Annotated in this window: 46 protein-coding genes and 1 tRNA gene; 26 read left to right on the top strand and 21 right to left on the bottom strand. The window is 44.4% G+C overall.

Features of this window, described 5'->3' with window-relative positions:
- On the top strand, nt 1–730 hold a 730-nt coding region (locus ABIL00_03880), incomplete at its 5' end, for a hypothetical protein (protein MEO0109900.1).
- 5 nt (nt 731–735) lie between these two features.
- Here ABIL00_03880 and ABIL00_03875 read toward each other — a convergent pair.
- Complete coding sequence (locus ABIL00_03875; protein ID MEO0109899.1) at nt 736–1,161, bottom strand: nucleoside recognition domain-containing protein; 426 nt, start codon at nt 1,159–1,161, stop codon at nt 736–738.
- On the bottom strand, nt 1,158–1,571 hold the full coding sequence (locus ABIL00_03870; protein MEO0109898.1) for a nucleoside recognition protein: 414 nt from the start codon (nt 1,569–1,571) through the stop codon (nt 1,158–1,160). The genes ABIL00_03875 and ABIL00_03870 overlap by 4 nt, the downstream gene beginning before the upstream one ends.
- A gap of 83 nt (nt 1,572–1,654) precedes the next feature.
- Between ABIL00_03870 and ABIL00_03865 the strand changes: the two genes are divergently transcribed.
- The 17 genes from ABIL00_03865 to mutL all read left to right on the top strand — a co-directional run bounded on the left by ABIL00_03865 (nt 1,655) and on the right by mutL (nt 18,552).
- Nucleotides 1,655–3,277: a CTP synthase gene (locus ABIL00_03865; protein MEO0109897.1), complete on the top strand. Its 1,623-nt coding sequence runs from the start codon at nt 1,655–1,657 to the stop codon at nt 3,275–3,277.
- Nucleotides 3,274–3,966: a lysophospholipid acyltransferase family protein gene (locus tag ABIL00_03860; GenBank protein ID MEO0109896.1), complete on the top strand. Its 693-nt coding sequence runs from the start codon at nt 3,274–3,276 to the stop codon at nt 3,964–3,966. Before ABIL00_03865 ends, ABIL00_03860 begins: the two co-directional genes overlap by 4 nt.
- Nucleotides 3,966–4,478, top strand: a complete 513-nt coding sequence (gene lptC / locus ABIL00_03855) for an LPS export ABC transporter periplasmic protein LptC (protein MEO0109895.1) — start codon at nt 3,966–3,968, stop codon at nt 4,476–4,478. Before ABIL00_03860 ends, lptC begins: the two co-directional genes overlap by 1 nt.
- Entirely contained in the window at nt 4,465–5,358 is an 894-nt protein-coding gene (locus ABIL00_03850) for a hypothetical protein (GenBank protein MEO0109894.1), read from the top strand. Before lptC ends, ABIL00_03850 begins: the two co-directional genes overlap by 14 nt.
- Complete coding sequence (lptB, locus tag ABIL00_03845) at nt 5,355–6,089, top strand: LPS export ABC transporter ATP-binding protein (GenBank protein ID MEO0109893.1); 735 nt, start codon at nt 5,355–5,357, stop codon at nt 6,087–6,089. Before ABIL00_03850 ends, lptB begins: the two co-directional genes overlap by 4 nt.
- Entirely contained in the window at nt 6,086–7,462 is a 1,377-nt protein-coding gene (rpoN, locus tag ABIL00_03840; GenBank protein ID MEO0109892.1) for an RNA polymerase factor sigma-54, read from the top strand. Before lptB ends, rpoN begins: the two co-directional genes overlap by 4 nt.
- A gap of 6 nt (nt 7,463–7,468) precedes the next feature.
- Nucleotides 7,469–9,337 carry a selenocysteine-specific translation elongation factor gene (selB, locus tag ABIL00_03835; protein ID MEO0109891.1) on the top strand — a complete coding sequence of 623 codons (1,869 nt, stop codon included), beginning with the start codon at nt 7,469–7,471 and terminating at the stop codon, nt 9,335–9,337.
- Complete coding sequence (locus tag ABIL00_03830) at nt 9,334–9,603, top strand: acylphosphatase (GenBank protein MEO0109890.1); 270 nt, start codon at nt 9,334–9,336, stop codon at nt 9,601–9,603. Before selB ends, ABIL00_03830 begins: the two co-directional genes overlap by 4 nt.
- A 111-nt stretch (nt 9,604–9,714) precedes the next feature.
- Complete coding sequence (locus ABIL00_03825; GenBank protein MEO0109889.1) at nt 9,715–11,277, top strand: T9SS type A sorting domain-containing protein; 1,563 nt, start codon at nt 9,715–9,717, stop codon at nt 11,275–11,277.
- Between the two features lie 189 nt (nt 11,278–11,466).
- Complete coding sequence (gene sucC, locus ABIL00_03820; protein ID MEO0109888.1) at nt 11,467–12,600, top strand: ADP-forming succinate--CoA ligase subunit beta; 1,134 nt, start codon at nt 11,467–11,469, stop codon at nt 12,598–12,600.
- Between the two features lies 1 nt (nt 12,601).
- Complete coding sequence (gene sucD, locus ABIL00_03815; GenBank protein MEO0109887.1) at nt 12,602–13,480, top strand: succinate--CoA ligase subunit alpha; 879 nt, start codon at nt 12,602–12,604, stop codon at nt 13,478–13,480.
- A gap of 1 nt (nt 13,481) precedes the next feature.
- The gene (locus tag ABIL00_03810) at nt 13,482–13,730 is read left to right on the top strand and encodes a 4Fe-4S binding protein (protein ID MEO0109886.1); all 249 of its coding nucleotides are present in this window, start codon (nt 13,482–13,484) and stop codon (nt 13,728–13,730) included.
- A complete protein-coding gene (locus tag ABIL00_03805) occupies nt 13,723–14,841 on the top strand; it encodes a 2-oxoacid:acceptor oxidoreductase subunit alpha (protein MEO0109885.1) in 1,119 nt (372 codons plus the stop codon). Before ABIL00_03810 ends, ABIL00_03805 begins: the two co-directional genes overlap by 8 nt.
- Nucleotides 14,838–15,677, top strand: a complete 840-nt coding sequence (locus ABIL00_03800) for a 2-oxoacid:ferredoxin oxidoreductase subunit beta (GenBank protein ID MEO0109884.1) — start codon at nt 14,838–14,840, stop codon at nt 15,675–15,677. Before ABIL00_03805 ends, ABIL00_03800 begins: the two co-directional genes overlap by 4 nt.
- Complete coding sequence (locus tag ABIL00_03795; GenBank protein ID MEO0109883.1) at nt 15,661–16,212, top strand: 2-oxoacid:acceptor oxidoreductase family protein; 552 nt, start codon at nt 15,661–15,663, stop codon at nt 16,210–16,212. Before ABIL00_03800 ends, ABIL00_03795 begins: the two co-directional genes overlap by 17 nt.
- Nucleotides 16,205–16,963 (top strand): MBL fold metallo-hydrolase, encoded by a 759-nt coding sequence (locus ABIL00_03790; GenBank protein ID MEO0109882.1) that lies wholly within the window; start codon nt 16,205–16,207, stop codon nt 16,961–16,963. Before ABIL00_03795 ends, ABIL00_03790 begins: the two co-directional genes overlap by 8 nt.
- Complete coding sequence (mutL, locus tag ABIL00_03785; protein ID MEO0109881.1) at nt 16,960–18,552, top strand: DNA mismatch repair endonuclease MutL; 1,593 nt, start codon at nt 16,960–16,962, stop codon at nt 18,550–18,552. Before ABIL00_03790 ends, mutL begins: the two co-directional genes overlap by 4 nt.
- 7 nt (nt 18,553–18,559) lie before the next feature.
- Here the strand turns inward: mutL and ABIL00_03780 are convergent, their stop codons facing one another.
- Both ABIL00_03780 and ABIL00_03775 read right to left on the bottom strand, forming a co-directional pair.
- The gene (locus tag ABIL00_03780) at nt 18,560–19,252 is read right to left on the bottom strand and encodes a YggS family pyridoxal phosphate-dependent enzyme (GenBank protein ID MEO0109880.1); all 693 of its coding nucleotides are present in this window, start codon (nt 19,250–19,252) and stop codon (nt 18,560–18,562) included.
- A gap of 64 nt (nt 19,253–19,316) precedes the next feature.
- Nucleotides 19,317–21,101 carry a PQQ-binding-like beta-propeller repeat protein gene (locus tag ABIL00_03775; protein ID MEO0109879.1) on the bottom strand — a complete coding sequence of 595 codons (1,785 nt, stop codon included), beginning with the start codon at nt 21,099–21,101 and terminating at the stop codon, nt 19,317–19,319.
- 542 nt (nt 21,102–21,643) lie between these two features.
- On the opposite strand from ABIL00_03775, the gene ABIL00_03770 reads away from it, so the two are divergent.
- From ABIL00_03770 to ABIL00_03745, 6 genes are all read left to right on the top strand, one after another.
- Nucleotides 21,644–21,796, top strand: coding sequence for a hypothetical protein (locus ABIL00_03770; GenBank protein MEO0109878.1), 153 nt, complete (start codon nt 21,644–21,646; stop codon nt 21,794–21,796).
- 50 nt (nt 21,797–21,846) lie between these two features.
- Nucleotides 21,847–22,968 (top strand): hypothetical protein, encoded by a 1,122-nt coding sequence (locus tag ABIL00_03765; protein ID MEO0109877.1) that lies wholly within the window; start codon nt 21,847–21,849, stop codon nt 22,966–22,968.
- The gene (locus ABIL00_03760; GenBank protein ID MEO0109876.1) at nt 22,916–23,842 is read left to right on the top strand and encodes a PorV/PorQ family protein; all 927 of its coding nucleotides are present in this window, start codon (nt 22,916–22,918) and stop codon (nt 23,840–23,842) included. The genes ABIL00_03765 and ABIL00_03760 overlap by 53 nt, the downstream gene beginning before the upstream one ends.
- Nucleotides 23,843–23,933: 91 nt before the next feature.
- Nucleotides 23,934–24,006, top strand: a tRNA-Ala gene (locus tag ABIL00_03755).
- Nucleotides 24,007–24,013: 7 nt separating this feature from the next.
- A complete protein-coding gene (locus tag ABIL00_03750; protein ID MEO0109875.1) occupies nt 24,014–24,556 on the top strand; it encodes an arginine decarboxylase, pyruvoyl-dependent in 543 nt (180 codons plus the stop codon).
- Between the two features lies 1 nt (nt 24,557).
- Entirely contained in the window at nt 24,558–25,577 is a 1,020-nt protein-coding gene (locus ABIL00_03745) for a deoxyhypusine synthase (protein ID MEO0109874.1), read from the top strand.
- A 10-nt stretch (nt 25,578–25,587) separates the two neighbouring features.
- On the opposite strand, the gene ABIL00_03740 is transcribed toward ABIL00_03745, so the two are convergent.
- From ABIL00_03740 to ABIL00_03690, 11 genes are all read right to left on the bottom strand, one after another.
- Nucleotides 25,588–27,399 carry a DUF2207 domain-containing protein gene (locus tag ABIL00_03740; GenBank protein MEO0109873.1) on the bottom strand — a complete coding sequence of 604 codons (1,812 nt, stop codon included), beginning with the start codon at nt 27,397–27,399 and terminating at the stop codon, nt 25,588–25,590.
- 8 nt (nt 27,400–27,407) lie between these two features.
- Complete coding sequence (locus ABIL00_03735; GenBank protein MEO0109872.1) at nt 27,408–28,517, bottom strand: alcohol dehydrogenase catalytic domain-containing protein; 1,110 nt, start codon at nt 28,515–28,517, stop codon at nt 27,408–27,410.
- On the bottom strand, nt 28,514–29,191 hold the full coding sequence (deoC, locus tag ABIL00_03730; protein MEO0109871.1) for a deoxyribose-phosphate aldolase: 678 nt from the start codon (nt 29,189–29,191) through the stop codon (nt 28,514–28,516). Before deoC ends, ABIL00_03735 begins: the two co-directional genes overlap by 4 nt.
- A gap of 2 nt (nt 29,192–29,193) precedes the next feature.
- Nucleotides 29,194–30,732 carry a cysteine--tRNA ligase gene (cysS, locus tag ABIL00_03725; protein MEO0109870.1) on the bottom strand — a complete coding sequence of 513 codons (1,539 nt, stop codon included), beginning with the start codon at nt 30,730–30,732 and terminating at the stop codon, nt 29,194–29,196.
- A gap of 125 nt (nt 30,733–30,857) precedes the next feature.
- Nucleotides 30,858–31,835 carry a carboxypeptidase-like regulatory domain-containing protein gene (locus ABIL00_03720; GenBank protein ID MEO0109869.1) on the bottom strand — a complete coding sequence of 326 codons (978 nt, stop codon included), beginning with the start codon at nt 31,833–31,835 and terminating at the stop codon, nt 30,858–30,860.
- 131 nt (nt 31,836–31,966) lie between these two features.
- A complete protein-coding gene (locus tag ABIL00_03715) occupies nt 31,967–32,587 on the bottom strand; it encodes a hypothetical protein (protein MEO0109868.1) in 621 nt (206 codons plus the stop codon).
- A gap of 6 nt (nt 32,588–32,593) precedes the next feature.
- Nucleotides 32,594–33,745: a kelch repeat-containing protein gene (locus tag ABIL00_03710; GenBank protein ID MEO0109867.1), complete on the bottom strand. Its 1,152-nt coding sequence runs from the start codon at nt 33,743–33,745 to the stop codon at nt 32,594–32,596.
- On the bottom strand, nt 33,739–35,043 hold the full coding sequence (locus tag ABIL00_03705) for a serine/threonine-protein kinase (protein ID MEO0109866.1): 1,305 nt from the start codon (nt 35,041–35,043) through the stop codon (nt 33,739–33,741). Before ABIL00_03705 ends, ABIL00_03710 begins: the two co-directional genes overlap by 7 nt.
- A complete protein-coding gene (locus tag ABIL00_03700) occupies nt 35,040–35,261 on the bottom strand; it encodes a hypothetical protein (protein ID MEO0109865.1) in 222 nt (73 codons plus the stop codon). The genes ABIL00_03705 and ABIL00_03700 overlap by 4 nt, the downstream gene beginning before the upstream one ends.
- Nucleotides 35,251–36,741: a sigma 54-interacting transcriptional regulator gene (locus ABIL00_03695; GenBank protein ID MEO0109864.1), complete on the bottom strand. Its 1,491-nt coding sequence runs from the start codon at nt 36,739–36,741 to the stop codon at nt 35,251–35,253. Before ABIL00_03695 ends, ABIL00_03700 begins: the two co-directional genes overlap by 11 nt.
- Nucleotide 36,742: 1 nt before the next feature.
- The gene (locus ABIL00_03690) at nt 36,743–37,708 is read right to left on the bottom strand and encodes a hypothetical protein (protein MEO0109863.1); all 966 of its coding nucleotides are present in this window, start codon (nt 37,706–37,708) and stop codon (nt 36,743–36,745) included.
- 172 nt (nt 37,709–37,880) lie between these two features.
- On the opposite strand from ABIL00_03690, the gene ABIL00_03685 reads away from it, so the two are divergent.
- Nucleotides 37,881–39,065 (top strand): T9SS type A sorting domain-containing protein, encoded by a 1,185-nt coding sequence (locus ABIL00_03685; GenBank protein ID MEO0109862.1) that lies wholly within the window; start codon nt 37,881–37,883, stop codon nt 39,063–39,065.
- Between the two features lie 58 nt (nt 39,066–39,123).
- On the opposite strand, the gene ABIL00_03680 is transcribed toward ABIL00_03685, so the two are convergent.
- Genes ABIL00_03680 through ABIL00_03655 form a run of 6 tightly spaced genes read right to left on the bottom strand, consistent with a single transcriptional unit; the run spans nt 39,124 to nt 45,525 of the window.
- The gene (locus tag ABIL00_03680) at nt 39,124–40,839 is read right to left on the bottom strand and encodes a hypothetical protein (protein ID MEO0109861.1); all 1,716 of its coding nucleotides are present in this window, start codon (nt 40,837–40,839) and stop codon (nt 39,124–39,126) included.
- A gap of 48 nt (nt 40,840–40,887) precedes the next feature.
- Nucleotides 40,888–41,535 carry a hypothetical protein gene (locus ABIL00_03675; protein MEO0109860.1) on the bottom strand — a complete coding sequence of 216 codons (648 nt, stop codon included), beginning with the start codon at nt 41,533–41,535 and terminating at the stop codon, nt 40,888–40,890.
- Nucleotides 41,525–42,199: a L,D-transpeptidase gene (locus ABIL00_03670; GenBank protein MEO0109859.1), complete on the bottom strand. Its 675-nt coding sequence runs from the start codon at nt 42,197–42,199 to the stop codon at nt 41,525–41,527. The genes ABIL00_03675 and ABIL00_03670 overlap by 11 nt, the downstream gene beginning before the upstream one ends.
- A 4-nt stretch (nt 42,200–42,203) precedes the next feature.
- Nucleotides 42,204–43,058 carry a D-Ala-D-Ala carboxypeptidase family metallohydrolase gene (locus ABIL00_03665; protein ID MEO0109858.1) on the bottom strand — a complete coding sequence of 285 codons (855 nt, stop codon included), beginning with the start codon at nt 43,056–43,058 and terminating at the stop codon, nt 42,204–42,206.
- Nucleotides 43,058–44,923 carry an OmpA family protein gene (locus ABIL00_03660; GenBank protein MEO0109857.1) on the bottom strand — a complete coding sequence of 622 codons (1,866 nt, stop codon included), beginning with the start codon at nt 44,921–44,923 and terminating at the stop codon, nt 43,058–43,060. The genes ABIL00_03665 and ABIL00_03660 overlap by 1 nt, the downstream gene beginning before the upstream one ends.
- 50 nt (nt 44,924–44,973) lie before the next feature.
- The gene (locus ABIL00_03655; GenBank protein MEO0109856.1) at nt 44,974–45,525 is read right to left on the bottom strand and encodes a hypothetical protein; all 552 of its coding nucleotides are present in this window, start codon (nt 45,523–45,525) and stop codon (nt 44,974–44,976) included.
- Nucleotides 45,526–45,763: 238 nt separating this feature from the next.
- Between ABIL00_03655 and ABIL00_03650 the strand changes: the two genes are divergently transcribed.
- Nucleotides 45,764–46,094 (top strand): helix-turn-helix domain-containing protein (locus tag ABIL00_03650; GenBank protein MEO0109855.1); only part of this gene is annotated, 331 nt, incomplete at its 3' end.

Genomic DNA, 46,094 nt, shown 5'->3' with positions numbered 1-46,094 from the left:
GACAATGAAAATTTCTATTTATAGATATGAGAAGAAAGAAGAAGGGGATTTTGTAACTATTAGAGGAGAGAAAAGAGAGGAAAAATCTATTGAAGAAACAGAATTGAATAAAGAGATAGAAGCCTTATCTTCTACACCCTTTGATTATGCTTCAATCTTTATTGAAGAAGAGTTAGATATTAGTAAAATAGAAGATATAGAAAAGGGAACAAAGTTAGGGGAAATAGCGATCGGGAAGATAAAGGGGAAAGATATATTTATCTTCTCGGGTAAGGATGAAGGTCTTTTAGAATACATAGAGAGGAGATGCTACGAGTTGATTGAAATCGGATTGTGTGCCGCTAAATTTGATAAAGTGATTAAAGATTATAAAGAAATTTTTGCCGAAGGGAGCGAAAAGAGTTTAAGGAAACTTATGGATAAGAATCGGTTCTATCTCCCACTTCTGAAAGAATTGGAGAGAAGATTGGCGGTGATAAAAGAAGAGATGGTAAATCGGGAAGGTAATATCTCGGGCTTATTCCATCACCTTTTGCGGGAAGTGAAGGAAGAGAATATCATAACTCTTTCTACTTGGATAGATATATCTTCTAACTGTCTTGCCCAAAGATTACAGATGAAGACCAATAAACTTCTTTTCTGGTTAACAGTTGTTGCCACCATTTTCGCTTTCTTCACTCTTTTACCTTCCTTAATTAAAATTTTTCAAACTCTCGGGATATTAAAATAGACCCTTTATTTTAACCCACTCCGGGCGATAAGAAAGGTGATGAGTGAGGCGAAGATTATTCTGGGGATAGTTAAAAAGAAGATGTTTGCCCCTAAGGCGAGAAATATTCCGGTATCTTCAAAGATGGCATGGCAAATCGCCAAAAAGACCGAAACCAATAAAACTTGCTTTTTCTCTATCTTCTCTTTATTGATTAGGTCGGCAATCACCCCGGCACCATAAATTATACCAAAGAAAATACCAGCCAAAAGGGGTGCGGTCGCCTTCTCAGAAAACCCTAAGAACTTAAAAGAACCCGCGATTTTCTTATAGCCCTTGGTGAGAAAGCCGGTCCTTTCTATCAGTTCTAAGAAGAGGAAGATCAAAAAGAGGATAACGAATATCTTCACATTAAGATTGATTAGTCCTTTTAGGTAAGAGAGAAAGGTCATAGCCGGGAGACTAAATAACCAATTATTATGGCAGTAAAAATTCTTAAAAATAAGAGGAAGAGGAAGCGGGTTTTTAGTTTGATAAAGACCGCGGTCTCAAAAATTTGGCTATGGGAGGTTAATAAGATTAATGCCAGGGTGTTCGTCTGTTTCGGAGAGAGATTTAATAGGGGAATGGTGCCAATCCCGGCATAGAGGTTGATAAAATTACCCAAGATTAAGGTTAAGGCAGTTTCCCCGGGGAGATGAAAAAATGCCATCACCGGGGAGAGAAAATGAGCAAAGATTTTTAAGAGCGGGGTAGCAGAAAGGAAGAACATAATGGTATAGACCGGAATGACAATTTTTGCCAATTCAAGAAAAGAAGATATGGTCCTTTTTAGGACCGAAAGGAAAAATTTGGCAAGCATTGTCTTTGATAATAAGGAAAAGAAAAGAAAAGGCAAGGGGTCTCTTTCCCTTGCATTGCTCTCTTAATTTGGTATAATAACTTATGAAACGGGCGAAATTCATCTTTGTCACTGGTGGGGTTGTTTCCTCCTTGGGCAAAGGAATCGTCACCGCCTCTATCGGTCTCCTCTTGAAGTCCCAGGGTCTTAAAGTTAATCTCCTGAAACTTGACCCCTATATCAATGTTGATCCCGGAACGATGAGTCCCTTTCAACACGGCGAAGTTTTTGTTACCGAAGATGGTGCGGAGACCGACTTAGACCTTGGTCATTACGAACGCTTCTTAGACGAAAACTTAACCCGAGAGAACAATCTCACCGCCGGACAAGTTTACCTTTCCGTGATTGAAAAGGAAAGGGCGGGTACCTTTTTGGGTGGGACAATCCAAGTGGTGCCTCACATCACCGGCGAAATTAAAGAGAGGATTAGACTCTTAGCAAATGGGGATGTGGACTGCGTCATTGTTGAGATTGGAGGGACGGTTGGGGATATTGAAGGCTTACCTTTCTTAGAGGCCGCCCGCCAGTTAGCCTTAGAAGAGGGTAAAGATTCTACCCTCTTTATCCATCTCACCTTCGTCCCTTTCTTACGTTCGGTGGAAGAGTTTAAGACGAAGCCCACCCAGCATTCCGTTAAAGAACTGCGGGAGATAGGGATCCAACCTGATATCATTGTCTACCGGACGGAAAAACCATTACAAACCGAACTGAAGAAGAAGATCGCCCTTTTTTGTAATGTTGCCAAGGAGGCGGTAATTGAAGCGGTTGATACTGATAATATCTACCGCCTCCCCCTAATCTTTCACGGAGAAAAGTTAGATTGGTTAATCTTTCAGTATTTGGGATTACCCACCTCTTCTGGAGGGGATTTGAACTTATTGAAAAGATGGGAGGAGTTTGTGCGGAGGCTAGATAACCCAAAGGAAGAGGTGGAGATTGGTTTTTGCGGTAAGTATCTCAATGTTAAGGATGCCTATAAGAGTGTGATTGAAGCCTTAAATCACGCCACCGCCCAAACCGGTATCCGTGCCAAAATCCGCTGGGTAGATTCCGAAGATTTAGAAGAAGAAGCGTTAGAATTACTTTCCGGCGTGGATGGTATTTTAGTGCCCGGAGGTTTTGGACAAAGGGGGATGATGGGGAAGATTAAGGCGATCACCTATGCCCGAGAGAAAGAGATTCCCTATTTGGGGCTCTGTGTCGGTTTGCAGTGCGCGGTGATTGAATTTGCCCGCAATGTCTGCGGATTGAAAGAAGCCAATTCTACCGAATTTGACCCCCAAACCCCTTATCCTGTCATTTACCAGATGGCAGAGCATGCCACAGTTAAGGGAATGGGAGGGACATTACGGCGCGGTGCTTATCCCTGTGTCTTAAAAGAGAATTCTCTCGCCCAGAAGGTCTATGCCGCCTCTTTGATTTACGAACGCCACCGCCATCGCTACGAGGTAAATAAAGATTTTTTACCTCTGGCGGAGAAGCACGGCCTTTTCGCCTCTGGTCTCTCCCCGGATGGGAGATTGGTGGAGGTGATTGAGTTGAAGTCCTCACCTTTCTTCATCGCTACCCAGTTCCATCCCGAATTTAAGTCAAGGCCACTAAGACCCCATCCCCTCTTCGTTGCCTTTTTAGAAGCCGCCCGGGCTTACCGAGAAAGGAAAAGATGACAAACGTCCTTCCCTTCCGCCTCCTCCTCCTCTCTTATCTCCTCATCCAGAAAGAGGTCCGGCAAGAGATCAGAAAGAATTTCTCCTCCCTTTTGGGAAGGGATGACCCTCACTTCTGGTTGAAAAATGCTTGGCGGTTGGGAGAGAATTTTGCCCGGATGTGGCAAAGGAATTGGCGACTTGACAGAATCCACCTTCTTGGTGATAATATAAAAAAGGGAGAAGGTATGATATTTTTAACCCTCCATTTTGGTGTTTGGGAAATCCTACCCAAAATCTTTTCTTCTTTGGGCTATCGGGTGGCGATTGCCGTCTCCAAACAGAGAAATCCTTTCTTTGATAAGATCCTAAAAAGGTGGCGCCAAGGAGGAGGGGTGAAGATGGTTTATCGGATTTCGGAGATGATTGACCTCTTAAAGAGAGGCTTCCTCTTAGGCTTTGCCGGCGATAATACCCACCAGGCAAAAATAATCTCCCTGCCGGGATTTTGGGAGGGTTTTGGCATCATTAAAACGCCTTTTGTCTTAAAGGAGAGGACTAAGGCGAAGCTTTATTCTCTTTTTGCCCGAGAGAGTAAAAGGGAGATTATCATCCATCTCCGAATGGTAAATTCTCCTTCCGAGTTTGCTCAAGTCGCCCGAGAGTATATTAGAACCTATCCCGAAGAATGGATCTTCTGGGGGAAGTGATGAGAAGATTTTCCCTTTTGCTCCCTATCCTTTTCCTCTTCTGCCAAAAATCTTCTGCCCCCAAAGAAGAGAAAACACCACCGAGCCAGATCACCTTCTCCTTAGAAATGGAAGAATCAATTTCCGGGGAGAGGCTCTATCGGATTTATGCGGAAAAGTCTCTCCTCTACGAAGAGAAAGGGGAGATTGCGGTGATAGAACCAAGGGTCTATTTTTTCACTGATGGTCGGGTCACCTCTCGGCTCACCGCCCGCGAGGGTCGGGTTTGGCTTAAAAGTTCCAACCTCCTCGCCAAAGGTGAGGTGGTGGTGGCGACGGAAGATTCCACCTATCTCTTTACTGACTCTTTAATCTGGAATAATTCTGAGCAGAGGATTGAGACCGATGCCCGAGTTAAAATTAAAAATCGGTCAAGCGTTCTTGAAGGTGAAGGCTTAATTGCTGACGCCAATCTCTCTCAGATTACCATTAAGAGTCCAATTGAAGGGAAATCGGACTATGAATTTAAATAGAAGAAAATTACCCCTTCTTTGCCTCTTCTTCTCCCTTTTATCTGGGGCGGAGATTAAAGCGGGAAAGATGGCAATCATCCAGGGTAAAGAAGGGAGGGTTACCCATTTCTCAGAAGGGGTTACCATTCGGGATGGAAAGACAGTAATCTCTGCCCAAACTGGGTTCTATCACCCGCACCAAAACCTTTTCCTGCTCTTAGATTCGGTTACGATAAAAAGCGAAGAGGGGGAATTGAGGGGTGAATCTATCTTTTATTCTCTTAATACCAAAATGGCGGAGGTGAAAAAGAATGTCCGGTTGGATTTCCCCTCCTTGAAAATTTTAACCGAACACCTCTATTGGGATGGCGAAAAGCGTGAGGCGAAAAGTGGCGAGGTCTTTTTAATCCTAAAAGAGAAAGAAGTGGAGATTAAGGGATACGATGCGGTTTACCACTCACCTTCAAAAAAGGGTTCCAGCAAAAGGCCCATCCTCTTCCTAAAAGGGAAGGAGACAACTGAGGTGGTTGCCCAAGAACTCATCTACGATGGGGAAAGGGAGAAGGTAATTTTCACTCCCGATGTGGCGGTGCGGCAAAAAAATAGCACCTTCTTCACTGACACCCTTATCTATTTTGTGACGGGCGATTCGGGTATCGCCTTAGGTCACTCTCATTTAATCGGCGAAAATGAGGAGGTCCGGGGGAAGGAGTTTCGCTTCTTTGTGGAAGGAGGTGCCTTGAAACTGGTTAAAGCCTTTGGGGAAGTTTCTTTGGTTTACGAGACAAAAGGCGAAAGGGTAGAAATTGGGGGGGAAACTTTTTCCGCCCAAATTGCCAACGGCGAAATTTCTGAGATGACAATAGAAAATATCGCCTACGGTCGGGTGGTGATGAAATGAAAAAGGAAAATTCTGGCCTTTATGCCTTAAACATCTCAAAAGCCTACGGAGCAAAATATGTGGTAAGTAATGTGACAATTGAGGTGCAGAGGGGAGAGGTGGTGGGACTTTTAGGACCGAACGGTGCGGGAAAAACGACAACCTTTCAAATGATTATCGGCTTCTTGCGACCAAAAGGGGGAAAAATCATTTTGGATGGCAGAGATATCACCAATTTACCGGTTTATCAGAGGGCGCGTCTTGGTATCGGTTATCTCCCCCAGGAGGCTTCCATCTTTCGCAAATTGACCGTGGTAGAAAATATCCGTGCCGTTTTGGAATTGACCGAGAACTCCCACCAGGGAAAAGAAGAAACCTTATCCGAAATTTTAGATAAGTTGGGAATTAGCCACTTAAAGGACCGCCGGGGGGAGACCCTCTCCGGAGGGGAGAGGCGCCGGGCGGAATTGGCGCGGGCACTGGCGCTCAAACCCAGTTTCCTTTTATTAGACGAACCTTTCACCGGCATTGACCCAATCGCCCGGGAGGAGATTCAGAATATCATTAGAAATTTAGCTAAGGAGAACTTGGGAATTTTAGTGACCGACCATAATGTCCGGGAGACCTTAGAGATAACTGACCGGGCCTATCTCATCTACGATTCCCGGATTTTATTCGCGGGGAGTGCTCACGAATTAATCGCCAACGAATCGGCACGCAAGTTTTATCTCGGTGCCCGTTTTCGGATATGAAGCAGGAACTAAGCCTCCAACAGAAATTAATCCTTACCCCCCAGTTGCTACTTAATCTTAAACTACTCGCCCTCCCCGTGATGGAGTTGGAGCAGGTTTTAAGAGAGGAGATTGAGAAAAATCCCTGCCTGGAAGAGGTGACAGAGGGTGAGATGGTTCCCGAAGAGGAGACGGTGGAGAGGGAAGAGGGCAGGGATGAGGAGTTTGACTACGCTGACCTCTTACCCCAGGAGGGCTATTCTCTCCCTACGGAGAAGGAAGAGGCTTCCGAATTTTCTCTCCCGGCACCGGAAAATCCGTTGGAGGCAATCGCCACCCTCGTCCGCGCCAAACTACCAAAAGAAGATTATCCCTATGCTGAGTATATCCTCCATACCTTGGACGAAGACGGCTTTTTGACGATGAGTAAAGAAGAGTTTTGCCAATCTCTCGGTATTACGGAGGAGAAATTGGAGAAGATTTTGGAGGTGATTAAATCGATGGAGCCGGGAGGGATTGGTGCGGCTAATCGTCAGGAGGCTTTTCTCATCCAATTGCAAAAGAGAGGATTTTCCCCCACTTCCTTAGAATACGAGATTGTCAAAAACTTTTACGAGAGTTGGCTTAAGATGGACCATAAGAAAATCGCCAAGGAGACGAAGAGAGATTTGGCCGAGGTGAATAAGGCGTTAGAAAACCTAAAAATTTTAGAGCCGAGACCCCTCCGCCAATACTATTCTTCTCCCCTTACCTATATTGAACCGGACTTTGAGGTGAAGATGGAAGGAGAAAAGATAAGTGTTTTCTTCCGAGAGGAATATCTCCCCAATCTCCGCATCGCCCCCCACTACCGGGAAATTTTGAATAACCCAAGGGCTCATACCAAGGAAGAGGTTGATTTTGCGAAGGAGAAGGTCCGTCATGCCTTAAACCTGATTAGGGCAATTGAGGAGCGAAGAGTCCTTCTCTATAAAGTTGTCAGTTATATCGTAGAGAGGCAGAGCCTTTTCTTTCGGACCGGCCAACTTTCTCCTCTAACAGTTCGGGATTGTGCCAAAGAATTAAACCTCCACCCCTCAATCATCTCCCGTGCCGTCACCCGGAAGTATCTCTCCACCCCAATGGGCATCTTCCCCCTTCGGCACTTCTTATCACCCGGGATGGGGGAAAAATCAAAAGCGGATGTGAAGATGCGGGTGAAGGAGTTAATTGAGAAGGAAGACCCATCTTCTCCCCTCACTGATGCCCAGATTGTCCGCAAACTACAAGAAGAAGGGGTGAAGTGCGCCCGAAGGACAGTGGTTAAATATCGGGAGGAGTTAAATATCCCTTCCTGTCGGAAAAGGAAAAGAGAGATTGGTAATAAGCCGAGGGGAGAAAAGAGCGCTGGATAGAGAGGGATGCATTGTGTAATTGGGACCGCCGGTCATATTGACCACGGCAAAACCGCTCTCATTAAGGCTCTCACGGGTTATGACCCCGACCGCTTAAAGGAAGAGAAAGAGAGGGGGATGACAACCGATTTGGGTTTTGCCTTCTACGGTGAAAATGCCACAATCATTGATGTTCCCGGGCACGAGAAATTTATCCGCCATATGATTGCGGGTGCCTCCACTATTGATTTAGTCCTTCTGGTTATTGCCGCCAACGAAGGGATAAGGCCCCAGACGATTGAACATCTGGAGATAATAAAGATTTTAGGGATCAAAAGAGGGTTGGTCGCTTTAACAAAAAGTGACACCGTAGAGGAAGAGATTCAAGAAATGGTAAAGGAAGAGATAAGAGATCTATTGAAAGGGACTGTTTTTCAAGATGCCCCCATCATTCCCACCTCCGTAGTTACAGGAGAAGGGATTTGGGAATTGAAAAGGACACTTGACCAAATGATTAAAGGGACCCCCGCGAAAGAGGACCGGGGGTATTTTCGGATGCCGATCGACCGGAGTTTTAAGATTAAAGGTTTTGGTCAAGTGGTGGCGGGGACAGTTCTTTCCGGCTCCTGCCACTTAGAAGAGACCTTGGAAGTGGTACCAAAAGGCTTCTCGGTTCGGGTGCGGAGGATTGAGATCCACAAAAAACCGGTGGAGAAGGCGGAACTTGGGGAACGGGCAGCTCTCAGCCTTTTGGTGGGTGAGAAAGAGGAGATATTAAGAGGAGATGTCTTAGTTGAACCATCCGCGCTAAATCCTACCCATTTTCTTAATGCCTTCCTCATTACGATAAAGGATAACCCTTTTCCGGTAAAAAACCGGATGGCGGTGAAACTCCATATCGGAACGAAGGAAGCCTTAGCCCGAGTTATTCTCTTAGATAAAGAAGAACTTTTACCCGGAGAAAGTGGTTATGCCCAAATCTTTACAGAAGAGTTAGTGGTGGCGGAGGTCGGTGACCGGTTTGTCATTCGGAGTTTTAGCCCCCCTTTAACCATTGGTGGCGGCAAGGTCTTAGAATTGACTGAGAGGAGAGGGAAAAGAAACGATCCTTCTCTCCTTAGACATCTCTTGCTCTTAAATTCCGAAGAGAAAAAAGTGCAGATAGCGGAGATGATACGCGGTCGCGGGCTTTATCCAATAAGTGAGAAGGAATTGGGAAGAAGAGTCGGTCTCTTTTTTTTATCCGAGAAATTGAACGAATTACAGAAGGAAGGGAAAATCCTCCAGGTGGAAGGTTACATCGCTACTGATTGCTACCGAGAGGCTAAGGAAAAGATGGAAAAGATTTTACACATCTTTCATCAGGAAAATCCTTTCCGGAAAGGGATGAGAATTGCTGAACTGAAAAGTCGGTTGGCAAAGGAGATGGCGGAAGAGGTTCTGGAGAAGGCATTAGCTGACTTAATCTCCGAAAATCGCATCTCCCAAGAGGAGGATTTTGTAAAAATCAGGGGTTTTGAGATTTCCTTATCCAAAGAGGAAAGGGAGCTGATGGCAAAAGTGATCAATTTCTTAAATAAAACTGGATTCTCTCCGCCAAGTCGGGAGGAATTAAAAAGAGAGTTTTGGCAAGAGAAGAGATTAGAGAAGGTGCTTGAGGTCTTAAAGGAGAAGGGGGAATTGGTGGAGGTGGAAAATTGCCTCTTCCCCAGAGAAACGATTGAAAGGGCAAAGGAGATTTTACTTAACCTCTTAAGGGAAAAAGGGGAAATTACCGTCTCGGAATATCGGGAGAAACTAAATACTACCCGCCGGTATGCGCTCCCCTTATTAAACTACTTTGATTCCCAAGGGGTGACCATACGGCGTGGGATCTTTCGGCAATTGAGAAAATGAGGGTCCATCTTTATATCTCCGGTATTGTCCAAGGTGTCTTCTTTCGTGACTTCACCCGGAGACAAGCCCAGGCATTGAAAATTAAGGGTTGGGTGAGAAACCTCTGGGATGGTCGAGTGGAGGCGGTGGGTGAGGGGGAGGAAGAAAAGATAAAGGAATGGCTCAAGAGATTAAGGGAAGGTCCACCAGGTGCGAAGGTTACCGGTTTAGAGATTGAATACGAAGAGCCAACGGGTGAATTTTCTGATTTCCGGATCATCTACTGATACTGAAAACTTTCCAGCGCTATAAAGTCTTCGGAAATTAGTTTCGCACTTTTGACTTTTCCCTTTTCTTCCTTATAATTGGCGGTAATGGATAAATTGAGTGGAGGTAAAGTGGATAAATTTCTTTTCTTCTTTTTTTTCTCTTTTAGTCTCTTATTCAGCCAAAGGATAATCCTCGGAGACGACTTTTCCACCTTTCCCGATTCTTGGAACTTGGGCGGAACTTCTAATGAATATTGGACAAAAAAGGAAAGTCGTTGGTATTCCCATTCCTTTTCTGTAAAGAGTACTCCTCATCTTCAATATCACAATAATGTCTCCGTGTGGATGGAGAGAAGGGTTAATTTTAGTGACTATGATATCGGGTGCGTAACCTTTTGGCTTTGGCAGGAGACTGAGGAGGGAGATTTTTTGGAGTTCCTCTATTCTACGGACAATGGTACCACTTGGACCATTGCTTGGGAAAGGGATGGTTCTTACCCTTTCTGGCAGTTCATATCAATCTCCGAGATACCCAATTCGGTTAACCGGATTCGTTTCCGTTTTAGTAGCGACAGCACCGGTGAGAGGGAAGGGGTTTATATTGACGATTTGGTTGCCTATGGGATAAGGCGCACCTTAAATGTCCTATTCTATGATGGGATGGACGATTTCCCTGCCAACTGGACCCTTTGGGGAAATTACCAATGGACGAGGGTAAATAATCGTTATAGTAGCGCGCCTTACAGCGCCAAATGTGCCCCAATTAATGGTTATGGTTATTATAATAACCAAAACAATGGGATTGACCGCTTCTTCAACCTTAGTAACTACGATTACGGACTCTTGCGTTTCTCCTTTTATCGCCACTTAGAGCAGGGCCGGGATTCAATTTATGTGAAATATCGCCTCCGAGATACCTGGCGCATTCTTATGACTCGCACCGGTCGCTATCAGCAATGGGCAGCCTACTCTTTTATCTTACCCCGGGAAGCGGATGGGATTCGCTTCCACTTCAAAAGTAACGATACGATAACCTATGACGGAGTATATCTTGACGATGTCATTCTTTACGGTATCTCCACCCCCCGGATTGATATCTGGACCGTGGCAATTACTCAACCCCCAGCTGCGGTTGATTCCGGGAGTGTTGTTTCGGTGCAGGCAGAAATCGGCAATAACTCGCCGGCGATTGCCGGCAGCCCGGTTTATTACCAAATTGGCAATTTTTACCGGGCGATGGTACTTGTTGACCCCATCTATCCTTATGCTACAAGCTTAGTCAATTTTCCCGAATGGGTGGTAAATTGTCCTCCGGGAACCTACCAGCGGAGATGCACTACCGCCTATTTTAATGACTTTGCTCCCGGAAATGATTGCCAAATCGGTTTGATTTCTGTCAATCCCTCCTCTGAGATAGAAGAAGGAATAGAAGAGGAAAAGAATAGGGAAATTAAAATCTTTCCCAATCCGGCAAAGAAAAATTCCGCTATCACCTGCCAACTGCCCGAAGAGGGGATATATACCTTAAAGGTTGTCAATATCTTAGGGAAAGTTCTCTATGACCAAACTCTCCTCAACGAACCATTTCGCCCCCAGAGATTACCTATGAAAAATCTCCCTTCCGGTGTTTATCTCTTATTATTAGAGAGGGAGGGTAAAAGGAGAGAGAAGAGATTTATTCTCCTTCCCTAATTTACTCAAAAGAAGAAAAAATAGGTAAAAGAATGGTGTATTAACACTAATTCATTTGAAATAAATTAAGTTATTGAAAATTAGGGACTTAAAAGAAATTGACCAATTCCTGTTTGGTGAGGAAAGGGTTTAGCGTCTCCCTTAGAAATCTATGTTGACTTTTAGCGGATTTTCCCTAAATTATTGGTTATGAAGTTATACGAGTTTCAGGCAAAAGAAATCTTCCGGAAAGAGAAGATTCCTTGTCCCAAGGGGAGGTTGGTCTCTTCTTTGGAAGAAGGGAAGAGTGCTGTTTCAGAGATTGGTTTTCCCTGTGTCTTGAAGGCACAAGTTTTAGTGGGCGGTAGAGGAAAAGCCGGTGGGATAAAAATTGTGGAGAAAGAGGAAGATTTTTCTACCGCCTTAGAAAGTATCTTTTCCTTACGAATTAAGGATCTACCCGTAGAGAAGGTCTTAATTTCGGAGAAGGTGGAAATTGAGCGGGAGTTGTATTTAAGCATCATCATAGACCGAAGGCTTGCCAAACCGATAATCCTCGCCTCTCCCTTTGGGGGGATGGATATTGAAGAGATTGCTAAAGAGAAACCGAAAAGCATCATAAAGGAGGTTATTGACCCCCTCTTAGGGCTTCTCCCTTATCAGTGCCGAAGAGTTGGTTTCCAACTCTTTTCGGAAGAAGAGGCCCTATTAAATAAATTTTCTTCTCTCCTTATGGCTTTGGCTAAGATCTTTTTCTCTTATGATGCCCAGCTAGTGGAGATTAACCCATTGGTGATTAGTAAAAATGGAGAATTTTTTGCCTTAGATGCCAAAATGATTTTGGACGATAACGCCTTTTTCCGCCATCCAGAATGGGCCGAATATAAATCTTTTGAGGAGGAGAGCGAGGCGGAGGCGAAGCAGGAAGGTCTTTCCTATGTGAAACTCTCCGGAGAGATCGGCTCAATCGTTAACGGTGCGGGTTTGGCAATGGCCACCTTGGATTTAATCAATCGCTACGGAGCGCAAGCAGCTAACTTTTTAGATATCGGTGGTTCTTCCTCACCGGAGAAGACAAAAAAGGCGTTAGAGATTATCACAAAGGATAAAAAGGTTCGCGTTATCCTCTTAAATATCTTTGGGGGAATTACCCGCTGTGATGATGTGGCGAAGGGGATTCTCTCTTTCTTAGAGGAAAAGAGAGTTAATTTACCGATTATTGTCCGGCTCGTCGGCACAAATTACGAAATTGCCCAATCACTCCTCAAAGATGCTCCTGTAATCTTTGTCCCAACAATGAAAGAGGCGGTAAAAAAGGCGAGTGAAATAGCTAAAAGTATGTGAGATGGGGATTTTAATTAGTAGAGAATCGAGAGTTTTGGTGCAAGGGATCACCGGTCGGGATGGCAGTTTCCATACCCGGGAGATGGTGAAATACGGAACGAAAGTGGTTGCGGGAGTAAGCCCCAAAAAGGGCGGCACCTTCTTAGACGGAATTCCTGTCTTTAATACCGTCTTTGAGGCGAAGAGAAAGGAGGGATGCGATACTTCAATCATTTTTGTTCCAGCTCCTTTTGCCCCGGACGCTATCTATGAGGCGATTGATGCCCAAATTTCTTTAATCGTTGTCATCACCGAAGGGATTCCGGTACAGGAGATGATGAAGATTAAGACTTACTTGGAAAAGAAAAAAACTCGCCTTTTAGGACCAAATTGTCCCGGCATAATCAATCCGGGAGAAGCAAAGGTTGGAATTATGCCCAGTACCTTCTTTAAGAAAGGCTTTTGCGGGATCGTCTCCCGTTCTGGCACTTTAACTTATGAGATTGCCTATCATATCTCCGAAGGTGGCTTTGGCTGTTCCAGTGTGGTGGGGATTGGTGGTGATATGGTGAAGGGGATGGATTTTGTTGACTGCCTAAAATTATTCGCCCAGGATGAAGAGACAAAGGCGATTGTGATTGTCGGCGAGATTGGGGGGGATGATGAGGAGATTGCGGCAAAATATGTGGCAAAGAAGATAAAAAAGCCGGTCTTCGGTTTTATCGCTGGGCAGACCGCACCTCCAGAAAAGAGGATGGGTCACGCCGGGGCAATCATTATGCAGGGGAAAGGGACCGCCCAGGAGAAGATCGCCGCCTTTCAACTGGCGGGGATTGAAGTCTTTTCTGAACCGTCAGAGATTAAAAACTTACTCACAGAGAGGTTTGGGAGTAAATCGTGAAGTGAAAAAGGTCTTACCCGAAGAAAAGAAAATTGAGACGAAGAAGGGGCATAAGATTTTTATCATTAAGGACTTTTGTAAGAGTTGTCGCATTTGCGTGAGATTCTGTCCTACCCAGACTTTGGGCTTGGGAGAAGATTTGAAGGTGGAGGTAATCAACCCCGATAAATGTATCGGTTGTCAATTATGCGAGATTTTGTGTCCGGACTTTGCTATCGCGGTGGAGAGGAAAAAGAGGGAAGATGGCTGAAAGGCAACTTCTTTCCGGTAACGAAGCCTGTGCCTTAGGGGCGTTGAAAGCCGGAGTAAGATTTTTTGCCGGCTATCCAATCACCCCTTCTACGGAGATTGCGGAATTTATGGCGCGGGAGTTGCCAAAAGTCGGTGGTTTTTTTCTCCAGATGGAAGATGAGATTGCCTCCATCAACGCGGTGATTGGTGCCCGCGCCGGTGGCTTGAAGGCGATGACCGCCACTTCCGGACCGGGCTTTTCTTTAATGCAAGAAGGGATTGGGTATGCTTGTATGGCTGAAGTTCCTTGTCTAATCGTGAATGTGCAAAGAGGGGGACCAGCCACCGGTTTACCAACAAAACCCGCTCAGGGTGATGTGATGCAGGCACGTTGGGGGACTCATGGCGACCACCCTTCCGTTGTCCTTTATCCGGATAGCGTCGCCGAATCTTTCTTCCTGACAGTTAAAGCGCTAAATCTTTCGGAATATCTCCGAATGCCGGTGATTCTCTTAATGGACGAGATTGTTGGTCATATGCGGGAAGTGGTGGAGATCTCAGAGGAGGTAGAGATCTATTCCCCAAAGAAAAAGAAGAAGCCGAAGGAGGAATATCTCCACTACGATGAAGATAACAATTACGATGCAGAATTTGCCCATTTCGGAGAAGGCTACAAAATACACATCTCGGGTCTTACTCATCGTCCGGACGGTTTTCCCACTAACAATCCGGAGATTATCGCCTGGAAGATGGAGAGGTTAAAGAGGAAGGTGGAAGATAATTTATCTTTATTCTGGGGTTGGGATATGGAATATCTTGATTTGGGTTCTGAGGTCTGTTTGGTTGCCTACGGAGCAGCCGCCCGAGCGGCGCGGGAGGCGAAGGTGATTTATGAGAAAGAGAGGAAAAAGCCAATCGGTTTTTTACGCTTCCGGGTTATATGGCCCTTTCCGGCGAAAAGGGTTTCCCTTCTTTTAAGAAGTGCCTTAAAGATTGTGGTAGTGGAGATGAATCAGGGGCAGTTAGGGGGAGAGGTGGAAAGGGCAGTGAATCCGGATATTCCAGTGATTTCGGTAAATCGGGTTGACGGTGAGATGATTACCCCAGAAGAGATTCTTGATGTTTTATGAAAGAAGCGGTCTTTAATTATTTAAGACTGGATGGACGTTTTCCTCATATCCTCTGCGCTGGTTGTGGGATTGGCACAATAATGAAGGCAATGGTTTACGCCTTTTCCGATTTAAACCTGCCGAATGAGAGGATCTGCGTTGTTTCCGGTATCGGTTGCTCCTCAAGGGTTCCTGGTTATTTGGACTGCGATACCTTTCATACCTTGCACGGGCGGGCCATTCCCTGCGCGATTGGGGTGAAGTTGGCTCAACCGGAGATGAAGGTGATTGTGATGGGTGGGGATGGTGATATCTTGGCGATCGGGCTTTCCCATTTTATCCACGCCGCCCGCCGCAACATTGATTTGACTTGTATCATCGTTAATAATTTTAACTACGGAATGACCGGGGGGCAGGTTTCTCCCACCACCCCCCAGGGAAGTTTAACCCTCACCACTCCTTATAAAAATCCGGAGAGGGAATTTAATATCTTAGAGATTAGTAAGGCAGCAGGAGCGGTATTTTTTGCTCGAAGCACCACTTATCATGCCCAACACTTAAAAGAGATGATAAAGAAGGCGATAGAGAAGAAGGGGTTTAGTGTGGTGGAGGTTATCTCCCAGTGTCCAACCTTTTTCGGCCGGGTGAACCGGATTGGGGATGGGGTTAAGATGTTAGAATACTTTAAGGAAAAGAGTGTGGAGGTAAAGACCTTACCCGTGGCTTCCCGAGGCGAGAAGGAAGAAAAATTTCCCGAAGGGAAAATTGTAATTGGCGTTCTTTACGAAACGAGTGCGGAGGAGTTTTTAGAAAGTTATCAGAAGAATGTGCAAGGGGAATATGAAGGTAGAGGTTAGATTAGCGGGAAGTGGGGGGCAGGGTTTAATTTTGGCCGGGATTATCTTAGCGGAGGGTTGTGGGGTCTACGAAAAAAAGTATGTAGTCCAAACGCAAAGTTACGGACCGGAGGCGAGAGGCGGTTCTTCCCGTTCCGATGTCATTATCAGTGACCGGGAGATTCTCTTTCCGAAGGCGCGGCGGGTCGATCTCTTAGCCTGCCTTTCCCAAGCGGCTTATTGTGATTATCTCTCTTCCTTAAAGGAAGAGGGGATTTTGCTTTTAGATGATTTTTACGTTCGGGAAAGTAATTCTCCTTCCGCCTTTTTTCTACCCTTTTCTCGGTTAGCGAGGGAAAAGTTAGGTCGGGAGCTTTTTGCCAATATTATCCTCTTGGGAACAATCGCTAAAATCTTAGAAAGAAGATATGGCTTTTGTCATCTTGATTCTCTAAAGAAGGCTTTGGCGAAAAGAGTACCGAAGGATTATTTAAGTGAAAATCTTTCCGCCTTAGAACTTGGTTATCACCTTCAAAAAGAATTAACTGATGGCTGACGCCATAATCTTTTTGGGTAGTGGGGGTGCCCGAATTGTTGTTTTTAAGCAGATTCGGGCATCAGGTGGAATTTGGTTTTCCTTGCAAGGAACCAACCTTTTGGTTGATCCCGGTCCGGGTTCTCTGGTAAGAATAATTTCTAGTAAACACAAATTAGACCCCACCCAATTGGATGGCATTCTCTTATCCCATAGCCATCTTGACCATTCCGGTGATGTGAATATTATGATTGAGGCGCTAACGACGGGTGGGACAAAAAAAAGAGGAGTTCTTTTTTGCCCTAGGGAGGCGATTGAAGGGGAAGACCCGGTAGTCTTTAAGTATCTCCGCTCTTATTTAGAAAAGATTGTTATTTTGCAGGAGAAAGGAGAATATGAAATTAAGGGAGTGAAGTTCTCCTGTCCGATAAGACACCGCCATCGCGGTGAGACTTACGGATTTAAGTTTGAAACCGAGCGGGCGAAGATCTCTTATATTGCGGATACGAAATATTTCCCAGAATTAATCCCGGCTTATCAGGCGGACATTTTAATTATGAATGTGGTGCGCGAAAAACCTTCCGAACTGGACCACCTTTCCCTAACGGACGCCAAAAATCTCATCTTGGGGATAAGACCGAAGGTCGCTTTTTTAACCCATTTCGGTATGACGATGATTAAAAATAAACCCTGGATCTTAGCTGAGGAACTGACAAAGGAGACGGGAATTGAGGTGATTGCCGCTTCGGATGGGATGAAGTATGAATTATGAAGATTAAACCCCTCCCCCCCGATACGATAAAAAAGATCGCCGCCGGGGAGGTAATTTTAAGGCCGGCTTCCGTTGTTAAAGAACTCATTGAGAATTCCCTTGATGCCCAGGCAAAAAGGGTTGAGGTTGAACTGCGCGCCGGCGGGAAAAATTTAATCAAGGTGATGGATGATGGGATTGGAATGTCAAGGGATGATTGTCTCCTTTGCCTCGCCCGCTACACCACTAGTAAGATTAGGGATATTTCCGACCTGAACGCTCTTAAAACCTTCGGCTTTCGGGGGGAAGCCTTAGCGGCAATCGCCGCGGTTGCTAAATTAAAGATTGAGACCAACGACCAAGTCAATTCCCTGGGCACACTTCTTTTTGCCGAAGGGGGCGAGATAAAAGAGGTGAAGGCGATAGCAAGAAAGGTGGGGACGACCATCTCGGTCTCCGAACTCTTCTTTAACCTACCGGTGCGGAAGGCTTTCTTAAAATCAGAAAACTACGAACTCCGTCTCATCGTTGAGGTAATTAAAAATTATGCCCTCGCCTTTCCCGAAGTCTTCTTCTCCTTAAAGAATGATGATAAGTTGCTCTTCACCTTACCCGCGGTGAACGGAGTGAAAGAGAGGTTAGTCTCCCTTTTAGATAAAAGGGTGTTGGATAGTCTAATGGAAATCCATTTTGAAAATCCCCTCCTCAATTTTTTTGGTTTTCTCTCCCACCCGGAGGCGGCAAAGGCGGCTTATGAGGTCCAGGTGGTCTATTTCAATCGGAGGCCGGTAAAGAGCCGAACTGTGAGTAAGGCGGTAATGGAAGGCTACGGTGGTAGTTTGAGGGGGATGAATCCCAATTATATCCTCTTTTTTACCACCGCGCCGGAAAACTTAGATTGCAATATCCATCCGACAAAATTGGAGGTGCGCTTTATTGATGAGAAATTCCTCTTTGATTTCATTGCCGAGGCGATTCGGAAGCGATTGGGTATTCAGAAACGAGAAGAGATAAGTTTTGACAGTTTCCTCTATCAGGGGGAGATCGGTCCCGAAGAGCGTCCTTTCACCTTCTGGCAGTTGCACAACTCCTATATCTTCGCCCAAGTGAAGGGCGGATATTGTGTTATTGACCAACATGCGGCATCGGAAAGGATAATCTATGAAGAAGTTCTAAAATCGGAAAAAGAAGAAGCCCGGCAGCCCCTCCTCTTCCCGATCATCTTAGAACTAGCGCCCGAACAGTTTCTCCTCTACGAGGAGATAAAGGATGAACTTTCTTTTTTGGGGATTGAGACGAAACCTTTTGGACCGAAGACGATTGTGGTGGAGGCAATTCCGGCTCACTCCAATTTTGGAGAAGGTGATTTGAAAGAACTTTTTTTAGAATTGGCAAAGATGGAGAAAGCCCTCTCCCAGCGCAAGGAGGAATTGGCAAAGGTTATCGCTTGTAAGGGAGCAATCAAAGCAGGACAAAGACTTTCTCAGGAGGAGATAGAGCGTCTAATCAATAAACTCTTTGCTTGCAACACCCCTTACTTCTGCCCCCACGGCCGACCAACAATTATCAGATTTGATATTAGGGATTTAGAGAGGAAATTCGGTCGGTAGAACTCTTTTAATCTCGTTTTCCGAAAATGGCAGTGCCGATCCTTATCATATTGGCACCTTCTTCAATTGCCACCTCGTAATCCGAAGACATCCCCATGGAGAGAATAGAAAATTGAGAAGGCGGTAGTTGGAACTTTTCTCTAATTTTCTCCCGCAATTCCCATAATTGGCGGAATGGTTTTCTTGACTTTTCCGGATCAACAACTGCCAAACCGGGACCTAAGGTCATAAGACCTAAGACCTTTATCTGTTTTAAGGGAAGGATCTTTTCCAGAAGGGAAAAAAGTTTATCGGGAGGGACGCCGAATTTTGTTGCCTCACCGGAGGTGTTAACTTCAATCAGAACCGGTACCACTTTATTTTTCTCCCGGGCGTGCTTATCAATCTCTAAGGCGAGATGGAGGGAGTCAACACTCTGAATCATTTGAAAAAATTGGAGTGCCTTTTTCACTTTGTTCGTTTGGAGATGACCAACCATATGCCAGGCTACCTCTTCGCCGATTATTTGATATTTACTAAATGCCTCTTGCACCCGATTTTCCCCGATAATTTTAATACCGGAGGCAATCGCCTCCCTTATCTTTTCTACTGAGATTCCCTTCGTAACCGCAACAATTGTAATCTCCTCCCTCCTCCCTTTTTTGGCACAAATCTCCCCGATTCGCTCCTTAAGGATTTTGATATTTTCCTTAATACTCAACTTTAAGAAAAAAGGTCCCAACCGGCTTGAACGGTCGGGACCTAAATAATTGGGTTTCTATTCTTTATATCTTACCACCACCCGCTCTACCCGTATTCTTCAGTCCCTGTCGGAACTTGGGCCAGGGGGAATTTGCCAGCGGTTTTTTACCATAGAGGGCATAAACCCTTTCTTCAAAAGCAACATAGATTGTGCCGTCGGGAGCAATCGTTGGGGAGGAATATATATCTTCCTGGAGTTTCTTAGAAAAACGAGAGCCGAGATTTTTGGTAAAGAGAGAAGTGCGGCCGAGATAGTTATAACCCACAAACCAACCTTCACTGGTGAGATAATAGACGATGCTGTCTTGAGCCACAGTCGGGGTGGAAGAAACTTCTTCGGGAATCACTAAGATGTGATCTTGGAGAGTACCATTGGGTCGGTAGAGTAAGATCCCCCGTTCGTGACCCAAAATAACTAAATTGGCGGAAGGCTCAAAAACTACGGAAGAATGAACCTCCGCGGTATCCGGGATCACCACCGGCCAACCGGTTAGGTCATTACCATTGCCATCAAAGGCAAAGACCTTACCCGAAGTAGAAGAGAGGAAGACATTGCCCTGGGCATCAAGGGTGGGTGAAGCATAGACCTCCCCACCGGTCATCTTCTCCCAAAGGAGTTGACCGGATGAATTTAACTTATAAATATAACCGGAATCGGTTAACTCCGCAAAATAGATATTTCCCTGAGCGTCAATCGCTGGGGAAGAGAAGATCGGTCCCCTGGCGGAAAAGGTCCATAAAGATTCCGCACTACTCCCATTATCCTTCACACAGTAGAGATTGCCGTTTTCATTGCCGATGATAATCTTCCCGTCTCCGGTTAAAGCCGGAGAGGTGAAGGGCATCCCCCGACTTCCGGTCGGCCATTGCCATTTCAAAGTGAGATTGGAAGTTAAGGCAAAGAGATAGCCTTCTTCGCTCGCGATATAAACTGTCCCATCGGTAGCGATCGCCGGGGAGGAATTAAACTCATCTCCGGCGATGGGTGAGGAGAATTCTGCCATCTTAGCACCAGTTTTGCCATTTAGTTTATAAACCTTCCCATCTTTACAACCGATGTAGATTACCGGAATGCCGCCTTCAATAACTAAGGCGGGGGAAGAGACAAACTCGTCTCCACCGATAAACGTCCAAAGGATTTCTCCGGGTGGATACCCGAAAAGAACGGTGAAGGTTTTGGGGTCGGAAGTGTCCGAGAGGGCAAACTTTATATCTTGGACCAGTGCCCTAATGGTAAAAATGCCGGTATCAGAATAGGCGTGACCTCTTTCTACGGAGGTGCCAGAGGCTACCCAAGAGGAGGTATCAACTTTTCCGTCACCCCAGAGGAAAAGGACCCGAACGCTGTCCCCATCGGGGTCAGTTGGGGTTACAGAAAAGTTATAGGTAGTATCCTTTAGGCCGGAATTCGGTCCGCTAACGGTTGGTTTATTCGGTTTATTATTAGTGACGACCGAAACAGTAAGCGGCGACGACCAACCAGAGAGATTCCCCTTTTTATCTTGGGCTTGAACTTTTACTTGGTAAGTGCCCGGAGTTGACCAAGAATGAAGTTTTTTCGCAGTATCACCACTTGGATAGTAATCGGTCGTTTCCAGTTTGTCTACCCAGTCAAAGAGGTAGCGAATTTCATCATTATTGGGATCGGTACTTTGTGCCTTAAATTCACCTTCCGCATTCAAACCCAAAGTTGTCGGTCCCGTAAGGTAGGGAACGGTCGGAGGTTTATTCTTTCCGCAATTAGGAAGAGAGAGGAGAATAAGTCCAAAAATTAATAAAATACCTATTCTTTTATTTTTACTAAACATTCCACCCTCCTCGTTCAAATTCGGGATTCATATTTTATATAACTATGTATTTTAAGATAAAATCTTCTATTTGTCAAATACTCGGTTTCCATCAAACTTCATTCAAAACCATCGGGAATACGGGCTTTAGATGTTCTCTGGATGGGAATAGGGGGAGGCTTCTTTTTGCTGGGAGGGTCTCCTGTTTCGGTAAATTAAATTCTTGAAAGAGAAGGGGTTAGATATAAAGAGAAGATTTAGTGTCAGAAATTGGGGGGTGTTTCCGTTTTTATTATAGAGGGGTATTGGGTTCTAATCCCAACCCCGAAAGAGAAATATGAGGAAGGCGATTTTAAGGGAATACTACTTAGAGATTAGGGAGGCGCTATCGGATAAGTAATCTTAACGGAAAACAGAGTTAACTTGTAACACTTTTGTAAGAAAGGAGGGGTTTATCTTTATAAAATTGGGTGGAGCATACAGGGGATGGTATCCCAGATCTAACAGAAGGGATAATGGAAGTTTCAAAAGAGGGGATAATTTGGGATTTAATAAAGGGTTTAATGGAGAGGATAGAAGATGGTTTAATAAAGGGGATAATTGGAAGTTTAATGAAGAGCCTAAATGATAGGTTAATAAAGGGCATAATCTTAAACCGGATCGGGGGTTTGATCGGAAGCGAAAATGGGAACCTAAAAGAAAAACCTATCGCATAAGAGGTAAAATCTCAGTTGACTTTTAATAATTTTCTTATAAGATTTCCTTTATGGCGCATGCTTATACGCCGGGGCTAAAAGTTGCAGAGAGAACTAAGATAGTGAAGGAGAGAAGGCTCCCAATTCCGGGGGAGATCCTCGTAGAAAAGGGAGTAAGGGTTAAGGGTGAAGATATTGTGGCGCGAACCAATCTGCCCGGAAATGTGAAGCCGGTAAATGTCTGCGGTCTTTTAGGAGTGCCGCCGGAGGATATAAGGGAGGTGATGTTAAAGAAGGAGGGGGATAGAGTAGAAGAGAATGAGATAATTGCTCAGACGAAAGGTTTTTTTGGTCTTTTTAAATCTGTGGTCAAATCACCGATTAAAGGAACGATTGAAAGCATTTCCGAGATTACCGGCCAGGTGATAATCAGAGAAGAACCACAGCCGGTTCAGGTTACTGCCTACATTGATGGGGTGGTGGAGGAGATAATTCCCAATCAGGGTGTGCGGATTGAAACCTATGCCACTTTGATCCAGGGGATATTTGGGATTGGTGGAGAGGCGCGGGGCGAGATTATGCCGGTCGCTTCTTCTCCTGACGAGGTTTTAGATGAAAAATCTTTTGAAGAGAGGATGAGAGGAAAGGTGGTGATTGGCGGTTCCTTAATTACCCTCACCGGGATGAGAAAAGCGAAGGAGTTAGGGGTGAAAGGGGTTGTGGTGGGTGGAATTGAGGATGAGACGATTAAAGAATTTTTAGGTTATGATATTGGCGTGGCGATAACCGGTCACGAAAATTGCGGTATCACTTTGATCGTCACCGAAGGATTTGGTAGGATGCGGATGGCAAAAAAGACCTTTGACCTATTAAGTTCCCTTGTCGGAAAAGTTGCTTCCATTAACGGGGCGACCCAGATTCGGGCAGGAGTGATGCGGCCCGAGGTGATTGTGGCTCAAGATGGCGGGGGTGTTTTAACTTCGGATAAGGTTTATGAGACCGGCTTAGAAGTGGGAATGACGGTGCGGATCATTAGAGAACCTTATTTCGGACTTTTAGGGAAGGTGGTGAGTTTACCAGCGGAGTTGCAGGAGATTGAGACCGAGTCAAAGGTGAGAATTTTAGAGGTGGAACTTGAGGATGGGAGGCGAATCACGCTTCCCCGAGCCAATGTGGAAATTTTTGAAACCTAAGTTTTTAATCTTTGCCCTTTTCCCTTTAATCGGGTATCTGGGGGGAGAAGAGAGATTGGTCGGTTTTAAGTCCCTCAAAATTGGTCTGGCGGCCAGGGAGATGGGAATGGGAGGGAGCGGAGGGAGTTCCGCGGAAGGTGGTTTTTCCTTTTTCTTCAATCCGGCGCTTTCGGCCAAGGGAAATAAAATCTTTCTCCATTTTGCTTATACCGATTGGCTTTTGGACACTCATCAGAATGCCCTATTTTTTCTTCAGCCGACCAAAATCGCAAGTTTTGGCTTCGGGGTTACCCTTTTTGATTACGGGCAGGTAGAACTGAGGCCGGATAAACCAGAAGCGGCGCTTGGTGAGTATTCGCCCAAGGATTTCACTTTTTATTTTAATCTTGCCCGTTTTCTAAATAAGAATTTAGCGGTTGGTTTCTCCACTCGTTATTTTTACGAAAGATTCTATAACGAAGAGGCCAAAGGATGGGGATTAGACCTTGGTCTTTTTTACAAATTGAAGAGTTGGCAGATTGGTCTTTCCTACTTAAACTGGGCCGATGTCTTAAAATTGAAAAGAAGAGAATTCTATCTGCCAGCAGTTTTTCGATTTGGTATCTCTCGCCCCTGGAGTTTTAAGAATTTTTCTTTTTTACCCACCTTTGACCTCACTTACTCTCCTTACGAAAGGAGGTGGCAGGTCTTTTCGGGCGGTGAAGTTAACTTTAAGGAGATTATCTCTTTTCGTTTTGGTTATGCCGGAAATGCTCCCACCTTTGGCTGTGGGATAAAAAGAGGGGTGCTCCAGATTGATTACACGGTCCTCATCCCAAGAGAGTTTCCTAATCCCGGTCACTATTTTGCTCTTGGCTTCCAAACTAACTATTGACAAAGAAAAAATCTTTCTTAAGATAAAGGAAATGTTTGTTCACGGGAGAAGTTGGAGAATTTTTTTGAAAAGATTTCTTCTAAGATTTAATGGGGCAGTAGCTCAGTTGGGAGAGCACCTGAATCGCACTCAGGAGGTCGGCGGTTCGAATCCGCTCTGCTCCAATCAAAAATGGTTCCCAAAAGGGTATTCTTCACCAAAGGGGTAGGTAAACATCGCGACCGTCTCTCCTCTTTTGAAGCTGCACTGCGCGACTGCGGTATCGCGCAATTTAATATCGTTCAGGTCTCTTCTATTTTACCGCCAGGTTGTAAAATCATCTCCCGCGCCAAAGGTTTGGAATATCTTGTGCCCGGGGAGATAATTTTTTGTGTGATGAGCACCAACTCTTCTAACGAACCACACCGACTAATTGCCGCTTCGGTGGGTTGTGCCATCCCCAAGGATAAAAATCAATATGGTTATCTTTCCGAATACCATTCCTTTGGTGAGACCGAGGCGAAAGCCGGAGACTACGCTGAGGATTTGGCGGCCCAGATGTTAGCGACCACCTTGGGCGTGGAGTTTGATCCGGATACGAGTTATGACGAAAGGAAAGAACTCTGGAAAATTTCGGGGAAGATTTTCCGGACGATGAATATCACCCAGACCGCCATCGGTGATAAGAGGGGGCTCTGGACAACAGTGATTGCCTGCGCGGTCCTTTTACCCTAATATGAGGAAGGAAGATTTTCTTAAATACCCAACGGTCCCTTTGGAAATAAAAGAGGATGTAAAGGTTTATGAACTTTTAGAAGATTTAGGAAAATGTTCCTTTCAGGGCCGGAACTTGAGTCTGGCGTTTAAGGTTTGGGAGAAGATGTTAAAGGAAGATATTTTTATTTTCCTCGGTCTCGCCGGGGCGATGGTTCCCGCCGGAATGAGGAAGGTTATCGCCTATCTCATTAAGGAAAGATATATTGATTGTCTGGTTTCTACGGGTGCCAACCTCTTCCACGATATTCACGAGACGGTTGGCCGCTACCACTATCTCGGTTCCGAGGAAGTTTCTGATATTCACCTACGGGCAGCCAGGGTTGATCGGATTTATGACACCTTCGCCAGCGAGGAGGAATTCATCGCTACCGATAACCTCATCGCAAAATGGGCGGAAAAATTCCCGCAAAAGGTCTGGACCACGAGAGAATTTTTATACCGGATTGGCAAGAAGTTACAGAAATATAGAAACACCGGCATCTTAAAAATGGCGGCCGCGATGCAGGTTCCAGTCTATTGCCCAGCGATTGGTGACTCTTCAATCGGTATTGCCCTCACGGAATTATACAAAAATAAGGGAATAAAAATTGAATTTGATATCATTAAGGATGTGGCGGAGACTGCCTATTTAGCCAGTTTGAAAAAGACCGGAGTGATTTATATTGGGGGAGGGGTGCCCAAGAATTTTATTCAACAGACGGAAGTGACTGCCCCTTATATTGGTTATAAGGTCTCAGGCCATAAGTTCGCCTTACAGATCACCGAAGATAAACCATTCTGGGGCGGTCTTTCTGGTTGCACCTTTAAGGAAGCACAATCCTGGGGAAAAATTGCCTTAGATGCGGATATGGTGACATTGTATTGTGATGCCACCATCGCCCTTCCTTTAATTGTTACCGCCCTAGCCCAAAAGAAGATAAAACGGAAAAATATTATAAAGTTTTCCTTGGGAGAAGAAATTTCCGTCGTTAAAGAATAAATCTAAAAATTTATCCGGCACCCGAAGAACCACCACCGCCACCACCGCCCCCGCCTCCAGAAAATCCACCACCCGAAGAAGCAGAAGAAGAAAAAGAATTAAGCATACTGGTGAAGTTCTGGGCAAAGTTATTAAAGTGAGTAAGGGTTTCGCTCAAAGAGACAAGGTTAGTTGGGGCAGGGGTTTCGGTTTTATACCAGAGGGGAAGGGTAATGGGATAACCTTTCTCTTCGGATAGTTTCCCTAAGTTTTTCAAAAATTCTTTGGCTATACCAAGAGCGACCGCGTAGACGAAATACTTTTCCCAGATTGCTAATAAAGTAATTGGTGCCTGACTCAGAGCAGAAAAATCGGTAAGGAACCTTTTGAAGTTTAACCAACGCTTATGTTCTAAATAAGCAGGCTCACTCCAGCGGTTTATCACTTTGCCCCAGAAAGTAAAAAGGATAATCATAACAACCGCGGGAATAAGAATAAAAGGGAACGCTGACCCAGAGAAAATGGGAATGGCGTATAAACCAGTCCCGAAGGAAATTGCTCCCAAAATGATTAAAGGGATATTAAGACTAAGATAGATTCTATAAGCGGTGGCACTTCTTGGGTCAAGGAGATGAGATTTTAACTCTAACTCCCACCAACTTTTTGCCCGCGAAGCGAGATGGCTCAAAAAGGGTAAGACTTCCGGAGAGTGGTTCTTGAGATAGTCTTTCACTCTTTCTTCGGTAAAGGTCTTTTTATCCTCACTCAAATTAGCGAAGAAGAATTTAAAAATCTCTCGGCTAAAAGGTTCAATCTCTCCCTCTTTTTCTTTTTGCCATAGGTAATATCTCTTTTCCCCTTCCCTTACTTCTCTTATTGTGATATAACCTTTGGTGGCCAAATCTAAGAGGCTGGCAAACATCCCCTGCCAGATTTCTTGGTTTATCTTCTCTTTGCTCGGATTTTGGTTTAGAATTAAAGGTAGGGTCACGGGTGGGGCTAATCTTGGTGGCTCGTGTTCGTAAATCCCCTCATAAACAATTTTTGGTTCCCGGCCGTAGCGAGTATAAAAAAAGATTAAGAAAAATATTGGTAAGATGACCATCAAAAATAAGCCAAGGGGCAAAAGAACAAAGGAACGGAGAAAAGAAAAAAAGAAATTTTTCCTTTCCGCAGCAAGAATCTTTTGGTATCTTTCTTCGTTTTCTTGGGGAAGGAGGGAGAAGATTTTGGGAGAGGTGAGAACTCGGATTTCCACGAAAGCATCCTTGGGAATATTCTTTTGCCTAATAAATGCCCGGTCTCTATTTTCATTAAAGGTAAGAATCCCGGGTTTGGCTCGGGAATGGATATAAACCTTAAAAAGTTCGGGTGCAGGTTCGGGCAAGAAAAGATTTATCTCAATCTCAGAAATTTTCTCGTGTACCTCTTCAATTATCTTCCAATAGAATTCCGCCACATCTAAATATCTCTTTACTGCCCCAAGGATTGTGTAATCAAGAAGGAAGGTCTTTTCTTCATCTTCTGCCTTATAGTGCCAGCGGAGGTAAAGGGAGTTTTCGTGATTTTGGACTTCTATCGCTTCTAAATCTTGCCAACCTTTTTCGGTCAATTCCGCCAGCCGATTGAAGATGATATCCTTCGCTCCTTTCTTCTTTAATTCAATAAACGCCCAGGAGAAAGAACCGGTAAAGGAATAGGTTCTCTCTTGGCAAATCCGGACATCACCGTTGGGGAGAAGATAGATATCAGTTTTAATTTTGGGATAGAAGTAAGACTTAGCGAAAAGGGGAAGAAAGATAAAAGGAAGGAGGGATAACTTTTGTCCTAATTTTCTTTTCAATTTAATTTTTAAATTCCCATCCTTTCCTTTGCCTTCTTTAATTCCTCCTCATCCGGGAATAAAACGACTTTGGCGCTTGTCCTCGGTCTTTCGGTCATCTTCTTAAAGCCCTCGGCAAAATCATCAAGGAGGAAGAGGTGGGTAATTACCGGCCTGATATCTATTCTCTTTCCCGCCAAGAGGTTTCTCACCCGGTACCAGGTATCAAATATCTTTCTGCCGTTGATCCCGTGGATTTGGCAACCCTTAAAGACAATCCCCCCGGAATAGTCAAAACCAAAGGGCAAGGGCGATTTCTCAGGAATACCGAAGGCGGTTACCCTTCCTGCCCTTCGCACCATCTTAAAACAGTCAAGAATTGACTCCTCACTCCCGGTCATCTCTAAGGCGATATCCACGCCGTTGCCATCGGTCAACTCTTTAACAATTTTTAACCTTTCTTCTGGTTTTGTCTTATTGGTCCAGATTTGATAGTCCGCGCCCATCTTTTTCCCAATCGCCATATTGAAGTCATATTTTCCCAAATGGATAATTTTCGCCACGCCACAGGCCCGGGCAATCCCAATGGCAAATAGAGAGATTGGACCGTCACCCGTAATGACCATCGTCTTACCCGCCACATCGTTATCTTCACCCAAGACCGCATAAGTGGCATTACCAAGAGGTTCTTGGACGGTCGCCAATTCCGGCGGGATTGACTTATCGTTAATCCAGGCGACCGATTCCGGAATCGCGAAGTATTCCGCAAAGGCGCCATCACAGTCAACGCCCAAAATCTTCATATGTTCTCCCACATGGAATTGACCTAAAAGGGCGGTCAAATCACTTGGGTCATAGATATGGGTCTCTGCGGAGACATAGTCACCAACCTTAATCCTTTTTACCGCCTTACCAACTTCCACCACTTCTCCGGCAACCTCATGACCTAAGGTCTGGGGTAGCCTCTTTTCGCCGATGCGTTTTTGCGACCAATCGTCCCATTTATAGATATGGACATCGGTTCCGCAGATGGAAGTGGCTAAGACCTTAACCAATACCCAATCCTCCGGAATTTTTGGGATTGGTATATCAACTAATTCTGCGCCCGGTTCGGGCTTTATCTTCCTTACTGCTTTCATAAATCCTCCTTATCTTTTAGTGAAAAATACTCTTCCATAATCTTCACTCCGGAACTGGTGCCAATTCTTTCTGCTCCGGCTTCAATCAGCTCCAGACAGGTTTTATAATCCCGAATACCGCCGGAGGCTTTTATTTTTGGGTAATCGCCCAGAACCTTCTTTAATAATCTTATATCTTCAACCTTTGCACCAGTGGTTAAAATCCCGGTGGAGGTCTTAACAAAATCGGCACCCGCTTCCTTGGCAATAAGACTTACTTTTATCTTTTCTTCATCAGTCAGATAACCGGTCTCAATGATTATTTTTATTAAAATTGGTTTTACCGCTTTAACGACTTCTTTAATTTCCCTTTCCACATATTGGTAATCACCGGATTTTAGGCGGCCGATATTGATCACCATATCCAACTCTTCTGCCCCATCTGCAAGTGCTTTCTTTGCCTCAAAGATTTTCGTCTCGGTGGCACTTGCCCCGAAGGGAAAGCCAATTGGACAACCAAGTTTCACCCCACTTCCTTTTAATAATTCCTTTGCCAATTTCGTCCAGGAGGGGGCAACGAACACTGTAGCAAAATTATATTCTATCGCCTCCTTGACAACCCTTCTTATATCTCCTTCGGTCGCCTCCGGTTTTAAGTAGGTATGGTCAATAAATTTGGAAAGATTTTCAATGATTCTCACTTTTCTTTTACTTTCTCCAGTAAATCAATTATTTCCGAGAGGTAAGGCTTTTCTCCCCTTTTATCCAATTCTTTCTCGCGCCAGAGTTTTTCTCTTAATTCTTTAATTAATTGCCAAAAGGTTTCAAAATCTGCTTCGCCTCGGAAAATGGTATCCGGTCCCTCTTTTGTATCCCTTAATTCATAGCCCGCCTCTTCCAAAGCGGAGCGGATTTGGTCCGCAATATCATATCGCTTATTCTTGCGGGCAAGTTCCCTTGCCTGAGTCAATAAAGCAATCTCCTCTTCCGAAAGGCCCAATATAGTTTTGAACTCCATTTCTGTGCTGCTCACACTTCTATCCTTCTTTTCCGTTCTAAAACCTAAGAGGTCAAGGGCAGAACGGACAGAAGAATAAATACTTTCATTCTCTTCCTTAGAGATATCACCTTTCTTAAACCTCTCTTCCACCAACTTGAAAATTTCACCCAATGCCTGGGGCGTATTTACATCATCAAGCATTGCCGAGATGAAACTCTCCGGGGGGCTAAAATTTAATCTCGGATTTCCCTTTTCGCAGAGGTGAAAGAATTCTTCCAATCTTAACCATTGCCTCTTTGCCTCTTCTAACCTATCTATTGTGAACTCATAAGGGCTTTTGTAGTGTGCCTTTAAGAGAAAAAGTCTTATCACATTGGGATGGTAGCGTTTTAAGGCTTCAGTTGCTAAAAAGTAATTCCTGGTTGATTTTGCCATCTTCTCCCCTCTTAAAAGTAAGAGGGCATTATGAAGCCAATAGTTGACAAAAGGTTTGCCGGTTGCCCCTTCGGATTGGGCAATTTCGTTCTCGTGATGGGGAAAGATTAAATCTTCACCACCGATGTGAATATCAAATGTCTCACCCAGATAGTGCATAGACATCGCAGAACATTCTAAGTGCCAACCGGGCCGCCCTTTACCAAAAGGGGTATACCAATAGGGCTCACCCTCTTTATAACCCTTCCAAAGAACAAAATCCCCGGGATTTCTCTTTTTCTCCCCAACCTCCACCCTTGCCCCAGCGATTAGGTGCTCTAACTTTTTTTTGGCAAGTTTGCCATAATTGGGAAATTTACTAATATCAAAATAGACATCACCCTCATCTACCTTATAACCCAAACCTTTGGCTAAAAGTTTCTCCACCAGTTCAATCATCTCTGGGATATGTTGCGTGGCGCGCGGATAGATATCGTTTTCTTTCCTGATGTTCATCGCTTCTGCAACTTTTAAAAACTCATCAATATACCTCTGGGCGATTATTCGGTAGTCTTTCTTTTCTTCTTTTGCCTTTTGGAGGATTTTATCATCAATATCCGTAAAATTCATAACAAAAATGACTTCTTTACCAAGAAATTCTAAAAACCTCCTAAGGACATCGGCAAAGACAAAAGTGCGGAGGTGACCTAAGTGAGGAGAATCTTGAACCGTCATGCCACAGGTATAAATTTTAACCCTTTTCTCTTCAATCGGCAGAAACAGTTCCTTTTTATTGGTGAGGGTATTAGTCAATTTTAGCATAGAGTTTATTCTATTAAGAAAAAAAGAGATGTCAAATCAGGAGGGATTTATTTTACCCCGGCAAATAAAAAAGAGAGGGGGTCCCGAAGAATTCAGGACCCCTCTTCTCCTGGTGCTGCGGCGGATTAGTGAATTCCTTTCACCCGATAGACATTCTTCTCCCGATTCTTTTCTCGGTTCACACTCTTTCCCCGATTTCTCTCTTGATTCCTTTCCGCACGGGGCATAAGGGCAAAGTTAATATCCGGAGTATTTTGTCCTCCGTAAACCACTACCAATTCTGGATAGACCTCCGGTTCGTAGCCTCGGGCATTAGCCATCACCCGATATTCTCCGGGCAGAAGGTTATCGATGCGGTAAGTGCCGTCTGGTCCGGTAAGTGCTCTTCCCATTCCTCTCATTCTTCTACTACCCATGGCGGTGACGAATGCTCCTTCAATCGGCTCACCAGTTTGTTTATCAATTACCCTCCCGGAGATTGAACCCCTTACTGGTGGTGGCTGTTGGTAGGGGACAAGAAGGAAGTTAATGTTTGGGGTTATTCTATTTTCTTCCACCCGAACCAAATCCGGATACCGACTTGCTTTATAGCCATAAGCGGAAGCGGTGACCCGATAATCACCGGGTGCCAAGTTTTCAATGAGGTATTCTCCATTCTCATTAGTTCTTCCTTGACCACAGGTTGGTCCGCAAGCGCGAACTAAAGCATTAGGAATTGGCTCACCAGTAATTGAATCGGTCACTAAGCCAGAAATCCCACCATTTCTTGGGGGAGGGGAATAAGGGACTAAGGCAAAGTTAATGTTGGGTGTAGTTTGACCCGAAACCACCTCAACCAATTCCGGATAATGTTTACAGAGGTAATTGACTGCGGAGGCGGTGACGCGGTAAAAGCCAGGTCTTAGATTTTGAATGGTATATTCACCATTTTGATTCGTCACCGCCATCCCGCCACTACCATGTTGCATCATTGCCCGAACTGTCGCTCCGGCAATTGGTGCACCCGTCAGAGAGTCGGTAACAATACCGGAAATTGCTCCCAGACCATTAGCCCAAGCAAAACTTAATCCTAAGATTAAAAAGCTCGTAAGAAGCTTTTTCATATTTCCTCCCGTTTCTTTCATCACTACTCATTACAAGCAAAAATTGTGCCAATTGTTTCAATTGATTAAGAGAGGGTTTTTCTTAATTGGCAAGAGGAAAATGTGCAAATCTTTGCTAAATGAGTAAAAAACTACTCAGAAAGTTTTAGGTCTAAGAGGTGGTAGGTATAAGAGAGACCGATGGTGATACCAAAGACCTGCTGGGCGAGATAAGCAAATTTATAGAGGTGATAAGCGGATTCAATTTCCGAAGGGATCCTCTTTTCTAAATAGGAGCGATGGAAGATTGGAGTTAAGACGACACTGGCGAAAAGTCCTACCGCCGAGACTGTAGTCAAAGACGTAAGGAAATATCCCCGAAATTTTTTCCCCTCTTTCAATTGGAAAAGACCGGGATAAAAATATACTAAGGAGGAATACTTAATTATCTCTCTCTTCTTCTTTTTAAACTCCTCCCGGGCGATTTGAAATACCCGAAGAATCTTAGGTGAGGTTTTTATCGGGTCTAAAAAGAAATTTGGAGAAATTTGGAGGAGGGAGAGAAAATAATCCTTCCCCTTCTCTTCGTCACCCAGGGCAACCGCGGCGAATGCCATAGTCTTCAATACCTCAACCCTTTCTCCTTTTTTTAATTCTTGGGTTAGAATTACTTCTCCTTCTTTGAGCACCCGTTCGTAATCACCAATCTGATAAAGAGAATCCAAAAACGATATATTTTCAAAAAGAAAAAAAAGGAGAAGGAAAGTAATCACCGTTCTCTAATAAATGACAATTTTTCTTTTAAACCTTTCCCCTTTCCGATAAAGAAAATAGACCCCTCTTTTCAATCTTTCCCCAAAAATCTTCTTGCCTAAAATGTTAAGCATTTCTTCTCCCTTCTCTAAGGGGAATTTCTTCTCCCCTTTCCAGAAGGTAATTAACCTTTTCCCCTTCACCATTTTTATCTCCTCTCCTATCCCCGATGGTTGGGTCATTTCCGTTATTCCTAATGGCACACCCATACTATCACCACCAATGGCATAGATTTCACCATTTAGGGTGCAGGCACCCAATCCCGCTCTTGCCCGATTGATTGGGGGATATTCAACCCAAGTGTCCATCTCTGGGATATAAAACTTAACCTTATTTGAAGGTTTTCCCTGACCGGTAATCCCACCGATTAAAAAAATCTTTCCTTCATAGGCGCACCCTGCTGTTAAGAAGCGAGCGCAGGGAAGCCTTCTGATCGGATACCAAAAATCAAGGCTCTCATTATAACCTTCACACAAACTAATTGGGCCTTGATATAAGCCCCCGAGGGCATAAATCCTTCTTTCTGCCACCGCCGCAAAATGCATCCGGGGGGTAATCATTGATTTCTTTATTAACCAGGAATTTCCTAAGATATCATAAACTTCAACCGTATCGGTTACATGCTCCCCTCTTTTTGATCCACCCATGATAAAGATATAAGGACCAAGGGCACAACCACCAATTCCAGAACGGGGAGTAGGGAGGAAAGAATTTATCTTCTCCCAAGTATCCCTTTCTGGGTCATAAACTTCAATGACATTGGTGGGGGAAGAAAAAAACGGAGAGGTATCGCCGCCAATCACATAAATTTTATTCTCCCAGACCCCAGAAACCGCTCCATAACGAGGGGTGGGCATTGGTCTCTTAACCACCCAAGTATCCCTTACCGGGTCATATTCCTCACAAATTCCCAAAACCTGCCTTTCGGTTTTACCACCAATGGCATAAATCCGACCGTTGACTACTTGACAGGAAAGGCCGGTGCGGGGAAAATTCAATTGCCTCCGGTAATGCCATTCTTGGGAAAATCCGAAAAGGGAGAGGAGGAGAATTAAGGCGGTAATAATCATATCTCTCATTTCTTTAATATTTAAGCAAAAATCGTGCCAAACTACCATTTTATCCTTCTTTCTATTATTTCCCCGGATTTTATCTCTAAGGTCTCAACATAGGGGGGGAAATTGGGGTTTAATACCTTTAATTCGTGCCGGCCCGGAGGAAGGTAGATTATGCTCATTGGTGTTTCCCCTTTGTCATTGCCATCAAGATAAATCCTCGCCCAGGGCTCGACGATTACCTTTAAACCACCAAGGACGGTCTTAAAGTCAAATAAGATATGAGTGGTCTCTTCGGGTAGGATTTCTACTTCCTTCTCAACGACCCCAAATTCCGGATGGCTAAATTTTATCTTTCTCTTTCCTATCGGTAATTTTATGGGAAAGGGAAAAGGGGTCTGACCGAGATAACTATTCTCCCAATAGATATCTGCCCAAGGTTCTACCTGGATTTTCAAATAGCCATAATCCGGCTTGGCTCTTGGGGAAGAAGGAATCGGAGGCTCTTCCTTTTTTTCTCTCTTCTTATCTCCTTTCTTCTCTTCCTGGGGAAGAAGAGATAATTGGGGTGATGATTTTTCTTCCTTTTCTTGTTCAATTACTTCTAAGGGGATGCTATTTCCCACTTTGATTTGGGGGAGGGCGTTTCTTCTCCGAACGAGGAAGGAATGGAGGGAAATTAAGAAAAAGATGAGGATTAAGAGAAGGAAAATGATGTTGCGCCAAGGAAGGTAAAGAGTCTTTTGGGGCAAGGAGATACTAACTGGTTCTTTTAGGATTAACCTAATCTCTCGATTTACCTCTTCGGCCGAAGAGAAACGGTGATTTGGGTCTTTAGCCAACATCTGAGATAGGAGAGATCTCACCTCTTTCGGTACACCACTGAGGTCGGTCTTTTCGTAAAGAATCTTATGTAAGACCCCGGTGAAGGTAGGAGCGAGGAAGGGGTTTTCTCCAGTTAGTAATTCAAACAAGACAACCCCTAAGGAGAAGATATCGGAACGGAAATCAATTGCTTTTCCCGAGATCTGTTCGGGTGACATATAAGCCGGCGTTCCGATGATTTCCCCTTCTATGGTCAATTTTTCAATCCGGAAGGATTGGGCAAGACCGAAATCGGTAAGTTTCAATTGCCCATCTTCTCTAAGAATGATATTTGATGGTTTAATGTCCCGATGTAAGATTCCTTTATTATGGATGCGGGCTAAAATATCGCTAATTTCTTTTCCCAGGCGCAAAACCTCCTCTAAAGGGAGAGTTTTCTTCTTTTTAATAATTTCCTCTAAGGTCTCCCCGGGCACATATTCGGAAATGATAAATGCTATTCCTTCCTCCTCACCAAAGTCATAAATCTTTGTCACCCCGGATCATCCAATTCGGAAAGAATCTTTGCCTCCCTAACGAAACGTTTCAGGGCGGTCTCATCCTGAGCGATTTGGGGAGAAATTACCTTAATAATTACCCGCCGCTGCAAAGGTTTATGGAGCGCCAAATAGACGGTGGCGAAGTGGGATTGAGATAAGATCTTCTCCACCTCGTATTTCTTCATCACACTTTCGGGTAGGAAGTTATTTTTCATCTTTAATCCCCAACTCATCCATCTTATAGTATAAAGTCCTTCGAGAAATTCCTAAGAGTTTTGCCGCCTCCGTTTTATTGCCCCCGCATTGGCGAAGGGCGGAAATAATTTTCTCCTTTTCGGTCAAGCGCAAGGTCTCCTTTAGACTTTCTACCACCTTTTTCTCTTCCTCCGAGATTTCTAATTTCAAATCCTCAGGTCTAATTATCTCTCCATCAGCCAAGGAGACCGCCCGGGCAATGGTATTTTCTAATTCCCGGACATTTCCCGGCCAGGGATAGGCCCGAATCAATTTTAAGGCATCAGGGCTAATGCCACTAATTTTCTTATTGTACTTCTCCGCAAATCGCTTAATAAAATATTTGGTGAGGAGAATAATATCTTCCCCTCTCTCCCGGAGAGGTGGTAAAGTAATTGTTAGGACATTGAGACGATAAAATAAATCCTCTCGGAAGTTTTTCTTTTTTATCTCTTCTTTTAAGTCCCGATTGGTGGCAGCAATTATCCGACAATCAACCTTTCGGGATTCGGTCTCACCAATCCTTCGGATTTCCCCTTCCTGTAAGAAACGAAGGAGTTTTGCTTGAATCGGTAAAGGGATGTCCGCCACTTCATCCAGAAAGAGGGTTCCACCATCTGCTTCTTCCATTAGTCCCTTTTTATCGGTTAAGGCACCGGTGAAACTTCCCTTTTTATAACCGAAAAGTTCGGATTCTAATAAGGTCTCCGGAAGGGAGCCACAATATAGAGGTACAAACTTCTTTGTCCGCCGGGGGCTGGAATAATGAATCGCTTTGGCGACTAACTCCTTCCCCGTTCCCGATTCGCCGTAGATTAAGACATTAACATCGGTGCCACTTATCTTCTTCAAGAGAGAGAAGATTTCTTGCATCTTCTTACTCTCGCCGATGATATTCTCAAAAGCATAGAAGGAGGCAATTTCCCTTCGGAGATAGATATTTTCATCCAGAAGCATCTCCCGAAACCGAGCATTTTCAATGGCAATAGCGCAGAGGTTAGAAAAGGCAAGTAAGAATTCTAAATCCTCCTGGGTGAAGAGGCCCTTTCGGGAAAGGGAATCACAATAGATTGCCCCAATTATCTCCTCCCGCTTCTTTAAGGGACAAGCCATAACCGACTGGATCTTAGATAAGATCACACTCTCCTTTGCTTGAAACTCACTCTCTAAGGCACTGTGTAAAAGGATTGGTCTTCCCGTTTTAATCACCTCTTCAATGATACTCCGAGAGACTCGTTTTATATCGTCCAAATTCCCTTCCCTTTTATCCCGAGCGGTCACCGGTAGAAAGGTATCTTTTTCCTTTAAGACAATCACCCCCCTTTCGGCATTTAAGGTCTCAAGGCAGAGATCCATTATTTTTTCTAATAGTTCCCCATAGTCCAAAATTGAATTAATGGTGGTGGCAATTTGGTGGAGGACGGAGAGCCTTTCCCGAGTTAGTTCAAAGGTCTTATCCATTTTATCCCCCCACCCTAAATACCGCCTCCGCCGATTTTGCCCAATTGTTATAAGAATCTTTAATCCCAACTTGCCAATAGTAATAACCGTCGATTAAGGATTCCGCCACAAAGAAAGAGGTATCCCCGGGAGGAATGTTTTCGGAGCGCAGATAAAGGATCGGCTCTAAATTGGGCCGAATGAGATAGATTTCAATAAATTGGGAATAGGAGAAGAGATAGCGGGGGAGTTGCCAAACAAGTAATGGATGGCAAGAGACACTATCGCCGCCAGCAGGGGAAATTGGTTCCGGAGGATTTCTAATCACCCGAATGAGCCGAAGGGGTGAAGATTGGACATAATGCCCAAAGAGGTCACTGGCGATAAGATAAAACTCCCGACCACTAATCTCCTCCAAGTTTTGAGAAAGGCTCTCTTCTAAGAAGAAATTTTCATAAGTAGAGCCGAACTTAAAAGCCAAAGGCAAGGTGTCGGAAAGTCCTTCAATTGTCGCAAATACCTTTTTGATATCCCCTATTCCTTCTGGATCTTCTAATTCGCACTTTAAACTTAAAACAGAAGAGTCACGGGGGATATGGCGGGAGACAAAGAAAGAGAAGAGGGAATGGTTGACAAATTTTGGTAAACCCTCCAAGATAAAATTTATGGTCTCTCCTTTATAGACCTCTAAATAAGTGAAAACCGATTCCGGCACAAAACCTTCCTTTTCCCCAATTATTAAGACACTTTCCGCGGGGCAATCCTTTAGTTCGTATCTTCCCCTTTGGTCCGTTTTTGTCAAATAGACGGTGTTGCCCCGAAGGGGTAAAACCTTTATCCAACAATCCGGAATTGGCACACCAATCCGATTTTGACAGAGGCCGGAGAGGGTCGTCTTTTTCTTGAAAAAATCCGAATTGGGGTCATAGGGGTTATCTCGCTCCGGAAGGCAGGAGAGGAAGAACACCAGGAGAAAGATTCTTTTCATAAGAGTTATTATAAAAGTTTATTCTTTATCTGTCAAATATATCTTTCACTGGGCGCTGGTATTTCCGGTTTTCCTACCCGAGGTGGATAAAATATTTTTGCTAAAAACCTCCTATTGACAAAAAAATTTTCTCCCTTAAAATACATATTAGAAAAAGTAAGAGGGAGGAGTTATGGCTATATTACTAATTATTAGTTTATTACAGGTTTTACCAAATATTGAGCCGGCCCCATTAAACCCGGCCTATCTCTTCCTCACCCACGATACCGGTAATTGCCAATTAACGGTTACCGCCTATGGTCACATTGGCTTCCTCTCTTCCCAACAGACCCAAGGTGTTGGCTTTAAGTATCCCCGAGCCGGTGTCAATTGGCTCTTCTTCGGGGGAATGGCATTAGGGAACTCCCGAACCTATGTGGCGGATGCCTTCTTCGGCTTAAACCAGGTTGATTCCCGAGACTTCACCATCGTTGAGAGTCTTGACTATTACAACCGCCTCGGCTTAGAAGAATACCGCGGGGTGATGAGAGATGGTGCCCATCCGACACCCAAGAATATCCGGGTTGAGCAATACAGTGTTGCCACCGCTGACCCCAGATACGATGACGGTGTGATAATTGAATATACCTACACTAATGTTGGGACCGAACCTGTCAATGGTTTATACGCAGGAATCTTCATTGACTTTGATATGGGAGCCGCTAATACCAACCAAGCGGGGACTGATACGGCGAGGAGGGTTGTCTGGATGCGCCAGTCAACCTCGGATAACCCAACCGTTGGCATAAAAATCCTTTACCCCAATTCCTGGGCAAACCTTTACTGCACCGATCACGATACCTTTGTCTATCCAGTCCAAGGGATGCATGACACAGTGAAATATAAGATTATGGCAGGACTCTATCGGAAATATGCCTCAAACCGAAACTACGACTGGTCGGTCTGCGCCTCGGTCGGTCCTTTTGACTTAGCCCCAGATCAGAGTTATAAATGCGCCTTTGCCATTCTCGGGGGCACAAGCCTTGCCCTCTTTTATGAGAATTGCGACTCCTTGCAATCTTTCTACAACCAGTATCTCGGAATTGCTGGCGAACCAATAAATAAAAATATCCCAACTTTAACCGTCTTCCCCAATCCTTTCCGGAGTGATGCCCAAATTAGTCTTTCCTTACCGAAGGAAGAGTTTTTCTCCTTATCACTCTATGATGTGAGTGGCAAGTTGGTGGAAAATCTATACTCCGGCAAGGGGAAATATTATACAGGAAAACTTAATAAGAACTATCCGAGTGGGGTCTACTTCCTCCATCTCAAAGGAAATGAGACGAATAGAACCTGGAAGGTGATCTGCGAAAAGTAAGCCTCTTAAAAATAAAGGCGGGAGGAAAATCCTCCCGCCTCTTTTATTTTTGCTGGATTTATTCCACTAAGATTAACTTCCGGATTTTGCCTTCTTCTTTTAAGAAGTAGATGCCAGTAGTCAATTTCTCATTTTTCATCGGTAGACCGCAGGCATTATAAATTTGGGATTTAGGCTTTAAGATAAATTCTTTAATCCGCATCACCGTTGGTGGTAGGGAAATTTCCTTCTCTCCCACTATCTCCTTTATACCACTTCCCACATCACAAACCGCCCTGATCATAATATCGTGTTGAGCCGCATGCCGGCTTGGTGCCCAGGAGTTAGTATATTCCCAGCCGAGGCGGGAGACCGGTGGTAAGGTATCCATCCCAAAGGATGGAGCCATAGAAACCGCTGAGATACAACCAACATAAAAGGCACCACTGGCGATATTCACCGCTGGTGAGACATTCACGGTATACCACTGCTGAGTTGAGATATTGATTGTAGTGATAAACAGGGTATCGCCAGGTGCTCCGTTCGGACCGTTATCGTCTAAGACCAAAACACTAACTGGAGTGTTAGAGCCAGAGGCATAGACCTTTGCCTGGGTGACACTCGCTGGATATCTCGGAGGATAGAACTTATTGCCATAACCACCCGGACCGTTCCAGTAATACATCGCCCGTGGTGTTGATAAATCTTCCCAGCGTAATTCCCCAGGATATTGAACCACCCTCATCTCCAAGACAAAGGAATCATTACTCGGAACCGAATCACCGGATAGAGCAGAGCGAATGACCATCGTGTAAAGTCCGGTCGCAGTAGGAACATAGCGGCGGGTGCAGTTGATATTTATCACCTCACCCGGATTACTACTCGCTACTTGAATTGTTTCCGCAAAGACCACATTTGCGCCACTTCTTATCCGGCAATAGACCGGAAAACTACCGGTTGGGACATTTCCCGCATTCTTCACCTTGCCGCGAGGGAAAACCGTATCACCCAAGTGGACAAAGACCCCTTCGCTATTATCATTCATCACCGCCCAGGCCGCAATATCCCGAACTTGATAACCAGTTGTTGGCGGGGGATAGAACTTTATCGCCAAAGAGGCGTGCGGCATATTGTAAGTTGGTTGCCCGGCATGCATATAGGAGAGGCCAACCCGACCGGTGATATTTTCAATGCCAATGGTGGAAGAACCTGTTGATTGCCATCCATTATAAGGAGCACCATTCTGGGTTTGATATTGGAAATAGATACTGGAATCAGCCTTGGTCAAAATTATCTGGAAGGTATTTGAACCGCCGGTATTCCAGAAGGGGACATTGATATAGGAGATGATGCAGGTATCACGATTATTGGTCCAATACATACATAAGGGAGAACCAGCGGAAAAATCTAAGTCACACATCAAAGGAGCGAGGGTATTATTGGGACGGGCGGCGTTGGGGAAATTCTGGAACGGATGGGCGGAGAGGAAATTATCCCCAAAGGCGATATAGCCATTAGAACCGACGAAAAAACTATTTACGGTATACCAGTAATAGGGGAAATCAAAGCCAATCGGAAAAGGACCGACGACATTATCGTCTGCTAATCCCCTTATCGTATCGCCAATTCCGGTGATATCAATCCAATTATAAACCGGAGCCCCGGGAGCGGTGGTATCGGAATCAATCCAGCGATATCCGTAGGCATCAGGTCCTCCAACCCCAAAAACTGGCGGGGAAGGAGTAGTGACCGGATTTGAAATACTTATTAAAAAAAGTAAAAAGATGTTTAGCATATGCCCTCCATCATTTAGTTATGAATTATAAAAAATTTTTTCCTTTTGTCAATAGAAAAAGACCGAAGCACCATCTTTTAGTGTATTATAAATCGCCTCAATGTCTCCATCCTCAAACTCTAAATAAATTAAGTCTAAGGCGCCATCCGGTACTTCCTCCCTTATCTTTCCCGAAAGGCAGATATCGCCACCCAAAGAGAGGCAGTATTTGCCAAAGGCATCTTTTACCTTCCGAGTTAAAGTATCCTGAGGTATCTCCTTGCCCAATAATTCATAAATCCAATCGGGGATATAAAAAGAAACCCCAGCCATCTTTTCTTTCACCTGTAAGATACCACTCGGCAAAAGCACCTCTCCGGCAATCGCTCTCCTTCCCTTTACGGAAAAACGCATCTCTCTTAGGGTTTTATCCTCCATTTTTAGTTGGGCAATTTTATCTTTCCGGTTGATTCGTAAGTAAGGCTCTTTCTTTGCTGCCGTCTCCTTCTGCAAAGACAAAAGTATCTTCTCTCCTTCTCTCCTTTTTATCTCCTCTTCCAATTGCTCCTTCTCTTTAAGAAGAAGGGCATATTCCTCCTTCAGGTCTTCCCATTCGCTTCTCAATTCTCTTTTGATTATCCCCTCAAAGAGCCGAATGAGTGAGAGACTAAATAAAAAGGCGGCAATGATGAAGAAGAAACTTCTCCTATCTCCCATAAATATAAACCTTCATTCCCACCGGGCAGTTCTCATATAGAAATTTAATATCTTCCTTACCCACCCGGATGCAACCGTGACTGACGCTTCTTCCTAAGAGATGTTCATAAGGCGTACCGTGGATTAGAATCCCTCCTCCCAAGTCCAAGGCATAATCTCCAAGCATTCCCCGAACCAACCTCTCTTTAGAATTGGGAGGGGGAATTGGTTTCTTCTCCTCCAGGAAAGCCCAATCCGGTTTATACCAAATTGGATTTTTTATCTTCCATAAGATGCGGAGAATTCCGGTCGGTGTCTTAAAGACCCACTTTTTCTTCCCGGAAATTAAAGAATCTCCCCGGCCGGTGGAGATTAAAATCTCGCGTAAGGTCTTTTCCCCTTTTTTCCAAAAGAGGCGATTCCTTAGAAGGTCAATAACCAAATAGTCCTCCTCTGGGATAACTTTTAGACTCTCGGCTTCGCTTTCCAAAAGCGAAAGCCTCTCTTTACTTCTTTTCAACTCTTCTTTCAATTCCTTAATCCCTTTTCGGTAATTGATAATCGCCTTTCCCCGGGCGATGATATTAAAACGGATGCTCCTTTCTAAGGGGAAGATTAATTCCCCTAAGAAAAAAAGGAAGAAGGAGAAGAGGAGGAGAAGGAAGGATGTGAGATGGACGGGCACTCTTCTATCTTCGCCAGCGATCCTTTTTCCCCCTCACATCAATGTGGATAAAATCCCGCCGGCGATACCAGCCCAAACCGCCCACCAGTTGGGGATATTTATTCGCCAACTCGTTATCCAATTCTTCCACCAAGGAGCAAATAAGTTTAGAATCCCGGCTATTTCGCCGGCCATCCCGGTTTAAGTCATCAATATCGCCATCCCCATCGGCATCAAGAGTCACATCCGCGGCGCCTCCGTAGATATGGGCACTATTTCTACCGCCCCCAGCATTGTAATTCTTGGCTGGCGTCCGGAAGCCGGAGACAATCTTTAATTTCTCAACTCCGTAGCGAGAGGCGACCTTCTCGTTTAAGAGTTCTAACTTATAAACCAACTCCTCCCGCAGGGTGAGGTAGGGAGTATGGGTAAACTCTTTTATCTGATAGTGAGGGGAGACGAAGATATCCTCCCACTCTTTTTTCAGTTCTATAAAACCCTTCACCCCTTGTAAGTTAGGGTGGGGGGAAAAACTTGGATAACGACCAATCAGAAATCCGTTCAGTTTCCGATTTTTGAGGCAGGAGAAGGGATGCATAACAAAGATATTAATTCGCTTCCTCTCTTTACCATCAGAAACCACTATCGTATAAAAACCGGGCTGAGAAGGGGCGATGTATACTTTTTCCGTAGGGGAGACATCCGCCAATTCACCATCCGACATTATCCAACCGAAATGGCAATTTTCCTCATCAGCGAGAATCTTTATCGCCATCTTCTCTTCGGGGAGAAGGAAACGGCCAATAACCCCCCATTCGTATTCCAAACCACCAATGAGGAGGCGAAAGGAGAAGAGAAAGAGAGTTAAGCCAATTCCCATCACTCTTCGCTGAGGACCACAAATTCCACTCTTCTATTTAATGCCCTTCCTTCTTCGGTCTCGTTAGAGGCAATCGGCTTTGTCTCTCCGTAGCCAACAACCCGGAGTCTTTTTTCATCAATTCCGTGTTGGCTGATAAAATAGTTAGCCACCGCCTGTGCCCGCCTTTCCGAAAGTTTTTGATTGTAGGCGTCCGAACCGATATTGTCGGTATGCCCCTGAATTTCAACCTTGATCTTCGGATTATCTTTTAGAATCTGCGCCGCCTCATCTAAGAGCCGGTAGGATTCCGGTCTGATTGTCGCCTTATTGAAGTCAAAGAGGACCTTTAAGGTAATAGTCATACCCACACTCACCAGAGAGAAATTCTTCTCGGTTACTTTATCTTTCTCCACAATTACCGGCAGGGTTTGGGTTATATAATTTTCCGCCTTCACCACCGCGGTGTAGGTACCAACCGGCAATTCTGCCCGATAAATTCCCGTCTTGGGGTCAGTCCTTACCGGAGGAATTGCCGCTCCTTCAAATATAATCTCCGCGGCAATCCCTTCTCCGGTCTTTTTGTCTGAGACCTTACCCGTAACCACACTCACAAAAAGAGATGGCGAGAGGGGGATTTCCAGAGAGGTTAATTCATTCTCTCTGATGGTTGCGCTCACCGAATGCTTAAAATATCCTTCCTTTTCCGCTTCCACAACTAAAACCCCGGTTGGGACCTCTGATAAACGGAAGCTACCCGTGAGCGAGTCGGAGAAGATAGGAGGGAGATCGGTATTGGGGAAGGAGAGCCGCGCGGCTAAGGGCTTACCAGTATTTGCTTCATAGACCCTACCTGCCAATTGACCGAATACCTTCACCGGTTTTAAGTAGAAATCCTGAGTGATTGTCATATCCTTCTTTACGGTTACTGGTAAATACTCCTTAAAGTAACCTTCACTAAAAACTTCCACCACGATTGTTCCTTCTGGAATTTTTGTCGCCTCATAGAGACCCGTAGTTGGGTCATTAGCGATTGGCTTCAATTTGGGATTTTCCGGAAAGGAGATAGTGGCTGGGATTGGTTGATGGGTTGTAGCGGAGAAAACCTTTCCGACAATCCTTCCGGTGGGTGTGGTCACCCGCAGGAACGGTGTGAGGTAGGTGAAACCGATTGAGAGTTGATTCCTTCTCTCCTTATTCGGCAAAAAGAGAAAACTCCAACCGAAATCAAAGGAAAGACTGGGAGAGAAGATTTTTATTCCGGGTGTCAAACGAGTTAGTTCGCCTACCTTATGATACTCCCCAAAGAAGAGGAGACTTCTTGCTGCCAATTCCAAACTGGCGCCGAAATAGGTATGTCCAGAGTCTAATTCATCTTTATACCTTCCGAAGTTGAAGAGTAAAGAAGGTAAGGGTGGAAATAAATCAGAAAATTTTAAGTTTACCGCCCCGGTATATTCCAAACCCTTTTTTACTGCTAAGCCAAGCGTGTCATAAACTGTATCCCGGGGGAAATTGTAACCGAGAATGAAGCCGGGCTTAAAGACTTTTATCAAGGGGAAGGTCAATTTCCCTTTAAGGGTCAAATCGTGCCAAGAAGAAGCAAAATTTTCAAAGGGGTAGTCTAAAAAGATACCACCGCCAGATAGGGATGCTTCAAAATAGTCAATCGGCGAATAGGTGAGGGCTAAAAGCATATCGGTATAGAAGAAGCTTGTCTCAGGCTTTTGGCGTCGGGAAAGGGTATGAAGACTTAAAGTCAAGAAACCCGGTCCTTGAGTTAAAGCATCCTGAACGAAAAAATGTCCCCGACCGCCGCCCATACCCGTATAACTAAAAAGAAAGAGAGGAGCAAATATAAATAAAAGAGTTAATAACTTCTTCATATCTCCCCCAACGGACTTTTAAGGCCTAAGAGAAAGAATTTCTCTTCTAATTAATCAGGATAATAGTCGGCAAAATTAATCGTCAGTTTCGCCTCGCAGCTTACTTCTTCCCCGGTCAATTTCTCTTTTCCCGTAAAGGTAAAATAGGCAACTAATTGAATCCCCTCTATCAAATCGCCTAAATACTTATCAGTCCACCAGGAGGGATTGACCTTAAAATGAGCAACTACCGTATTCTTCCCTTCAATATCCGCTGGGATTTCAACCTGACATTCCCCTTTGATCACCTCACCGGTTTCTCCGAACTTTTTCTTCTTTCCCTTCTCATCGTATTGGAAGTATTCTATCTTATATTCAGTAAGTTGGGCGGTATATGGGTTATTGGTCGGTAAGCCATAACCAGCATAGGTATAGACAAATTCCACTGGTACCGTATATTCCATAATCACTTCTTCTTCTTCCTCTCCTACCCGAACGATTTTAATCACATCGGCGATTAGGGGCTTATTGTTATTTACCGAGACGACGGAGAGCCCGCCAATTTTCTTACAACCGATAAAAAAGAGAGTCGGGATAAAAAATAGAAGGAAAAGTCTCTTCATAAATCCCCCCTCAAATCTTTTCCCAAGACTTTTAATAAAATAGACATAACTAAAAAGTATAATAAAAAAAGGTCAAATGTCAAGCACAAATATATATAGTAAATGTGTTAAGACATGGTTACCAGGTTAATAAGGGTATTAAGGTAGTAGATGTGTTGAAATTATTTAATAAGTTTCTTAAAATAATAGGCGTTCAAAAAAGAATTAAAAGAGTAAGAGAATTAAAAAGGGGGCGCCTATGTTTCTATACAAAAAATTATACAACAAAATGAATAAAGAAGCAAGATTTAATTTAAGAGTGAAAATGATAGAAGAATACAACAAAGGCAAAAACATAAGCCAAATCAGTAGAGAATACGGAGTTTCCCGAAATACCTTAAGAAAATGGATAAAAAGATACAAAGAAAAAGGAGAAGAGGAACTTAAAGAACTCTCAAGAAAACCACATAATTCTCCTAACAGAACTCCTAAAGAAATCCAAGAGAAAATACTGGAATTATACAAGAAAACTAATTGGGGAAGAAAAAGGATTGCTTTGCGACTTAATTTAAACGAATGGACAGTAAGAA

The organism is candidate division WOR-3 bacterium (assembly GCA_039801905.1).
Taxonomy (GTDB): Bacteria; Hydrothermota; Tepidihabitantia; order Tepidihabitantales; family JBDRVQ01; genus JBDRVQ01.
The sequence above is the reverse complement of the archived record's forward strand: the minus strand, read 5'-3'. Positions and strand labels throughout refer to the sequence as shown.

Coding starts and splice junctions, on each gene's coding strand:
- ABIL00_03875 (MEO0109899.1), bottom strand. CDS start 1,161: ATGACCTTTCTCTCTTACCTAAAAGGACTAATCAATCTTAATGTGAAG.
- ABIL00_03870 (MEO0109898.1), bottom strand. CDS start 1,571: ATGCTTGCCAAATTTTTCCTTTCGGTCCTAAAAAGGACCATATCTTCT.
- ABIL00_03865 (MEO0109897.1), top strand. CDS start 1,655: ATGAAACGGGCGAAATTCATCTTTGTCACTGGTGGGGTTGTTTCCTCC.
- ABIL00_03860 (MEO0109896.1), top strand. CDS start 3,274: ATGACAAACGTCCTTCCCTTCCGCCTCCTCCTCCTCTCTTATCTCCTC.
- lptC (MEO0109895.1), top strand. CDS start 3,966: ATGAGAAGATTTTCCCTTTTGCTCCCTATCCTTTTCCTCTTCTGCCAA.
- ABIL00_03850 (MEO0109894.1), top strand. CDS start 4,465: ATGAATTTAAATAGAAGAAAATTACCCCTTCTTTGCCTCTTCTTCTCC.
- lptB (MEO0109893.1), top strand. CDS start 5,355: ATGAAAAAGGAAAATTCTGGCCTTTATGCCTTAAACATCTCAAAAGCC.
- rpoN (MEO0109892.1), top strand. CDS start 6,086: ATGAAGCAGGAACTAAGCCTCCAACAGAAATTAATCCTTACCCCCCAG.
- selB (MEO0109891.1), top strand. CDS start 7,469: ATGCATTGTGTAATTGGGACCGCCGGTCATATTGACCACGGCAAAACC.
- ABIL00_03830 (MEO0109890.1), top strand. CDS start 9,334: ATGAGGGTCCATCTTTATATCTCCGGTATTGTCCAAGGTGTCTTCTTT.
- sucC (MEO0109888.1), top strand. CDS start 11,467: ATGAAGTTATACGAGTTTCAGGCAAAAGAAATCTTCCGGAAAGAGAAG.
- sucD (MEO0109887.1), top strand. CDS start 12,602: ATGGGGATTTTAATTAGTAGAGAATCGAGAGTTTTGGTGCAAGGGATC.
- ABIL00_03805 (MEO0109885.1), top strand. CDS start 13,723: ATGGCTGAAAGGCAACTTCTTTCCGGTAACGAAGCCTGTGCCTTAGGG.
- ABIL00_03800 (MEO0109884.1), top strand. CDS start 14,838: ATGAAAGAAGCGGTCTTTAATTATTTAAGACTGGATGGACGTTTTCCT.
- ABIL00_03795 (MEO0109883.1), top strand. CDS start 15,661: ATGAAGGTAGAGGTTAGATTAGCGGGAAGTGGGGGGCAGGGTTTAATT.
- ABIL00_03790 (MEO0109882.1), top strand. CDS start 16,205: ATGGCTGACGCCATAATCTTTTTGGGTAGTGGGGGTGCCCGAATTGTT.
- mutL (MEO0109881.1), top strand. CDS start 16,960: ATGAAGATTAAACCCCTCCCCCCCGATACGATAAAAAAGATCGCCGCC.
- ABIL00_03775 (MEO0109879.1), bottom strand. CDS start 21,101: ATGTTTAGTAAAAATAAAAGAATAGGTATTTTATTAATTTTTGGACTT.
- ABIL00_03770 (MEO0109878.1), top strand. CDS start 21,644: ATGGAGAGGATAGAAGATGGTTTAATAAAGGGGATAATTGGAAGTTTA.
- ABIL00_03765 (MEO0109877.1), top strand. CDS start 21,847: ATGGCGCATGCTTATACGCCGGGGCTAAAAGTTGCAGAGAGAACTAAG.
- ABIL00_03760 (MEO0109876.1), top strand. CDS start 22,916: ATGGGAGGCGAATCACGCTTCCCCGAGCCAATGTGGAAATTTTTGAAA.
- ABIL00_03750 (MEO0109875.1), top strand. CDS start 24,014: ATGGTTCCCAAAAGGGTATTCTTCACCAAAGGGGTAGGTAAACATCGC.
- ABIL00_03745 (MEO0109874.1), top strand. CDS start 24,558: ATGAGGAAGGAAGATTTTCTTAAATACCCAACGGTCCCTTTGGAAATA.
- ABIL00_03735 (MEO0109872.1), bottom strand. CDS start 28,517: ATGAAAGCAGTAAGGAAGATAAAGCCCGAACCGGGCGCAGAATTAGTT.
- cysS (MEO0109870.1), bottom strand. CDS start 30,732: ATGCTAAAATTGACTAATACCCTCACCAATAAAAAGGAACTGTTTCTG.
- ABIL00_03720 (MEO0109869.1), bottom strand. CDS start 31,835: ATGAAAAAGCTTCTTACGAGCTTTTTAATCTTAGGATTAAGTTTTGCT.
- ABIL00_03710 (MEO0109867.1), bottom strand. CDS start 33,745: ATGGTAGTTTGGCACGATTTTTGCTTAAATATTAAAGAAATGAGAGAT.
- ABIL00_03700 (MEO0109865.1), bottom strand. CDS start 35,261: ATGAAAAATAACTTCCTACCCGAAAGTGTGATGAAGAAATACGAGGTG.
- ABIL00_03695 (MEO0109864.1), bottom strand. CDS start 36,741: ATGGATAAGACCTTTGAACTAACTCGGGAAAGGCTCTCCGTCCTCCAC.
- ABIL00_03690 (MEO0109863.1), bottom strand. CDS start 37,708: ATGAAAAGAATCTTTCTCCTGGTGTTCTTCCTCTCCTGCCTTCCGGAG.
- ABIL00_03685 (MEO0109862.1), top strand. CDS start 37,881: ATGGCTATATTACTAATTATTAGTTTATTACAGGTTTTACCAAATATT.
- ABIL00_03680 (MEO0109861.1), bottom strand. CDS start 40,839: ATGCTAAACATCTTTTTACTTTTTTTAATAAGTATTTCAAATCCGGTC.
- ABIL00_03675 (MEO0109860.1), bottom strand. CDS start 41,535: ATGGGAGATAGGAGAAGTTTCTTCTTCATCATTGCCGCCTTTTTATTT.
- ABIL00_03665 (MEO0109858.1), bottom strand. CDS start 43,058: ATGGGAATTGGCTTAACTCTCTTTCTCTTCTCCTTTCGCCTCCTCATT.
- ABIL00_03660 (MEO0109857.1), bottom strand. CDS start 44,923: ATGAAGAAGTTATTAACTCTTTTATTTATATTTGCTCCTCTCTTTCTT.
- ABIL00_03655 (MEO0109856.1), bottom strand. CDS start 45,525: ATGAAGAGACTTTTCCTTCTATTTTTTATCCCGACTCTCTTTTTTATC.